At 46.4% G+C, this 57,671-nt stretch carries 57 protein-coding genes, 1 rRNA gene and 2 riboswitches (1 of these 60 running past the window's edge); of the genes, 2 read left to right on the top strand and 56 right to left on the bottom strand.

Features of this window, described 5'->3' with window-relative positions; translation table 11 throughout:
• The 24 genes from MH117_RS25425 to spoIIE form a co-directional block, all read right to left on the bottom strand.
• A 16S ribosomal RNA gene (locus MH117_RS25425) occupies positions 1 to 77 on the bottom strand; the annotation flags it as partial.
• Positions 78 to 476: 399 nt separating this feature from the next.
• A complete protein-coding gene (gene lysS, locus MH117_RS25430) occupies positions 477 to 1,985 on the bottom strand; it encodes a lysine--tRNA ligase (protein WP_239333784.1) in 1,509 nt (502 codons plus the stop codon).
• 307 nt (positions 1,986 to 2,292) lie between these two features.
• Positions 2,293 to 2,772, bottom strand: coding sequence for a transcription elongation factor GreA (gene greA, locus MH117_RS25435; RefSeq protein WP_028543413.1), 480 nt, complete (start codon positions 2,770 to 2,772; stop codon positions 2,293 to 2,295).
• Positions 2,773 to 3,047: 275 nt separating this feature from the next.
• Positions 3,048 to 4,088, bottom strand: a complete 1,041-nt coding sequence (gene dusB, locus MH117_RS25440) for a tRNA dihydrouridine synthase DusB (RefSeq protein WP_239333786.1) — start codon at positions 4,086 to 4,088, stop codon at positions 3,048 to 3,050.
• Between the two features lie 33 nt (positions 4,089 to 4,121).
• Positions 4,122 to 4,355: a helix-turn-helix domain-containing protein gene (locus tag MH117_RS25445; protein ID WP_239333788.1), complete on the bottom strand. Its 234-nt coding sequence runs from the start codon at positions 4,353 to 4,355 to the stop codon at positions 4,122 to 4,124.
• A complete protein-coding gene (gene folK, locus MH117_RS25450; protein WP_239333790.1) occupies positions 4,298 to 4,837 on the bottom strand; it encodes a 2-amino-4-hydroxy-6-hydroxymethyldihydropteridine diphosphokinase in 540 nt (179 codons plus the stop codon). The genes MH117_RS25445 and folK overlap by 58 nt, the downstream gene beginning before the upstream one ends.
• The gene (gene folB / locus MH117_RS25455) at positions 4,834 to 5,277 is read right to left on the bottom strand and encodes a dihydroneopterin aldolase (RefSeq protein WP_239333792.1); all 444 of its coding nucleotides are present in this window, start codon (positions 5,275 to 5,277) and stop codon (positions 4,834 to 4,836) included. Before folB ends, folK begins: the two co-directional genes overlap by 4 nt.
• A gap of 54 nt (positions 5,278 to 5,331) precedes the next feature.
• On the bottom strand, positions 5,332 to 6,189 hold the full coding sequence (gene folP / locus MH117_RS25460) for a dihydropteroate synthase (protein WP_239333794.1): 858 nt from the start codon (positions 6,187 to 6,189) through the stop codon (positions 5,332 to 5,334).
• 69 nt (positions 6,190 to 6,258) lie between these two features.
• Complete coding sequence (locus tag MH117_RS25465; protein ID WP_239333796.1) at positions 6,259 to 7,146, bottom strand: aminotransferase class IV; 888 nt, start codon at positions 7,144 to 7,146, stop codon at positions 6,259 to 6,261.
• Position 7,147: 1 nt separating this feature from the next.
• Positions 7,148 to 7,723: an aminodeoxychorismate/anthranilate synthase component II gene (gene pabA, locus MH117_RS25470; RefSeq protein WP_239333798.1), complete on the bottom strand. Its 576-nt coding sequence runs from the start codon at positions 7,721 to 7,723 to the stop codon at positions 7,148 to 7,150.
• 19 nt (positions 7,724 to 7,742) lie between these two features.
• Positions 7,743 to 9,317, bottom strand: coding sequence for an anthranilate synthase component I family protein (locus MH117_RS25475; protein WP_239333880.1), 1,575 nt, complete (start codon positions 9,315 to 9,317; stop codon positions 7,743 to 7,745).
• Between the two features lie 234 nt (positions 9,318 to 9,551).
• The gene (cysK, locus tag MH117_RS25480) at positions 9,552 to 10,490 is read right to left on the bottom strand and encodes a cysteine synthase A (protein WP_239333800.1); all 939 of its coding nucleotides are present in this window, start codon (positions 10,488 to 10,490) and stop codon (positions 9,552 to 9,554) included.
• A 213-nt stretch (positions 10,491 to 10,703) separates the two neighbouring features.
• Entirely contained in the window at positions 10,704 to 11,648 is a 945-nt protein-coding gene (locus tag MH117_RS25485; protein ID WP_239333802.1) for a peptidylprolyl isomerase, read from the bottom strand.
• A 100-nt stretch (positions 11,649 to 11,748) separates the two neighbouring features.
• Entirely contained in the window at positions 11,749 to 12,663 is a 915-nt protein-coding gene (hslO, locus tag MH117_RS25490; protein WP_275444848.1) for an Hsp33 family molecular chaperone HslO, read from the bottom strand.
• A gap of 55 nt (positions 12,664 to 12,718) precedes the next feature.
• Positions 12,719 to 13,492 (bottom strand): type III pantothenate kinase, encoded by a 774-nt coding sequence (locus MH117_RS25495; protein ID WP_239333884.1) that lies wholly within the window; start codon positions 13,490 to 13,492, stop codon positions 12,719 to 12,721.
• A gap of 4 nt (positions 13,493 to 13,496) precedes the next feature.
• The gene (nadC, locus tag MH117_RS25500) at positions 13,497 to 14,360 is read right to left on the bottom strand and encodes a carboxylating nicotinate-nucleotide diphosphorylase (protein ID WP_239333804.1); all 864 of its coding nucleotides are present in this window, start codon (positions 14,358 to 14,360) and stop codon (positions 13,497 to 13,499) included.
• On the bottom strand, positions 14,353 to 15,969 hold the full coding sequence (gene nadB / locus MH117_RS25505; protein WP_239333806.1) for an L-aspartate oxidase: 1,617 nt from the start codon (positions 15,967 to 15,969) through the stop codon (positions 14,353 to 14,355). Before nadB ends, nadC begins: the two co-directional genes overlap by 8 nt.
• 66 nt (positions 15,970 to 16,035) lie before the next feature.
• Positions 16,036 to 16,974, bottom strand: a complete 939-nt coding sequence (gene nadA / locus MH117_RS25510; protein ID WP_239333886.1) for a quinolinate synthase NadA — start codon at positions 16,972 to 16,974, stop codon at positions 16,036 to 16,038.
• Between the two features lie 251 nt (positions 16,975 to 17,225).
• Positions 17,226 to 19,349 carry an ATP-dependent zinc metalloprotease FtsH gene (gene ftsH / locus MH117_RS25515; RefSeq protein WP_239333808.1) on the bottom strand — a complete coding sequence of 708 codons (2,124 nt, stop codon included), beginning with the start codon at positions 19,347 to 19,349 and terminating at the stop codon, positions 17,226 to 17,228.
• Between the two features lie 92 nt (positions 19,350 to 19,441).
• Positions 19,442 to 19,987 carry a hypoxanthine phosphoribosyltransferase gene (gene hpt, locus MH117_RS25520; protein WP_028543429.1) on the bottom strand — a complete coding sequence of 182 codons (546 nt, stop codon included), beginning with the start codon at positions 19,985 to 19,987 and terminating at the stop codon, positions 19,442 to 19,444.
• 212 nt (positions 19,988 to 20,199) lie between these two features.
• A complete protein-coding gene (gene tilS, locus MH117_RS25525) occupies positions 20,200 to 21,780 on the bottom strand; it encodes a tRNA lysidine(34) synthetase TilS (protein WP_239333810.1) in 1,581 nt (526 codons plus the stop codon).
• 113 nt (positions 21,781 to 21,893) lie between these two features.
• Positions 21,894 to 22,931 (bottom strand): protein kinase domain-containing protein, encoded by a 1,038-nt coding sequence (locus tag MH117_RS25530; RefSeq protein ID WP_239333812.1) that lies wholly within the window; start codon positions 22,929 to 22,931, stop codon positions 21,894 to 21,896.
• Positions 22,915 to 23,691: a vWA domain-containing protein gene (locus MH117_RS25535; RefSeq protein WP_239333814.1), complete on the bottom strand. Its 777-nt coding sequence runs from the start codon at positions 23,689 to 23,691 to the stop codon at positions 22,915 to 22,917. Before MH117_RS25535 ends, MH117_RS25530 begins: the two co-directional genes overlap by 17 nt.
• 118 nt (positions 23,692 to 23,809) lie before the next feature.
• Positions 23,810 to 26,308 (bottom strand): stage II sporulation protein E, encoded by a 2,499-nt coding sequence (gene spoIIE / locus MH117_RS25540; protein ID WP_239333816.1) that lies wholly within the window; start codon positions 26,306 to 26,308, stop codon positions 23,810 to 23,812.
• A 75-nt stretch (positions 26,309 to 26,383) separates the two neighbouring features.
• Here spoIIE and MH117_RS26630 point away from each other — a divergent pair, with 75 nt between their 5' ends.
• Complete coding sequence (locus MH117_RS26630; RefSeq protein ID WP_275444850.1) at positions 26,384 to 26,518, top strand: hypothetical protein; 135 nt, start codon at positions 26,384 to 26,386, stop codon at positions 26,516 to 26,518.
• Positions 26,519 to 26,881: 363 nt separating this feature from the next.
• Here MH117_RS26630 and MH117_RS25545 read toward each other — a convergent pair whose 3' ends face one another.
• From MH117_RS25545 to MH117_RS25695, 31 genes are all read right to left on the bottom strand, one after another.
• Positions 26,882 to 27,391, bottom strand: coding sequence for a S1 domain-containing RNA-binding protein (locus tag MH117_RS25545; RefSeq protein WP_239333818.1), 510 nt, complete (start codon positions 27,389 to 27,391; stop codon positions 26,882 to 26,884).
• A 184-nt stretch (positions 27,392 to 27,575) separates the two neighbouring features.
• Complete coding sequence (locus MH117_RS25550) at positions 27,576 to 27,908, bottom strand: FtsB family cell division protein (protein WP_239333820.1); 333 nt, start codon at positions 27,906 to 27,908, stop codon at positions 27,576 to 27,578.
• A 15-nt stretch (positions 27,909 to 27,923) separates the two neighbouring features.
• Positions 27,924 to 28,592 carry a spore cortex biosynthesis protein YabQ gene (yabQ, locus tag MH117_RS25555; protein ID WP_239333822.1) on the bottom strand — a complete coding sequence of 223 codons (669 nt, stop codon included), beginning with the start codon at positions 28,590 to 28,592 and terminating at the stop codon, positions 27,924 to 27,926.
• Positions 28,589 to 28,873 carry a sporulation protein YabP gene (gene yabP / locus MH117_RS25560; protein WP_239333824.1) on the bottom strand — a complete coding sequence of 95 codons (285 nt, stop codon included), beginning with the start codon at positions 28,871 to 28,873 and terminating at the stop codon, positions 28,589 to 28,591. The genes yabQ and yabP overlap by 4 nt, the downstream gene beginning before the upstream one ends.
• Positions 28,874 to 29,001: 128 nt before the next feature.
• Positions 29,002 to 29,493, bottom strand: a complete 492-nt coding sequence (queF, locus tag MH117_RS25565) for a preQ(1) synthase (protein ID WP_239333826.1) — start codon at positions 29,491 to 29,493, stop codon at positions 29,002 to 29,004.
• 41 nt (positions 29,494 to 29,534) lie between these two features.
• The gene (gene queE / locus MH117_RS25570; RefSeq protein WP_239333828.1) at positions 29,535 to 30,305 is read right to left on the bottom strand and encodes a 7-carboxy-7-deazaguanine synthase QueE; all 771 of its coding nucleotides are present in this window, start codon (positions 30,303 to 30,305) and stop codon (positions 29,535 to 29,537) included.
• On the bottom strand, positions 30,302 to 30,790 hold the full coding sequence (queD, locus tag MH117_RS25575; protein WP_239333830.1) for a 6-carboxytetrahydropterin synthase QueD: 489 nt from the start codon (positions 30,788 to 30,790) through the stop codon (positions 30,302 to 30,304). The genes queE and queD overlap by 4 nt, the downstream gene beginning before the upstream one ends.
• Positions 30,787 to 31,446 (bottom strand): 7-cyano-7-deazaguanine synthase QueC, encoded by a 660-nt coding sequence (queC, locus tag MH117_RS25580; protein WP_239333832.1) that lies wholly within the window; start codon positions 31,444 to 31,446, stop codon positions 30,787 to 30,789. The genes queD and queC overlap by 4 nt, the downstream gene beginning before the upstream one ends.
• Before the next feature lie 156 nt (positions 31,447 to 31,602).
• A riboswitch (PreQ1 riboswitch) is annotated at positions 31,603 to 31,646 on the bottom strand.
• A gap of 235 nt (positions 31,647 to 31,881) precedes the next feature.
• Complete coding sequence (locus MH117_RS25585; RefSeq protein ID WP_028543441.1) at positions 31,882 to 32,160, bottom strand: RNA-binding S4 domain-containing protein; 279 nt, start codon at positions 32,158 to 32,160, stop codon at positions 31,882 to 31,884.
• Complete coding sequence (locus MH117_RS25590; protein ID WP_028543442.1) at positions 32,160 to 32,432, bottom strand: HU family DNA-binding protein; 273 nt, start codon at positions 32,430 to 32,432, stop codon at positions 32,160 to 32,162. The genes MH117_RS25585 and MH117_RS25590 overlap by 1 nt, the downstream gene beginning before the upstream one ends.
• A gap of 197 nt (positions 32,433 to 32,629) precedes the next feature.
• Complete coding sequence (gene yabN / locus MH117_RS25595) at positions 32,630 to 34,141, bottom strand: bifunctional methyltransferase/pyrophosphohydrolase YabN (protein WP_239333834.1); 1,512 nt, start codon at positions 34,139 to 34,141, stop codon at positions 32,630 to 32,632.
• Between the two features lie 207 nt (positions 34,142 to 34,348).
• Entirely contained in the window at positions 34,349 to 36,133 is a 1,785-nt protein-coding gene (locus MH117_RS25600) for a putative polysaccharide biosynthesis protein (RefSeq protein WP_239333836.1), read from the bottom strand.
• A 284-nt stretch (positions 36,134 to 36,417) separates the two neighbouring features.
• Complete coding sequence (spoVT, locus tag MH117_RS25605; protein WP_275444851.1) at positions 36,418 to 36,960, bottom strand: stage V sporulation protein T; 543 nt, start codon at positions 36,958 to 36,960, stop codon at positions 36,418 to 36,420.
• A 538-nt stretch (positions 36,961 to 37,498) separates the two neighbouring features.
• The gene (locus MH117_RS25610) at positions 37,499 to 38,548 is read right to left on the bottom strand and encodes a peptidylprolyl isomerase (RefSeq protein ID WP_239333838.1); all 1,050 of its coding nucleotides are present in this window, start codon (positions 38,546 to 38,548) and stop codon (positions 37,499 to 37,501) included.
• Positions 38,535 to 42,062 (bottom strand): transcription-repair coupling factor, encoded by a 3,528-nt coding sequence (mfd, locus tag MH117_RS25615; RefSeq protein WP_239333840.1) that lies wholly within the window; start codon positions 42,060 to 42,062, stop codon positions 38,535 to 38,537. Before mfd ends, MH117_RS25610 begins: the two co-directional genes overlap by 14 nt.
• 259 nt (positions 42,063 to 42,321) lie before the next feature.
• Complete coding sequence (locus MH117_RS25620) at positions 42,322 to 42,552, bottom strand: anti-sigma-F factor Fin (protein WP_239333842.1); 231 nt, start codon at positions 42,550 to 42,552, stop codon at positions 42,322 to 42,324.
• Positions 42,553 to 42,616: 64 nt separating this feature from the next.
• Entirely contained in the window at positions 42,617 to 43,177 is a 561-nt protein-coding gene (gene pth, locus MH117_RS25625) for an aminoacyl-tRNA hydrolase (protein ID WP_239333844.1), read from the bottom strand.
• A gap of 144 nt (positions 43,178 to 43,321) precedes the next feature.
• The gene (locus MH117_RS25630; RefSeq protein ID WP_028543450.1) at positions 43,322 to 44,275 is read right to left on the bottom strand and encodes a ribose-phosphate diphosphokinase; all 954 of its coding nucleotides are present in this window, start codon (positions 44,273 to 44,275) and stop codon (positions 43,322 to 43,324) included.
• Positions 44,276 to 44,375: 100 nt separating this feature from the next.
• Positions 44,376 to 45,785 (bottom strand): bifunctional UDP-N-acetylglucosamine diphosphorylase/glucosamine-1-phosphate N-acetyltransferase GlmU, encoded by a 1,410-nt coding sequence (glmU, locus tag MH117_RS25635; RefSeq protein ID WP_275444852.1) that lies wholly within the window; start codon positions 45,783 to 45,785, stop codon positions 44,376 to 44,378.
• Between the two features lie 118 nt (positions 45,786 to 45,903).
• Positions 45,904 to 46,188, bottom strand: coding sequence for a septation regulator SpoVG (gene spoVG, locus MH117_RS25640; protein WP_005545528.1), 285 nt, complete (start codon positions 46,186 to 46,188; stop codon positions 45,904 to 45,906).
• Positions 46,189 to 46,326: 138 nt separating this feature from the next.
• Positions 46,327 to 46,710 (bottom strand): RidA family protein, encoded by a 384-nt coding sequence (locus MH117_RS25645; protein WP_239333846.1) that lies wholly within the window; start codon positions 46,708 to 46,710, stop codon positions 46,327 to 46,329.
• 36 nt (positions 46,711 to 46,746) lie between these two features.
• Positions 46,747 to 47,574, bottom strand: coding sequence for a pur operon repressor (purR, locus tag MH117_RS25650; RefSeq protein WP_239333848.1), 828 nt, complete (start codon positions 47,572 to 47,574; stop codon positions 46,747 to 46,749).
• 132 nt (positions 47,575 to 47,706) lie between these two features.
• On the bottom strand, positions 47,707 to 48,561 hold the full coding sequence (gene ispE / locus MH117_RS25655; protein WP_239333850.1) for a 4-(cytidine 5'-diphospho)-2-C-methyl-D-erythritol kinase: 855 nt from the start codon (positions 48,559 to 48,561) through the stop codon (positions 47,707 to 47,709).
• Positions 48,562 to 48,938: 377 nt separating this feature from the next.
• Positions 48,939 to 49,115: a small, acid-soluble spore protein, alpha/beta type gene (locus tag MH117_RS25660; protein ID WP_239333852.1), complete on the bottom strand. Its 177-nt coding sequence runs from the start codon at positions 49,113 to 49,115 to the stop codon at positions 48,939 to 48,941.
• 265 nt (positions 49,116 to 49,380) lie between these two features.
• Positions 49,381 to 49,656 (bottom strand): biofilm formation stimulator Veg, encoded by a 276-nt coding sequence (veg, locus tag MH117_RS25665; RefSeq protein ID WP_028543456.1) that lies wholly within the window; start codon positions 49,654 to 49,656, stop codon positions 49,381 to 49,383.
• A 165-nt stretch (positions 49,657 to 49,821) separates the two neighbouring features.
• Complete coding sequence (gene yabG / locus MH117_RS25670) at positions 49,822 to 50,715, bottom strand: sporulation peptidase YabG (protein WP_239333854.1); 894 nt, start codon at positions 50,713 to 50,715, stop codon at positions 49,822 to 49,824.
• A 116-nt stretch (positions 50,716 to 50,831) separates the two neighbouring features.
• A complete protein-coding gene (rsmA, locus tag MH117_RS25675) occupies positions 50,832 to 51,722 on the bottom strand; it encodes a 16S rRNA (adenine(1518)-N(6)/adenine(1519)-N(6))-dimethyltransferase RsmA (protein WP_239333856.1) in 891 nt (296 codons plus the stop codon).
• 158 nt (positions 51,723 to 51,880) lie between these two features.
• The gene (gene rnmV, locus MH117_RS25680) at positions 51,881 to 52,423 is read right to left on the bottom strand and encodes a ribonuclease M5 (protein WP_239333858.1); all 543 of its coding nucleotides are present in this window, start codon (positions 52,421 to 52,423) and stop codon (positions 51,881 to 51,883) included.
• A gap of 149 nt (positions 52,424 to 52,572) precedes the next feature.
• Positions 52,573 to 53,694 (bottom strand): 3D domain-containing protein, encoded by a 1,122-nt coding sequence (locus MH117_RS25685; protein WP_239333860.1) that lies wholly within the window; start codon positions 53,692 to 53,694, stop codon positions 52,573 to 52,575.
• 292 nt (positions 53,695 to 53,986) lie between these two features.
• Positions 53,987 to 54,180: riboswitch (cyclic di-AMP (ydaO/yuaA leader) on the bottom strand.
• Positions 54,181 to 54,372: 192 nt separating this feature from the next.
• Positions 54,373 to 55,140: a TatD family hydrolase gene (locus MH117_RS25690; protein WP_239333862.1), complete on the bottom strand. Its 768-nt coding sequence runs from the start codon at positions 55,138 to 55,140 to the stop codon at positions 54,373 to 54,375.
• A 35-nt stretch (positions 55,141 to 55,175) separates the two neighbouring features.
• Positions 55,176 to 56,471 (bottom strand): HD domain-containing protein, encoded by a 1,296-nt coding sequence (locus MH117_RS25695; protein ID WP_239333864.1) that lies wholly within the window; start codon positions 56,469 to 56,471, stop codon positions 55,176 to 55,178.
• A 339-nt stretch (positions 56,472 to 56,810) separates the two neighbouring features.
• Here MH117_RS25695 and MH117_RS25700 point away from each other — a divergent pair, with 339 nt between their 5' ends.
• Positions 56,811 to 57,065 carry an AbrB/MazE/SpoVT family DNA-binding domain-containing protein gene (locus tag MH117_RS25700; protein ID WP_005545514.1) on the top strand — a complete coding sequence of 85 codons (255 nt, stop codon included), beginning with the start codon at positions 56,811 to 56,813 and terminating at the stop codon, positions 57,063 to 57,065.
• A gap of 218 nt (positions 57,066 to 57,283) precedes the next feature.
• Here MH117_RS25700 and rsmI read toward each other — a convergent pair whose 3' ends face one another.
• Positions 57,284 to 57,671, bottom strand: partial view of a 16S rRNA (cytidine(1402)-2'-O)-methyltransferase gene (rsmI, locus tag MH117_RS25705; RefSeq protein ID WP_239333892.1) — the 3' end only. The gene runs 518 nt beyond the window's last position; only the last 388 of its 906 coding nucleotides appear in the window; its start codon lies beyond the right edge, outside the window; the stop codon is at positions 57,284 to 57,286.

The raw sequence follows: 57,671 nt of genomic DNA on the forward strand, positions 1-57,671 counted from the left end.
CATCAACTCCGCTCGACTTGCATGTATTAGGCACGCCGCCAGCGTTCGTCCTGAGCCAGGATCAAACTCTCCATTAAAGTGTTTGACTTGCTCATTGTATTGCTGACGAGATAATTCTCGTTATTCTTAACATTCCCGTTCAATGCGCTTCATGATCAAGATCATGTCCTTCATTCAACGTTGCTCGTTGTTCAGTTTTCAAGGAACAATGTGTGATTACTGAAGCACTGTTTCGCTTCGTTTCACCGTGTCGCTCAGCGGCGACTTAATTAATATACCATAGCCCTATATGCAGTGCAACAGGTAAAAAAATACATTTAATATTATGCGGTTGCGTTATTCGGATCCCGCCCTAACGGCCTATACCAAGAACAATAATATGTTCTACGCATTGGTCTCAACAGACATTATATATAAGTGGTTCCTTCTTATAAGAAGACCGACTCCAAGGAGTCGGTCTCATACATAAGTAGAACTTAGGCGTTGCCGCGATCACGCATATGCGGGAACAACAGTACATCACGAATGGATGGAGCGTTAGCCAACAGCATAACCAAACGGTCCACACCGATACCAAGACCACCTGTAGGCGGCATACCATATTCGAGCGCGCGGATAAAGTCGTCATCCATCTCGTGAGCTTCATCGTTACCATGCTCACGTTCTTGCAATTGTGACTCAAAGCGCTGACGCTGATCAATCGGATCATTTAACTCAGAAAATGCATTAGCATGCTCACGCGCAACGATAAACAGCTCAAAGCGATCCGTAAAGCGAGGATCTTGCTCATTTTTCTTCGCAAGTGGAGATATCTCAACTGGATGTCCGGTAACAAATGTAGGCTGAATTAACGTTTCTTCCACAAACTCTTCAAAGAACGCATTCAAAATATGCCCAAATGAGAAGTGCGGTTCAACTTTTACCTTATGTTGTTTTGCAAAGCTATGTGCTTCCTCATCCGTCATATGAACAGAGAAGTCGACCCCCGTTGCTTCCTTAACTGCATCTACCATAGACACCCGACGCCATTGTGGAGTCAGATCAACATCGTAATCCTGGTACTTGATCTTGGTCGTACCAAGTACTTCTTGCGCAATGTGTGCAATCAAGTTCTCTGTCAAACTCATGATATCCTCATAATCAGCGTAAGCTTCATATAATTCAATCATCGTAAACTCCGGATTATGACGAGTAGATATACCCTCGTTTCGATATACACGTCCGATTTCGTATACCTTCTCCATACCACCTACAATAAGGCGCTTCAAGTGCAATTCAATTGCAATGCGCATGTACAATTGCATATCAAGTGCATTATGATGCGTGATAAATGGACGTGCAGCAGCACCACCAGCAATAGCGTGCAGTGTTGGTGTTTCTACCTCCAAGAAGCCTTGTCCATCCAGATAACGACGCATCGACTGAATAATACGTGAACGCGTGATAAATGTTTGCTGCACATCAGGGCTCACAATGAGATCTACGTAACGCTGACGATAGCGGAGCTCAACGTCCTTCAGGCCGTGAAACTTGTCCGGCAGTGGATACAACGACTTAGAGAGTATTTCAAGGTCAAGGACCTTAATAGAAGTCTCACCTGTCTTGGTTTTAAATACCACGCCGCGCACACCGATAATATCCCCGATATCCAACAAATCGAACGCTGCGTATTTCTCTGTCGGTATCGTGTCTTGACGTACATATATCTGAATACGACCCGTCAGGTCTTGAATATGTGCAAAGCTTGCTTTCCCCATTCCCCGCTTAGCCATCATCCGGCCTGCAAGGCTTACTTCTACATGCTGTTCTTCTAGTTCTTCCTTCGGCATATCTGTATAGTTGTCCAATACTGCTTTAGCTGTATGTGTACGTGTATACTTTGTACCAAATGGATCAATGCCAAGCTTGCGCAATTCCTCTAATTTGTCACGGCGAATCTGCAGCAACTCGCTTAGTTCCACTTCCTGATTAACGACATCCGTCATGAAGTTCACTCCCTTATTTTTGCAAACCAATGCAATCCATTCATTGTAATTCTCAAAATAGCATAACGGAAAATAACATAACGGCTAGCTTACATCCGTTACTTGTTCGAAAACAATCGTTGACCGTCCCGTTATTAGCTTATTGTAATGAAGCACGTGAATGCGTTATTTTTCTCTTCTTAGTATAACAGAGTAGCCATATGAATGTTCAAGCTATTAAGTATGGAAAAAAAGCTCCCTTACGGAAGCTTCTTAACCATTGTTCTTTAAAATGCTTAGTTAAACCAACGCGATTTCATAAGGCTGATTAGTTACCTTTTATTTCTACAATCTTGTATTGAATAACGCCCGCTGGAACGCTCACATCAACAACAGTGCCTACACCTTTGCCAAGAATCGCTTTTCCTACTGGACTTTCATTGGAAATTTTATTTTTTAACGGATCTGACTCCGCAGTACCAACGATTGCATATTCCATTTTATCGCCATACTCCAAGTCTTCAACGATAACGGTAGATCCAATGCTTACGATATCTGTATTAATATCATCATTGTTGATGATACGAGCGTTGCGCAGCATTTTCTCCAATGTAATGACACGGCCTTCGATAAAGGCTTGCTCGTTCTTGGCGTCTTCATACTCAGAGTTCTCGCTGATATCTCCATAGCCGATAGCTACTTTAATACGTTCTGCCACTTCGCGGCGCTTTACGGATTTGAGATTATCCAGCTCTTCCTCTAATTTTTTAAGGCCGTCCTGAGTCAGAATTACTTCTTTATCGCTCATCTTACCGATTCTCCTGTCATGATCATTATTTTCGCAACGCGAACTGTCTGTTGTATATAGAAATGTAAATACGCCGGTGAATTCCGGGCAGCCGCGGCGAATACCTTATTCCATCATATGGATCTAAGCGCACATGATGACTCTCTTGAGTATGATTAGGGCCAACGTACAGCGCAGTCAACACATCAAGACCCGAGGCGATTTTTCTAATGTTGAATTATATGGGATGAATTTGTAAAAGTCAATGAGACCAAACACCCTCTATTGAAAACGCTTCAATGGACATTGTCCGATTGTGCGTCCTGCTCCGATCCAGAGGTCCCACGTACACGATCAAACTCACCAGCATTAACCTGCTCCACATAACGTTCCAGCATACGTACAACTTCATCACGATGCGTCTCTTCCATTATGGCGTCTTTGACACGTGCTGCTCCAGGAAGCCCCTTCAAATACCATGCCAAATGTTTGCGCATTTCTTTGACGGCTACATGTTCACCTTTAAGCACGATCAAACGATCCATGTGAACAACTGCGATTCGTACCTTCTCCTCTGCCGTCGGATCGGGCATCAGTTCACCGTTCGTCAAATACTGCACCGTTCGATACAACATCCACGGATTACCGAGTGCACCTCTTCCGACCATGACACCATCACAGCCTGTAGTCTCCAGCATCTTCTTTGCGTCTTCAGGCGTAAAGACATCGCCGTTACCAATAACCGGAATGTCAACCGCTTCTTTAACTTGCTTAATGTAGCTCCAGTCAGCAGTACCGGTATAGAGTTGTTCTCTTGTTCGTCCATGAACACTAACTGCTTGTCCGCCTGCCCGCTGCACAGCAAGTGCATTGTCGACAACAAAAATATGTTCATCGTCCCAACCAATTCGCATCTTAACAGTTACAGGTTTGTCAACCGCGTCAACGACTGCCGATACCATTTCGTAAATTTTGTCGGGATTTAGCAGCCACCGCGCACCTGCATCGCATTTTGTTACTTTAGGTACAGGGCAACCCATATTAATGTCAATAATATCTGCATTTGACTCTTTATCGACAATCTTCGCCGCTTCAACTAACGATTGACGGTCTCCGCCAAATATTTGCAGACTAAGCGGTTTCTCACGATCATCTACATACAGCATTTCACGTGTACGTTCATTTCCATGAACGAGCGCCTTGTCACTTACCATTTCGGCACACACCAAGCCGCAGCCGAACTCCTTTGCAATCAATCGAAACGCCGGATTACATACCCCTGCCATTGGGGCCAGCACGACTTGATTTTTCATTTCAATACCAGCGATCTTCAGCATCTCGCTCACGCTCCTTCCTCTAGTTGCCATTCTCTATGTGTTTGTGCTGTTTGTGCTCGTATTAGCTTCGCCCGTTAATTCACTAACTGATATACGAAGCACACCCGCTATACGTTCAACCATATGGTTATCCGCACTTCGGTTGCCTCTCTCCAGCTCGCCAATAACGGTGACCGATACATCCGTCTTTTCCGCCAATTGTTGTTGTGTTAATCCCCGGAGCTTGCGGAAAGCACGAATTCGTTTGCTGATTCGAATCGTCCCCACAGCCGAATTCCTTCCTTTCCTTCCAGTGTACCCAAGCGTTCCCGCACGAATGCGTGTAAGTCCTTCTCCTGTTCGAGAACAATATCCGACAAAGGTACAAGAACAAACAACCGTTCCCCCATACGAGGATGTGGCAAAATCAATCTGTCATTGTTAGATATGTGCCCGTTCATCCACAGTAGATCAAGGTCAATCGTACGTGGACCATTCCGAATATCACGAACACGTCCCAGTTGGTGTTCAATCCCTAGCATTACGTCTAAAAGTGCTAAGGGCTCCAACGTAGTAACTACACGTGCTGTCATATTCAGAAATGCGGGCTGATCCTCATAGCCAACAGGGTCCGTCTCATATACGGCAGAACACCGAGTGACACGAATATCATCACATTGATGAAGCATGCGCAGCGCTGTGCATATGGTCCGCTCCCGCTCCCCTAGGTTCGCACCTAATGCGATATAAGCTTCCTTCCATGCTGTCATGATGATTGTTCGCCTCCGTCACTAACGCGCGCGCGCGTCATTTCAATGGTAACACCTGAAAAATGAATGTCAAATGGGGGATTCGGCTTCGTTACACGAACAGTCGCCTCGTTGATAAGAGGGAACGTTGCAAGCAGTACAGTCGCGATTCGCTCTGTAAGTCTTTCCACCAGCAAATGGGATTCTTGCTCCACAATCGCCTTAACCACCTCGTGAATGAATGCGTAGTTAATAGAAAGTTCCAGATTATCGCTTACCCCGGCCTGTTGCATGTCTACTTGCAAATCAAGATCAACAAACCAATTTTGACCCAATCTCCGCTCTTCTTCAAATACCCCATGCTTACCGAAGAAAGCCATCCGCTCCAGCTTCATACGGTCAGGTTTAACAACACGTGTTGATATAGGTATTATGTCTTGATATGTAGGCAAGTCGCTCATCATGGTCACCCCTTGTTGCTATTGTATAGTCGCGAATTAATAATCAATATTACATTACATGCTGCTAGCTGTTTTCTTGGTTAGCATCGCATCACACATACGCGCAGTACGAGCATTAGACTTCACATCATGAACGCGTACAATCTGGCATCCTTGAGCTATTCCAAGTGTCGTGGTGGCTAAAGTTCCCTCTACAACATCATCAACAGGGAGCTGCAAAGCATCCCGAATGAATCGTTTACGGGACGTCCCCAGCAATACTGGATAACCAAGAGCGACCAACTCATCCAAATGATGCATCAACCGTAAATTGTCATCCCCATTTTTGGCAAACCCAATGCCTGGGTCTAACCAGATGTGACTCTCTCGCACGCCTGCAAGCTTCGCCAAGGCCACACTCTCCAACAAGTCTTGTTTTACATCCTCCACGTAGTTCACATAATTCCGTTCAGGGCGATTGTGCATCAGTACAATTGGGCATTCGAATTCAGCCGCTACACGTGCCATTTCCGCCTCCTTCTTGCATCCCCAAATATCATTAATGATATGGGCCCCTGCATGTAAGGCTTGCCGCGCTACTTCTGCTTTATAAGTATCAACAGACAAAGGAATGTGTGGAATCTCTGCATGCAGCGCTTCGATAACAGGCACAACCCGTCTAAGTTCTTCTTCCTGTCCAACTGGCGCCGAACCGGGCCTAGTAGACTCCCCACCGATATCCAGTACATGAGCACCGTCTGCTATCATCTGCTTGGCATGTTCCAGCGCATCATCAATGCGACTATATTGGCCCCCGTCAGAGAATGAGTCGGGCGTTACATTTAAAATACCCATAATTAAGGTATCACGTCCCAGCTTTAAGCTAGCGTCGTTCAAGGTATAAGTGCGTTCATAAATGGTTGGTGCCAGCACTTTAGACACACCTCCTTAATGCATCGTCTCGTTGCGTCACAAGGTGTGTACGGACGATAATAATTATGCTCAGTCTAACCAACAAGCTGTTTCACGACGGTAAGCTGCAAGCAATTGCTGCGTTATAGCTCCAATTTGGCCTGCACCTATCTTTATTTCCGTATTGGCGTCACTCCATAAGGTAGTTACAGGCACAATTTCTTGAACCGAAGTAGTCACAAATACTTCTGCTGCTTGCAGCAGCATTTCCCAACCAAAGCGGTCTTCTTTAATAGTTAGTCCTTGTGCACATGCTAGCTCGATGACACGGGCTCGAGTAATACCAGGCAGTATTCCTGTATCGATAGCTGGCGTAATAAGCGTATTGTCCACTATGGCAAATACATTACTTACAATACCTTCCGTTACATAGCCATGTTCATTCAGCATAAGCCCCTCCGCTCCAAGCTTCGCTGACGGGTAAGTCATCAGCTCCCGCTTGGCCAATATGTTGTTCATGTAGTGGCCTGATTTGTAGCGAATGATGGATTCAGGGCTATTCCTTTTAGTGGTGAGCAGTTGAAGCGGACGTCCTGTTTTATATAACTCTTCTGGAAGAGGAGGAAGTGGCTTAGTCAGAACCATGACAATCGGGTGCGCATAATTATCCGTTGGCAGGCCAAAACCCTGCTCCCCTGCACTGACAGTAAGCCTGATGTAGGCCTCATTGAGCCCGTTCGCATGCATGACGTCTCTAATATGGATAAACATCTCATCAGATTGTACACGAAGTATAATGCCTAAGTCATCACATGCATCATGCAAACGATCCAGATGATGCTCCAACAAATAAGGACGTCCGTTATAAGTCCTCATCGTCTCAAACAACGTCATTCCGTATAAAAAGCCGTGATCCCACACCGGGATCACAGCTTCCTCCGCTGACCTTAACTTGCCGTTCCAACCTATGATAGTCATGCTACTCTCCTACCTTTGCAGAAAGAAAGTTACGCAGCATCTGGTGTCCGTGGTCAGTAATGATGGATTCTGGGTGAAATTGTACGCCCTCAATGAGGAATTGTTTATGACGCAAGCCCATAATCTCGCCCTCAGCCGTCTCAGCCGTTATCTCCAGGCATTCTGGCAGCGTCTCCCGTTCTACAATTAAAGAGTGGTACCGCGTAGCGGTGAATGGAGACGGAAGCCCCCGAAAGACCGACTCACTATGGTGGTGAATCGGTGATGTTTTGCCATGCATCAATCGTGCTGCACGGATCACGTGGCCGCCGAAGGCCTGCCCAATCGCCTGATGTCCAAGACATACACCAAAGATCGGAATCCTGCCTTTGAAGTGGTCGATAACAGAGAGCGTAATCCCCGCTTCATTAGGTGTGCAAGGACCTGGTGACAGTAAAATGTGATTCGGCTTAAATTGCTCGATATCGGCAATCGTTATCGCATCATTGCGGTATACCTGAACATCCTCTCCAAGCTCCCCCAAGTACTGAACCAGATTATACGTAAACGAATCGTAATTATCGATAACTAGTATCATCCGCGATACCTCCTCGTCCTTATGGGCTTGCTCGCAGCTCATCCAACGAACGTTCGCTCATCTGGACGGCTTTCCATAACGCCTTGGCTTTACTTAGACTCTCTATATATTCACGCTCAGGATCAGAATCGATTACAATACCCGCTCCTGCCTGAATATGAGCTATTCCATCTTTCATCGTTAAAGTTCGAATAATTATATTTAATTCCATATCGCCGTTATAGTCAATCCATCCAAAAGAACCCGTATAGGGGCCGCGACGAACAGGCTCAAGCTCTTCTATGATCTCCATCGTGCGCACTTTAGGTGCGCCAGTAATCGTTCCTCCAGGAAATTTGGCTCGGATTACATCGTACGCATCTTTGCCGTCTGCCAGCTTACCACGCACATTCGAGACAAGATGCATGACATGAGAATAATATTCGATAGCCATAAGTTCATCTACAAGAACAGTTCCATATTGAGAAATACGACCCAAATCATTCCGATCAAGATCGACCAGCATAATGTGCTCAGCCCGCTCCTTCTCATTGGTACGCAGTTCTTCCGCCATGAGTGCATCTTCTTCTGGTGTACGACCTCTACGTCTCGTTCCCGCTATCGGTCTGGCCGTAACTTCACCCTGTTCTAGCTTGACCAACAGCTCAGGTGAACAAGACACAAGCTGGAAGTCAGAGAATCGCATCAAGCCCATATAAGGAGACGGATTCACGTGTCGCAGCCACTCGTACAACTGCTCTGGCGAATCTTTTACTTTACGCATTTGACGCATCGACAGATTGACCTGAAACACATCACCTTGTCCAATGTATGCTTGAATACTTCTGACTGCCTCTTTGAAATCTTCCTTCGGAAATGCAGCCGTCACACCCTCGTATGCTTCCACATCGATGGCTAGTCCCTCTTGCAGCAGTTGTTCGCGCAATTCGTGTTGGAGCACTGCAGACGCTTCTTCCGCAGCCAACATCCACTTATCCCAACTCTTTTTCATAAATGCTGCGTCCTTTACGGCTGCAGCATAGACCTCGGTTAACCCCTCTGTGCTAACGTGAGGCCAATTCGTCATCACAGCACAATACAACACATGCTCTTTATGATCAATAATCCACAGTTCATTCATTTGTAGAAATACGTAATCTGGCAATTCTAAATCATCTTTAGCTATATTAGGAAGACGTTCTATAGAACGTGCAACGTCATAGCCGAGATAACCGACGCAGCCACCAGTAAACTTAGGGGCGCCTTTGACGCGAGGGGAACGGAAAGGAGACATCCAATGCTTTATCGCCGCTAAAGGTTCCATATCCAAATGCATAAGGTGCTGGTCGCCAGTCTTTACGGTCGCAGAATTCCCTTTACCCGATAGAATCGATGCGGGCTTGAGCCCTAGGAATGTATACCTACCATCCTTGCCGCTTTCTAATACGAAGCTGTTTGGCTCCGCTTCTTTCCAAGCCTCCAGCCAGGAAGGCATACGCTGATATCGTGTGTCCATAGAATAGGACTCTATATACGGCAGCATTGTATATCCTTTATCAATCCAAGTACGCCATTGCTCCAAGGAGCAGGATTGCATAGGCGTTATCATATTCATCTGACTCACTCGTTCACCTCATTGTTGTATATGGCGCTGACTACAAGTCTGCTGTGTACGCAATCCGCCATTGAATACACCTAGTATAATAGAAAGACGAATGAGGCGAAAGCGAGACAACGAACCCCCCGCTGATCAGTTACAGGAAGCTCCTGCACCATTCAGCGGGGGGTTTATCTACAGACATGTTAATCATCAGTTGTTCAGGCTAGCATATCTGCGTCGCTTTCGAAATTAATCCTCAAAATTAAAGAGCGGTGTACTAAGATAGCGCTCGCCATTACTTGGTACGATAGCGATGACACGCTTGCCTGCCCCTAACTCCTTTGCCAATTGGAGAGCAGCATTAATCGCCGCGCCGGAAGAGATCCCGACCAGTAATCCTTCCTCCTTGGCAACACGACGTGCTGTCTCGAAAGCATCTTCATTCTCTATCGTAATGACTTGATCATATACCTCACGATTCAAAATATCAGGAATAAAGTTAGCACCAATACCTTGGATCTTGTGTGGTCCTGGTTTACCTCCGGACAAGATCGGTGAAGCGGCAGGTTCTACCGCGACAATACGAACGTCTGGGAAGTTCTGCTTTAGTACCTCACCCGCACCAGAAATCGTACCTCCAGTCCCAATTCCTGCGATAAAGCCGTCTAATTTTCCGTCCAGAGCATTAATCGCTTCAACAATTTCCGGTCCTGTCGTCTCACGGTGAATCTTAACGTTAGCCTGATTCTTGAATTGCTGCGGAATGAAGTAGCTCGGATTCTCAGCGGCAAGTTCTTCCGCCTTGCGAACTGCACCATTCATACCTTCCGAGCCTGGTGTCAGCACTAGCTCAGCACCATATGCGCGCAACAGGTTGCGGCGCTCAAGACTCATCGTTTCAGGCATTACCAATATGGCTCTATACCCCTTGGCAGCAGCTACCATGGCAAGTCCGATTCCCGTGTTGCCGCTTGTAGGCTCTACAATTGTAGCTCCCGGCTTCAAGTGACCCTCAGCTTCGGCTACTTCAATCATGCTAATGGCAATACGATCCTTAACACTTGATCCTGGATTCTGATACTCAAGCTTTACATACACCTCAGCACTGCCTTCGGGAACGATTCGATTCAAGCGGACAAGCGGTGTATCCCCAATTAATTCCGTCACGCTGTTAACGATTCTTGCCATGATTATGCCCTCCCATATGATAAAATGAATCTTATTTATTTCCGAGTAATTCAGTTGGTTTTATTACAACCTATCTTATCAACGTTATATCACGATGTCAATACACATTTTGCAAAATGTGGTACTTTAGTCGCCCAAAAAAAGCAATGATGAGAGCCTGTATCTGCTCTCGTCATTGCCTCTTCTTTGTCATCTCATTGTCATTATCGTTAATTAGGAATCAGCCTCGTGATCTAATAGCTTGGCATCGTACTTCACCCGCAGCTTCCGTTCAACTTCCGTAAGTGGATCGGCCTTAGACAGTGCTACCTCCCGCCGAGCTCGCTGTCGAACCGAGCTGCGCCCAAGCGGATCATCCTGCTTGCGTCCGCTTAACATTACGATTGCATACCCATCCGTAATCTTAACCGGCTCCGACCACTGTCCGACATCCAACTGGGCGGCGGTCATCAGCTCGTTTGCAGCTATAAATGGATCATCATCATCGATCCATCCCAAGCTCCCGCCAGCGGCGGAGCTAAAGGCATCTATTGAATATTGGCGCGCCAATTCAGAGAATGCCTCCCCCTCAGCCAGCCTATCTGACACCTTCCTCGCATTAGCCAGCGTGTCTGTTACAATATGCGACATCTCATATGCAATAGTAGACTCGAATTGATCCCTGTGTTCAGTTAAATACATATCTATCTCTTCATCTGTTACCTGAATTCCATGAATCGCTATTTTCTCTAATCGAAGATGATTGATCGCATCATCTCGAATCTGCGCCGGGTTCATACCCAACTGCTCCCGCATCGCTGTATAGTAGGCTTCCTCACTTTCATAGCCAGCCATCTGAAGACGCAGCTCCGCAGCTACTTCCTCATCCGCAACATCAATGGCTAATGCTTCTGCTTCCAGCCGTACCGCCTTCAATGTCATCATTTGATCCAGCACCAGCATGCCATACTGCCGTTGTAGCTCCCCGATCCATTCCTCTTTTGTTATCGGATTGCCACCCACAGTAGCAAGTATTGGAGGTGCTGAGGAAGGGCCGCTTTCTAGGTTAGACCTACTTCCAGAAGAATCTGCTCGAAATATAAGAATTCCTCCAAGCACAAGGACACAGGTAAACAGTATAAAGATACAACCCCATAAGCTCTTGACTACTTTGGTCATATGGCTTAATTTCCTTATCCTCATTGCTTGCTTCGCACATACAAAGCGGCTTAATGCTCAAGACATGCGACATCCAAGTCTTCAATCGGTTCTTTATGACTTACTTGTTGACTTGTTCGACGAGCTCCTGCAGCTTCTCTCTATTAAACGTATACGCTTCATTACAGAAGTGGCACATTACTTCTGCCTGTCCCTCTTCTTCAATAATAGCTTGCAGCTCTTGCTTGCCCAAGCTAATCAGTGTTTGTTCAACCCGTTCCTGTGAACACTGGCAGCGGAAGACAATCGGCATATGCTCCATGATCTGCACATCTTCTACGACCCAGCCCAACATCTCTTCCAGTTCCAACCCTTGACTCAACAGCGCTGTAATAGGTGGTAAAGCACTAAGCGACTGTTCAATCTTATCAATTTCCTCATTGCTTAGGCCTGGCAGCAATTGAATGATAAATCCGCCTGCATGGATGACTGTGTTATCTACATCAACAAGCACACCCAATCCAACAGCAGATGGCGTCTGTTCTGAGGTAGCGAAGTAATACGTAAAGTCCTCACCTAACTCCCCCGAGATGATAGGCGAGCTTCCGCGATAAGGTTCTTTCAGTCCCAAGTCCTTCGTCACGTGGATAAAGCCATCACGTCCTACTGCCCCTGCAACATCCAGCTTGCCTTGATCGTTGCTCGCCAGATGTACTTGTGGATGAGTAACATAACCTCGCACTTCACCCTTGGCATTGGCATCCGCTACGATCTGTCCAAGCGGCCCTTCGCCTTTAACCTGCACGGTAAGCTTCTCTTCCCCCTTCATCATCGCACCCATCATAGCTGCTGCCGTCACTGTCCGTCCAAGTGCTGCAGTTGCTGTGGGATAAGTCTGATGACGATGTTGAAGCTCATCTACAAGATGGGTTGTGCGTACTGCAAACACACGTACCTTGCCATTTAGCGCCGTACCGCGTACCAGCATATCCATACGTTCTTCCTGAGCAGATGTTGATTCATTGCTTGTAGTCATTCTTAATTGCCTCCTGTTGCCTGTAAAATGTTAGACGCGCTAACGTATGAAATAGTTACACCAGATTTCTCTGATAAATAATACGAAGACCTTCTAATGTAAGCAGCGGATTGGTCTCTTGCATCGTAACAGATTCGCTGCTGATCAACTCAGCAAGCCCACCTGTCCCAATAACACGGGGCTTCGTCCCGAGCTCTGACTCAATACGTCCTATAATGCCATCTACCTGACCTGCGTATCCAAAAATAATACCAGCCTGCATCGAATGTATCGTGTTGCGGCCAATGACTGACTTCGGCTTTGTCAGCTCAATGCGGGGCAGCTTGGCAGCTCTCTGGTACAACGCTTCTGTCGAAATTCCGATGCCGGGGACGATTGCGCCTCCCATATAGTTTCCCTTTGGATCGATTACATCAAACGTTGTTGCTGTTCCAAAATCCACAATAACAAGCGGCTGGCCGATACCATAGATCTCAATGGCCGCTACCGCATTTACGATGCGATCAGCCCCGACTTCACGTGGATTCTCATAACGAATATTAAGGCCCGTCTTAATGCCCGGTCCGACGATAAGGGGTTCTTTCCCCAGATAAGTATCACATAACTGCTCCATCGTTCGCATTATGGGCGGAACAACAGATGATATGATAACACCATCGATATCTTGTACCGATAGCTGCGACATGGACAATAAATTATGAATCATCACACCATATTCATCAGATGTGGCCTGACGATTCGTCGCTAAGCGCCAATGGTGAAGAAGCTTGTTCCCTCTATAAACACCAAGCACAATATTGGTATTTCCTACGTCTATGACGAGAACCACAGCTTTACCCCACTTTCTTCTCATTAAGGTCCAAACTAATGTCCAATGCATTAAAGGAATAGGTAAGTGCACCTACAGAGATAACATCAACACCAGACAAAGCTTTTTCACGAATGGTCTCCAAGGTTACACCTCCGGAAGCTTCGATTAATACATGCGGCACTTGTTCACGGATCACTTTAACCGCTTCCTGCATATTGCTCGAGCTCATATTATCCAACATAATAATATCTGCGCCCGCTTGTATAGCCTGCTGTACTTGATCCATGGATTCCGTTTCGACCTCGATTTTCATCGTATACGGTATATGCTCACGTGCGCGTGAAACGGCATCGCGTATACTGCCTGCGCCTTTAATATGATTATCTTTAATCATAACAGCATCGTACAAGCCAAACCGATGGTTGGCTCCGCCCCCGACACGAACCGCATATTTCTCCAACGCACGGTGTCCGGGAGTTGTCTTGCGTGTATCCACTAGCCGTACTGGCAGTCCCTCAATTGCCTGCACAAATAAAGCTGTCTTCGTGGCAATTCCAGACATACGCTGCATCAAGTTAAGTGCCAAGCGCTCGCCCGTTAATATACTATGTGTACTGCCTTCAACCTCAGCTAGTATCGTGCCTTTCTGTACCCGTTCACCTTCCTGCACTAAGGCATGAAAAGTCAATTGGGGGTCAACCACTTCGAACACAGCTTCTGCAACGGGAAGCCCCGCAATAATACCGTCTTCTTTAGCATGGATAATACCTTTGGATTGTTGACCCTGGGGTACAGTAAACGCTGTTGTAACATCACCTGTACCGATATCTTCCTTAAGCCATGCTGCAATCTGTTCACGCAGGGCCAGACGTTCTATATTAAACATCGTTGATTCTCTCCTCTGTAATACCGCGTTCGCGATGAATCAGGGTGTGCTTGCGCCAATGCCCATCGTCACGATCAGAAAAATCCTCCCGATAATGAGCCCCACGGCTCTCCTGCCGCCAATATGCCGATTCCGTTACAAGCAGTGCGCAGGTAAGCAAGTTCGCAAATTCATACTCTTCTCTTCTCGTCAAACGGGATTGGAAGAAGCCAAGCTGGCGCTTCAATTCATCAAGTCCTTTTATCATGCCTTCCGCGTCACGACGCAAGCCAGCATACCGGACCATTATTTTTTGCAACTTGAGGCGTCGTTCGACTACTGCCTGCATCGGTATGTCATGACGACCGGTCTGAACGGACAGCCCTTTAACTCGATTGGTTGGCTGAGATAACTGATGAATGCGCTCCACAATTCGGCGGCCAAATACAATGGCCTCGGACAATGAATTGCTGGCCAGGCGATTTGCACCATGAACACCAGTAGAAGAAGTCTCCCCGCAGGCAAACAAGCGGCCGATATTGGTCTCGCCGTTCAAGTCCGTCTTAACCCCACCCATCATATAATGAGCTGCAGGCGACACCGGAATCCAGTCACTTGTCAGATCAAGCCCATACTGCAAACAGGTCTCATATATAGTGGGAAAACGATGCTTCACCATCTCTTCAGACTCATGAGTAATGTCCAAATATACAAATGTGGACTTGGTGGCCTCCATTTCGCTAACTATTGCACGAGCCACAATATCACGCGGAGCCAGCTCCTGCTGGTGGTGATATCGTTCCATAAAGCGTTCGCCCTTAATATTGCGCAGAACAGCGCCTTCCCCTCGTACCGCCTCAGAAATCAAGAAGCGCGGTGCTCCTGGATAGCTAAGGGCAGTAGGATGGAATTGGTTGAACTCCATGTCCTGTATGTATGCACCAGCCCTGTACGCCATAGCGATGCCATCACCCGTTGCTACTTCCGGATTAGTCGTATATCGATACAATTGTCCTGTGCCGCCAGTGCATAAAATCGTTGCCTTACCCGTTATATATACGCGGTCACCGTCAGGACGCTGTACAACAGCCCCATGACATTCACAATCTTTGATAATTAAATCGATAGCAAAATGATCATCCCAAACGGTTATACTTGGAATGTTCTTTACTTTCTCAGCTAAGGCACGTACGATTTCAAAGCCTGTCGCATCGCCATGGGCATGTAAAATTCTGCGATGACTATGCGCACCTTCCTTGGTCAAGGCCAGCTCACCATTTTCAAAATCGAACTCCGTGCCCATCTTCATCAGCTCTTTAACACCGTCCGGTCCTTCATGAACCAGTACATTCACTGCCTCCGGCGAGCATAAGCCGGCGCCCGCAACCAATGTATCCTGGCGATGATAAGCAGGAGAATCATCATCTGATATAACAGCTGCAATACCACCCTGTGCATACCGAGTATTGCTGTCGAAGAGCGACTTCTTGGTAATAATGGTCACCCTGTGCTTCCGGCTAGCCTGAATCGCCGCAAATAACCCCGCAATTCCCGCCCCGATAATAATGACATCGGTCTCTTCATGCGGCAGTTCATCTAGTGAAAAATCGATCAAATACGGAGGTATCATATCCGTTCACTCCTTGTTATCCGCTCTTGAGTGCATAACTCTCCTACAGAAGAGTAGCGCATGCTACTACTTCACCTGTAACATGCGCTCCAATGATAACCGTGCTTTCTCGGCAACTTGCGGCGGAACATAAATTTGCGGCTGCATCGTTTCGAGACATTTCACGAGTTTTTTCAAGTTGTTCACTTTCATGTTGGGACAAACAAGGTATTTCGTTGCAAAGTGGAACGACTTATGAGGACTGTCTTTCCGCAGTTGGTATCCCGTACCATCTTCTGTTCCTACAATGAATTCTGTATACTCTGAATCCCGGCAGTATTGAAGTATGGCCGTCGTACTTCCGACAAAATCCCCCATCGCCACAACCTCGGGTCTGCACTCCGGGTGCACAACAAAGGCAGCATTAGGATATTTGGCTTTCATCTCAACTACATCTTTAACGGTCAGCATATCATGAGTATTGCAGTAGCCTTCCCAAATGATCATTTCTTTGCCGGTCATATCTTGCACATAATGACCTAGGTTCTTATCCGGTACCCATATAATCTCTTCGGCATCAAGCGACTCAATCACTTTGACCGCGTTAGAGGAGGTACAGCAAATATCAGTTTCTGCCTTAATGTCTGCTGAGGAGTTAATATATGTTACAACCTTCGCATTGGGATGCTGAGCTTTCAGCTTGCGAAGTCCATCTACATTCACCATATCGGCCATCGGGCAGCCAGCACGCTCGTCAGGAATAATGACGGTCTTGTTCGGCGCTAATATCTTCGCGCTCTCCCCCATAAAGTGCACACCGCAGAATACGATAACATCTGCATCCGTCTCTGCTGCCTTCTGAGCCAACAAGAACGAATCTCCTCGGAAATCAGCCACCTCTTGAATCTCATCGCGCTGATAATAATGCGCCAGTATGATAGCATTACGTTCTTTCTTCAACTGCATAAGCCGCTCGCGCAGCTCACGATTCTGCTCTTCCTTACGCGCCAATGCTAGTGCTTCCAACTGCACGTAAACTTCACCCCTTGGCCTTGTCATTAACACCTAATTTACACAACGCTATTACGTGTGTCAATTCACAATTACACGCATCGTACGCAGTAGTTGTCCGTATCCGAAGTATTCCTTGGCTTATCCTTACTCATACATCGGCTTAGAGCTTTTGTCGCCGCATTAGGCAAAATGTGCAGTTATACGTCAAGAAGAGCGTACCTACAAGGCACGCTCTTCTTATATCAACTGGTATCCCAGTTGGATTATTTGTCTTCGTCTTTCTTCTCCGGCTGCTCCACAGCATCTTTAACAGCATCGTCCGAGCTCGATTCATCCTTTGCTTCAGAAGGCGATGTCGGCTGGGCAGGAGTAGCATCTACTGATTTGGAATCCGTATCCGTCGATGTAGTTTCAGGCTTCGCATCCCAAGAGGAAGGTCCAAGCTTCTCTGGCTTGCTCACCAGATTCACTTTAACATCTCCCGTATTATCAACAGTTGTAACCGTCTCTGCAGTTTCAGAAGATTGCGGTTTGACAGTATCGTCAATCGCACCATTCTCAATCAACTGCTTCATGTCCTCCAACTCAAGCGTTTCACGCTCAAGCAACGCATTCGCCAGCAAATGTACTTCTTTCGAACGTTCCGTCAACACTTGACGTGCTCGCTCGTAACAAGCATTGATCATACGCTGCATCTCTTGGTCAATCTCATAAGCGATTGCATCAGAGTAGTTCTGCTCATGGCCAAGGTCGCGTCCCAAGAACACTTCGCCTTGACGGGAGCCGAATTGCATCGGTCCAAGCTTATCACTCATACCGTATTCCATAATCATGCTGCGAATAATACGTGTTGCTTGTTGGAAGTCACTATATGCACCGGTACCAATTTCGCCGATAAATACTTCTTCTGCGACACGGCCCCCGAGCATCCCAGTTACGCGATCCAGTAATTCCTGCTTCGTCAGCAGCATCCGGTCTTCCTTCGGTACCATAGCAACGTAACCGCCAGCGCGTCCACGCGGCACGATCGTAATCTTATGCACTTGATCCGCCGCTTCCAGGAAGTAGCCAATAATCGCATGGCCTGACTCATGATAAGCAACTACGCGTTTCTCTTTGTCGCTGACTACGCGGCTGCGCTTCTCCGTACCAATAACGACACGGTCGATCGCTTCATCCACGTCTTGCATCGTAATATCTTTATGGTTTTTGCGGGCAGCAAGTAAAGCTGCTTCGTTCAACAAGTTCTCCAGGTCAGCGCCTGTAAAGCCAGTTGTACGTTTCGCAATCGTTTCTAGCTTCACGTTCTTGTTCAGCGGCTTGTTGCGTGCATGCACCTTCAACACCGCTTCACGGCCTTTCACATCTGGGCGGTCAACCGTAATTTGACGATCAAAACGGCCCGGACGCAGCAAGGCAGGGTCCAAAATATCTGGACGGTTGGTTGCTGCCACGATAATAATACCTTCATTGGCGCCGAATCCATCCATCTCAACCAGCAATTGATTGAGCGTCTGTTCCCGCTCATCATGGCCGCCGCCTAATCCGGCACCACGTTGACGACCAACAGCATCAATTTCGTCGATAAAAATAATACATGGAGCATTTTTCTTCGCATTTTCAAACAAATCACGAACACGCGACGCACCAACACCAACAAACATCTCCACAAAGTCGGAACCAGAAATGCTGAAGAATGGCACGCCTGCTTCACCCGCAACTGCACGGGCCAGCAACGTCTTACCTGTACCTGGAGGTCCGTTCAACAGAACGCCCTTCGGAATACGAGCGCCAAGTGCAGCAAACTTGCGTGGGTCTTTGAGGAACTCAACCACTTCAACAAGCTCTTGCTTTTCTTCATCTGCACCTGCTACATCTTCAAAGGTGACACGTTTCTTCTCTTCATTATAGAGACGAGCACGGCTCTTGCCAAAGTTCATTACTTTGCCGCCGCCGCCCTGAGCTTGATTAAAGAAGAAGAAGAACAGGATGAACATAATAATGAATGGAACAAAGGATGTTAGAAGCGTCAGCCACAGGCTTTGCTCTTCCATCTTCTTCATTTCGAACTTCAAGTCCCCCTGCTTGGTACTTGCATCCATTACTTCTTGCACAGCCGGAGTACTATCCGGTATGTACGTGACGAAGTTTAAGGATTGGCTCTTGGAGCCCTCTGGCACTTTTTTATATTTACCGATGACCAAGTAAGCTCGACCTTCGTACTGCATAGTAAGTGTTTCTATATTGTTGGCCGAAAGCTCTTTGCGAAACTGGTCATATCTCGGGGTGTCTGTGGCTTCGTTGCCGCTTCCGATGAATTGAACAATGCCCACCACGACTAAAAAAAGAATCAGATAAAAACCAGAATTCTTGATGAACCGATTCATCCCCTACCTCCTCTCAAAGACACGAAGTTATTGTATCATAGCACGTCTTACCATCTCAACTTGCTTAAACCGTATAATGGCAGGTTTGTGCTTTATTTCTTATCGGTATAGATCTCGGGCTTCAGCACTCCGATATATGGCAGATTACGGTATTGTTCGGCATAATCCAGACCGTACCCGACGATAAATTCATCCGGCAATACAAATCCCTTGTAATCAGCCTCCATATTCACCGACCGTCGAGCTGGCTTATCGAACAACGTAACCACTTTAATGCTGTTCGCTTTGCGGCCTTGCAGAACTTCAATTAGATAACTAAGCGTAAGCCCAGTATCTATGATGTCCTCCACAATCAACACATCTCGACCTTCAACCGACACATCCAAATCTTTAATAATACGGACTACGCCGGAGGACTTAGTGGATGCACCGTAGCTGGATACCGCCATGAAGTCCATTTCAACTGGAACATCAACGCGCTTGACCAGATCCGCCATAAAGATAAAAGCACCCTTCAAAATACAAATAGCAAGAGGCTGCTTACCTGCGTAATCACGGCTTAGCTGTTCACCCAGCTCTTTCACCCGCGTTTGAATCTGTTCTTCGCTGAATACTACTTTCTCAATGTCGTTATGCAATGATGGGCCCCTCCTAGAGTGAATACTAATACTTATGACTTCATCTCTTCATCCATGAACCGCTAGGAAAATGAATGCTGCTGTAAATCTTGGCTTATTGCGGCAGGCGTACGGTCGGTCATTGAACGGCAAACCAATATCGCCCTCGCAAAACCAAGTATCCATTTACGAAACACACTTATATACGAAGCGGCAACACGAATGGTTACATCTCATTTGCGAAGTGACGATGCGAATCCGATATGTAAAATGGAGCGTGTTGCCGGCTGAACAAGTGCCATATCAGATCTCCGGACTCCGGGAATCCAGATAATATTCTCTTGCCCGTCCGTAATGACTGGCAGAGAGTCACGCAGCGTTGGTGGCACTTTCATGTCGACGAACATATCTTGCACTTTTTTGCTTCCATTTAGTCCTTGAACTCGCATCCGGTCTCCCGGCATGCGCGTTCTAATCTTAATTGGCCATTGCAGCTTATCCGCGTCAAACGCAGCTTCACTGCTATTCTTCAATGAGTATGTATGATTCGAGTCCGTCTTATGGCTTGCGATTGTCCAAGTAATCGTTCCTGTATGAGTCGGCAGCTGCAGGATTCCTTCAGTCGCTGTGCGTTCAATCCATAATTTTCTCTGTCGACTTTCCGACAAATCAGGATGCACTGTTTCAGGGTCCAATAGCCAGATCAAACGATTATATTCCCTATGGAAATGCACCCCGCCTCCGACGTCAGCCTTTAAAGTCGTCGGATCTTCTTGAATCGCCATAAGCCGCAACCGTTCAACGGCGTCGTAATTGACCTGTTCCGCTTCCCGTAAGAGATAATTTAATATTAGTTTAATCAACCTGCGTTGTAAAGCAACATGTACCTTAAGAAACAAGTTGCGATCCAGAAGGCATCCGCCCCTATATGTCGCGGCATAATAAGAAATTAGCTCATCGTCCCTGGTCAGTTTGGAAATACAAGGATCTATGTCCATGTTATTACCATCATTCCACGCCTTCACATGACTTTCAAAAAAGAGTCTTGTCTCGCTTTCAAGCCAGTCATGATCACCCTGCATCATTTCAGCCATCTGACCCAGCGACTCAACCAAGCGGGGATTTTCCTGCTCCAACATCGGCAGTACATCAAGGCGAAGACGATTGCGAAGATAACTCCGCTTACTGTTACTGCTGTCATTCGCATAAATAATACCTCGTGATGCGCAGCGCTGCACAATATCATGCTTACGCATGTCAAGAAGCGGACGAATGTAGTTAATGCCTGCCTCTGAACGCTTCCACACCATCCCGCTCAGCCCTGCGGTGCCAGTTCCGCGCAAAAAGCGCATAAGCACCGTCTCCGCTTGATCATCTGCATGATGTGCGAGTGCAACAAGCGCGGCTTTGTGCTTAACCGCAACTTCACGGAGAAATGCATATCGCAGCTCGCGGGCAGCCGCCTGAGCGTTCATCCCGTACCGCTGCGCGTGACCAGGGGCATCAACTCGAGTCATCTCAAATGGCAATCCGAGAAGTGCCGCTTGCTCCGCAACAAGCAACGCCTCTTCATCGGATTCCTCTTGACGAAATCCATGATGTACATGCGCAATGACCAAATGGAGCCTTTCGTTCGAGACGCTTATTTCCATCTGTGCAAGCATATGCATCAGAAGCATCGAGTCAGGTCCACCGGACACCGCCACAACAACACGATCGCCTACATGCCACAGTTTGCGCTTTATGGCCTGTTCATGTCGATCTTGTATCCATCTCTGCCAGTCATAATGGTCAACATCTTCGCGTGCAGACATGCTATATTCCTCCAACCTTTTTAACCCGTCTATCATTACTTACCTTATTCCATACTTAATTCTAAATCAAAACTGCAATTACCTGCTTTTTATGTATACTTACACCTATTCTGCTAGCCTAACCACCACTGCTCTCTCCATGCCCAATACAGCACACTCATCAGCAAAAGAATCGCTGACCCTGCAAATGACATTTTTAGCCACGCAGGCGTCGGGCGATGAGAACGACGCGGTGTGCGATACACCTGTTTGCTGATCCTCATCCACTCCTCCTTTGCCTGCCTGGTGGAATGAAATTTGCCGTAGATGGCACGGAACAACCACGATTCGTAAGGGTTCAACACGGGACACTCTCGTATGATCGTCATTAAGTCTTCACGCTGACGTATTTGTGGCAGAACACCAGATATTCGCTGCTTAAGCTTCTCTTCATTAAATAAATGGACGGTCAGCACCGCAAATGAAAACAAATCGTAACTGAACTCTGCCACTCGTGATCCTGCATTCCAAGACCCTCTATCATACCATTCTGTAAATTGACGAATACTGCTTCCAGTTGGAGTCAGACCCCCATAATCGACTAATTCAACATCACCATCTTGACGTACCAACACATTATCAGCTTTAATATCCCCGAATACCCAGCCGTTCTCATGCAGCCATTCTAACCTCGATAACAGCTTGCCTCCGATAAATCCGAACCAATCCGAGCCTCGCTTCCTCATGTAGACAGATAGCGTCATCCCTGGTACATAGCGCATTACATAAAACGGCAGCTTCTGTCCAGCTATTTCAGCATCGTCCGCTTCGACAAGAAAAGGCCGGGCTTCATCGCGCCCAACCCTATTCCCGCCTGCCTGCTGTCGTTTTATCTTTTCCAAAGCCTTAAGTGCATTAATCTCGGATTGAAACTCAATGGCGTCTCCACCAACCTTAAGTGCGTAGCCTTCTATAGGTCTTGAATGAGACTCATTGTTGCGAACTCGCTCCACATAATAGACTACCCCGTTCGCACCCTGTCCTAACAAACGTACGATTCGATAGGTCCGTTTATTCCATAATCCTGTTATTTTCTCACCGGACTTGAGTACAGCAGCACGCATCTCACGCATTCGCTCCAATGTCCGCTGTCGCTTATACGATGTAGTCACTCCACACCCCGTCCGTTCCCGTTCCCTCCCTATTGGAGGAACTTGAATAATAAGGAATATCCTCCGCTCTTGCCCTACTATCATATTGGTAAAAGTCTACTACATGCAAGAGGGCAGGCCCTGTAGGAGTTGTACCCCTTATATTTAGCCGTTGAAACAACCGCCTTACTCTATTCATATCGGCTGCCCAATCCATATCCATTACCGCATGTTCGTTCCCGTGAGATCCTGGAAAATGAAATACACTCAGTTCACTTTTTCCTCTTCTAGCTTGCAGACTTAGCATCAGGTCATGTATGGCGTCTTCTACAGCGGGAAGCTTAGGCTTCATGCTTGCGCTTGTATCGATTAACAGCGCAACACGAAGCGGCGTTTCCTCTCCCATCTCATCCATAACCCGTACAACTTCGGCACGCTGTTCAGGAGGCAGCACCTCGACACGAATTGATTCTTCTTCACATCCAAGAATATGCTTTAATTCGTGATTGACCGCTTGATGAATGGTCTGCACGACCGTCTTCCGAGTCATCATCTGCATCGTCTGAGCAAGCTGTCTCTGATTTACAATTCTACTGATGCCACCTCCAGCTCTAGCAATATCAGTAATCTCTGCAGCGCCATACTCACCAATGGTGCCTTCGTCGACAATGCCGACAACGTTAACAGCAATACCCGCATCCCTTGCCTGCGCTGCAGCAACTGCCGGCTGGACACCTACATTGGAGCAGCCATCTGTAATTAATAGTATCTGTCGTAACATCACAAAACCCTCCTATTAGAGCAGCTAGAATCTAGTTCTAGTGTTGCCCAAAATAAGAGGGTTTAATCGATAGTGTAGGTGCTTGTTCCACCTCCAATATACCTTTTTTAGCTCTGATTTAACTAACCGTAAGCGGTCGCTCCATACGGTCATGCTGGTTCCAATGCAATGTCGCCCATTGCGGCATATGACGATCGAGCCGAGTGACAACGACAGACATATCATCATAAATTTGACCTTGGGAATAGTGGATAACCGTATCCAGCAGGATGTCGGCGATCTCCTGTGGATCGTCCGTCTCCAATTCGCTGATCAACCGTCGTAACCATAGATCCTTGTTAATTGCCGGCCCCGGGGCATCATAGACACCATCTGTCATCATAATAAGCAGATCACCCGGCTTCATATGCATATGAATAGCGTCTACATCAATATCTTGAAGTATGCCTAATGGCAGGTTTCCTGCAGATAGAGGCTGCACATCCTTGCCACTCTTGATAAAGCTTGGAATAGAACCGCTCTTCATCAAAGTCGTTTTCGCGGTATACAGATCAACAATAGCTAAATCAACCGTCGCATATACTTCATCTGAAGATCGGACCATTAAGATTTGATTAACTGATTGTATCGCCAACTTTTCATCCATACCTGATTGCAGAAACTGCGACAGCACCGTAAGCGCCGTGCTGCTCTCCATACGTGCGCGCTCCCCATTGCCCATCCCATCGCTCAGTGCGATTGCGTATTTGCCCCCACTTAATTCAAGTGCATGATAGCTGTCTCCGGATAACATGTCCCCTCCCTTAGCAGCGCCTGCCATGCCTATCTGAACCTCAAATGATTTGGCTGACACAAAGGTTACTACTCCTCGACCCGATCTGTCCGTGTGCTGCTCCTCTCTAACTGAAATAAGTTCTCCTAATATATCGGACAGCAATGGTGCTATCAACTTACGGCATTCATCGTATCCGTCCGTAAAGGAATGCACCATTTCAATTTCTACGTGCCCTTTATCTAGCGACAAGATGTCAACACGATTCACAGATAATCCAAGCTCCTCCATTGCTTGACGAATTTGCTCTTCCTGCATAAACATTTCTCTGCCCTCGCGCTGAATTTCCTTGGCCAAATCATCCATCACCTGAGATACCCCAGACAACTGCTCCGAGACAAAAGTACGACTGTCGTATACCTGCTTCCTCCAATCTTGGTCATGCCTATACTTTTCGTATAAATATTTCATCTGGGCAAGGACGTGCGGAGTCTTTAGGCACGCGTCCTTCCACCTCGGTAAAATATCACGATCCTTCATCTCCGGTTTTTCTTCGATAGCTGTCATCATATCCGTCATCCATGTAACAGTCTGTAAGTAGCGGTTATTCCAGCACGCCTGTTGACGTGGGCAGACAGCACATGTTTTCTGCGATACCGCTTCTATGAATGAATTAAATTCCTCCTCCTTTTGTTTAATTTCCCCCGTCCCAGCCATCTGTCCGAAGCTGCGGGACAATTGACGGAAGAGCTCTGAGAATTGTTTCACCCTATCCGCGGTCATATCGCGGACACGCTTTGCATATTCTTGTTGAGAGTTCAAATGTTCCTGCGTGCCAGGAATGTACTTTGCCAACGTGTCCATAATGGAGCGTGGCACCAGCATAAATAGTACTGCTGCTGCTATAGTCTCCCACGTAGAAGCCAACACATTATTTGCGGGCCCCAAGTACACGGACAAGATAGCCGTTCCTAGCAGCATCCCGAAGGATACTGCCCAGCGCTTTCCTTCCCGCATCAATCCAGCCATAAGCCCGGCAAAGGCTAACAGACTCATCTGCATCATAGATCCGGGTTCTGCCAGGCTCAGAATTAGACCTAGAATAACACCAACCGAAGCACCTAGCGGAGCTCCTCCTACAAAGGCGAAAATCATAACCAGAAACCGAGACAGTACATGGTCAAACTGTAAGCCCTGCACCATCCATCCCACAGCGCCAACCATCATAGAGGCCAACAGAATCATGAGACAAATTAATTCCTCAGTACGAAGTGTATAATTACGTTTATTTAGCGTCAGCACAGGCAGCGCCTGAACGAATACCAGCGTCAACATAAATCCGAGCACCGCATCCGTTATATCCATCATGACTGGATACCATGTCAATTGGGAGGTCATCATCGTCATAAAAAAATGAACGATAAAGTTAGCTGCCAGCACCATAAACGGGGCATAGTTCATTTCAGAGCGCTCATAGGCTTGCAAACCTCGCTGCATAAGGACAATAAGCAGCAGTTGTATACCAATCATCAAGGTTGTAGGTTCAGCAGCAAATAGGCTCCCTGCTAGCAGCGAAGTACCCGTCCATACAGCCAGATCGCGTCTTGTAAAGTACATAACTGCAAAAAAGGCGGATGCAAAAGGAAACAAATCTTCTAAAATGACAGCTCGTCCTAATAGAAACCCGATGCACAAAATAAAGATTGTCCACTTGCGAGTTCCGATTAATTGCTTAAACCGTTCATATCTCCATTTTTTGGCCCCGCTCTCCATCGCAACCGCCTCCTCATTATAAGGTTCCTGTCCGTACTGTTTTGGAAAAGGGATAATCTTCGTTTTACTCATCGCCCTTGCACCACCTATTCTCAGATTCATGTGCCTCTTATTATAGGGAGTAGAAAAGGAAACGTTTGTCAGAACGTGGACGTGCTGGCAAAAAAGTTTCCGACAGGTATTGAGATTACCGCGCGGATCGCGCGATGTGAGGAGCATCAAGGGATTGCTTCTCTTTTGGAGATCGGCAAGCTGGTTCACAGTGTCACAATTTCGTCATAACTAGTAGTCGTTTAACTTTGTTTTGAACTGGAAGTGTACACTTTGAAGGAGGATACTGTCGCAACTTTATGTTAAGACGACAAAAATAGTGAATGTGTGTTTTGGGGAGCGTCCGCATTGACAATTGATGCATCTGTTCGCAGTGGGATTGCCGAATGCTGTTCAAGAAGGGCGGTTCAGCGAATGATGACGGATTGGTGAGATTAGCAAAAAGTGGATTGAGGTATCTTAAACAATCAAAGATGCCTAAGACACGCAGAAAAGCCGCAGGCAGCGGAATCAATCCGCCCTGCGGCTCTAATAATCACGTATATGGAATGCAAGCCAGAGTGCTTACATTTCGTAATCCCTTATCGGTCGTGCTTACACTCGACGTGCGCCGCGTCCGCCACGCTTGCCTTCTGTGTTCTTCTTGAGCGAGGAGATTCGCTCTTCACTATCTTTAAGGAAACGTGACATTTTATCCTCAAAAGAAGGGGTATTGTAAGACGGTCTACGTCCCCCACGATCCCGATTCCCAAATCCTCCTGGTCTTCCTCCGTCTCTGCCGCCGCCACCTCCAGCCGGACGATCCGGACGTGGTCCGCTTGGACGATCCGTGCGCGGTGCTCTTGGCGGTCTCTGCTCAGACGCAGGCTTATCAACTGCTTGCTTAATAGACAAGCCGATCTTGCCGTCCTTGTCGACGTTAATAACTTTGACCATAACAACATCATCAATCTTCAAATGGTCATTGACGTCTTTGACATAGTTATCGGCAATCTCAGAGATGTGAACCAGTCCTGTGACACCTCCCGACAGATCAACGAACGCGCCGAAATGCGTAATGCCTGTCACTTTGCCTTCTAACTTGGTGCCCACTTCAATTGTCATAGAATAAAACGTTCCTCCCTTAAAATGTTAAACGGCACGTTGCTCTGAATCAGCGTCAGCTTATTGTTTCAGTTCTAAACTAAAAACGAAGCTATGAAATTCCAGTGCAAAGTACTGCTTATGTCGTGATTATACTGTAATGGCGCAAGGTTGGTCAACTGACTGTTGTCCTTATTATAGAGCCTTATTCATCATGTTTGCGAATAAGCTTTTCATTAGGCAGCACCATACCTCTAATTCTCGCTAAATCAAGTATATATTCTGTCGTATTAAGCCTGTTCACTTCTGCTAACAGATCATTACGAGCTTGTTCAGCTTCGTGCTTCTCCTTCTCTTGAAGGACATATTCCTGCTTCAAATCCTGCATCTGAAACATCTGGCTAACATAGGTGTATACACCCCATCCCATGAACACAAGCATAAAAAGAAGCCATAATTGTAGCCGGCGCTTAGTTCCTTTACGCACAGACCGGGCAGATGATGCATTCGATTGTGTTCGGGTTGAGTGCCTTGCCATCTGTTAACCTCCTTGCTATTTGTGCTTTATGCGGAGCCATCTTCGGATTGTACCGGGCATATTCGCACATTTTCTTATAACCAGCTTAAAAGTTCCTGAAACGGCACATGTCACTCTCTTCATGCCGGTCCACCATCGAGTCATCCGTTCTGTCATCCCAAATCGGTTCCAAAGCGGCATTACAATCGGTGAAAATACCCATTTTACAAGCCACCAGAGCGGCTGACTACATTTTAGCACAACTTTTCCTAGGAAAATAGCAACCGTACCTAAAAAACGGAGGATTGCCAGTAAAAACAGTCCTATAGTCTTAAGCGGCAATATCAGGACGAAATAAAGCGTTTTAAGGAGGAATTTGACAACAGATTTCACTGCAATGACAATTCCATTGACTATAGTAACTGTCAGCTTGCTGAGCAGTATATAATAAAGCCACGCGCCAAGCGCCAAGCCTAAAAATACATAAAATCGAAGCTCTCCCTGATTGCCCTTTACGAGCATTTGGAATACGAACCATGTCGCAGCAAGCCAATAGATGATGTCGATGCAAGGTAATGTCCAACGCGGAAAATGTAACTGCCCCGCTACAACACGATAGCTGTCATACGCTACACCCATCGTTAATCCACTCAGCAGCATAAGCAGCACAGTCATCCACTGGCTGTATAGATCGATCGGACTCACTTAAATAACTTCCCAAAAAAGCCCTTGGATTTTTCCTGCTGATTCGTATCTAAATAGGTCAGGGAGTTGACCATTCCTTCAATAGCTACCAAGCCCTGTTCAAGGCTCAAGTTCTTGATATGCAGGTTATGGCCACGAACCGTCAGGAAACCGCACTCGGTCTCTAACAGAAATTCCTCGCTGTCAAAGCTCTCGACACTAATGACGCCGCTTAGTTCCAGTATTTTGCGGTTCATCATCTTTACTTCTTGACGCTTGGCTGGCTTATTTGCTTCATACATAGCATGTACCCCTCCTTCTCTTCACTAGATTATGAAGGTAAGGGGTACAAATAGAACCTGCTCCGTACACCAACTCTTTTTTGAAAGGACATGTGTAAACTTCATCTCCCCCTAATCATACGAGCGGTCTAACGGTTATCAATCTTTTCAGGGTACAGATCATGCTGCAGAAGCCGCTGTCTTGCCATATCCTCAAATGACGTTCCAGGCTTGCCGTAATTGCAGTAAGGATCAATTGAGATACCTCCACGCGGGGTAAATTTGCCCCATACTTCAATGTATCGCGGATTCAGAAGCTTAATCAGGTCATTCATCATAATATTGACGCAGTCCTCATGGAAGTCACCTTGATTACGGAAGCTGAACAAATACAGCTTCAACGCCTTACTCTCAACACAGAGCTCATCAGGAATATAGCTGATGTAAATCGTCGCAAAGTCAGGCTGCCCCGTTATAGGGCACAAGCTAGTAAATTCTGGGCAGTTAAATTTAACGAAATAATCTCGATTTGGATGTTTATTCGGAAAAGATTCAAGCACCTCTGGTGCATAAGTAGATTTATATTCAGTCTTCTGTCCAAGGTGAGTCAGCGGCAATTCCGCTTCATTCCGTCCCGCCATCATATGTCATCCCCTTTAATCATGTGTAATAAATTTACGCTTTAAACCCCACGTTTATTGCCCCAGACCAACGTATGCAGTTGGGGCAGCACACGAACGTCATTCAGTCGCGGTTCAACTGACACTTGGTCAATCAACCACTCATAACGTCGTAATAAGCTCTTTACAAGTGAATCGTCATCGGTCGCCGTAACTGCCTCATTACCTGTCTGTAATACAAACGAGATATCCGGATAACGCTCATGAATAGCGATAGCATAGTTAAAGTCATCTTCGTCAAAAATGACCACTTTAAGGCACAATCCATTACCCACTGTGCTCAGCTTATTCACCATATCATCCAGCAGCTCATAGCTTGTTATCATCCCTGAACTCGGGGGTTTTGGGGAAACAGTGACATCATCGATAAGCGCGAGCCATGGCTGCCATTTCGTTCCTTGTGTCTCTACCGCCAGGCGAATACCCTTTGCACGCAGCAAGTCTACTAAATGTCCCATCTGCGGCAAAAGTGCCGGATTCCCGCCAGACAATGTCACATGGGAAAATTGGTCTGGAGCGAGCTTGTACAGCCGCTCCCAAACCTCCTCCGCATGCAGCATCTCTATATCCTGTTTAGCACTGCCGTCCCAGGTGAAGGCCGAATCACACCAGCTGCAGCGATAATCGCAGCCCGCTGTGCGGACAAACATCGTTTTTTGTCCGACTAATAACCCTTCTCCCTGCACGGTAGGACCAAATACTTCAAGCACTGGAATCCGTGCCGAAGCAGTTCCTCTAGACGAGTCAACTGAATGATGAACTTCATCGTTCATTCCGCCATCCACTCCCGTCTTACCTCCGCATAACTCGTCGGTGTTTCGTATAGGCGTACAAACTCTGTTCGCCCCTCATGGCATACTTCCTTATAAGGCTCGCTTTGAAGTGCCTGCTCCATCTGCTCGAAAATCCAAACGACCATATTTTCAGCTGTTGTGTTCATCAGAGGGAGTGTCTCATTTAAATAACGGTGATCCAAAAAAGGCTCAATATGAACCTTCCATATTTGCTTTATATCTCCAAAGTCGAGCGCAAGCCCGATTTCATTTACGTTACCGCTGATGCCAAATACCACTTTATAGGTGTGACCATGCAAATTTTTGCATTTTCCTTCGTAAGCATGCAGATGATGGGCCGCGTCAAAAGTAAATTCCTTACTGACCATCACCCGCTTCTGATGATAACGAAGCTGCTCCTTGCTAATATCCATACCAAACTGCTGCAGCTTCTCCACGATGCGGAACGTCCCCGGCTGCTTCACAGCCGCACCTCCCGTTCCTGCAAGTACGTATCCAGCCCTGAGCGACGCAGCTTACAAGCGGGACATTCCCCGCATCCGTCGCCCGGAATGCCATTGTAGCAGGTAACCGTCTTCTCGCGCACAAAGTCCAGTGCGCCAAGCTCGTCAGCAAGACGCCATGTATCTGCCTTATTCAGCCACATGAGCGGTGTATGAATGACAAACGGGTACTCCATCGCCAGATTAAGCGTCACGTCCAGTGACTTCACGAAGACATCGCGGCAATCCGGATAGCCGCTAAAGTCGGTCTCGCATACGCCGACCACCAAATGGCGTGCCCCGATCTGCTTGGCATAAATAGCGGCAAAGGTGAAGAAGACCATATTGCGCCCCTCCACGAATGTCGATGGAAGCTGGCCCTCCTCGTGCGTAATCGCCATATCACTACGCGTCAGCGCATTAGGGGCGAGTTGATTCAGCAGCGACATGTCGAGAATACGGTGAGGCACTCCAAGCTCAGCTGCGATCCGACTAGCATGTTCAAGCTCGGAGCGATGTCTTTGGCCATAATCAAACGAGATGGTCTCCACCTCTTTAAATTGTTCCAACGCCCAGAACAGGCATGTGGTGCTGTCTTGACCACCGCTAAATACAACAACGGCCTTTTCTTGTTTCATCATTTTGTCTCTTCCTTTCTATTCCCTCAGAGGCGAAAGGCAGACCGATTGTGAAGAAGCCGACACGTAAAAAGGGGATGCGCACACAGCACATCCCCTCGACTAGGCATCTTCAAATACAGCACAAAGCAGACGGCATGCATGTCCTATGTGCTGATGGCCTTAGTTTTTTATAGAGGGAGATTGCGAACCTCTCCCGCGCGCCAAGAAACTGTCCATTAGAACTTGAGCTATCGCGGAATATATGAAGTTATACGCCCATTATTATAGCACAATCACATACCAAAGCATCGAATACAGACTATCGTCCTTTATTTCCCAATATACTTCTGGCTTATCTATTTCAATTGACGCTATTCTCCCCAGTCCGATAAATATAAAAAAGCAACTGCGGTCTGTATAAATACAGTTCCACAGTTGCTTCTGGGATGTTGATTACCATCCAAGGTCGTCTTGCCTCGGAATCGGTTCTTCTCGGAGCAGCGTGTACATGCCGGCGGCTTCGTCCTTCTTGGTCGATTCCTGAAGACGCTCCACACGAACCGTCACAAGCTTCTGACCGAACTGAACCGTAATCTCGTCGCCAACCTTAACGGTACTACTAGGCTTCGCTTCACGGCCGTTCAACACCACGCGTCCCTGACCGGACACATCTTTAGCGACTGTACGCCGCTTAATGAGTCGCGATACTTTTAAGAACTTATCGAGTCGCATTATTTTACAGCTTCTTTAAGCTTGTTACCTGCTTTGAATGCAGGAATTACGGACTCTGGAATTTCGATTGTTTTGCCTGTTTGCGGGTTGCGACCTGTACGGCCAGCGCGTTTGCGAGTTTCAAAAGTACCGAAGCCGATCAATTGTACTTTATCGCCTTTAACCAATGCGTCAGTTACCTCACCGAAGAAACCGTTTAATACGGATTCTACATCTTTCTTAGTCAAGCCGCTTTTTTCTGCAATGTTGTTGATCAAATCTGTCTTGTTCATTCTATTGGCCTCCCAATCCTCGTAATCATTAATAGAGTGTTGTGACTTCTGCAGCGTTACAGCCACATTTACCATCTAGCCACGGAATACGTACGCTTATGTATTCTTGCTTAAATAGTAAATTCCTTCCCGCGCGAGACTTTTTTTCGGATTTTGACGAAAAAGAGAGAAATAAAAAGGACCTCTCGCTTAAGATGTTACGGCTTAAGTCGCTTCGCTTCCTGCCACCACTGCTCCATTTCTAGTAAATCAGTCTGGTCAAAAGATTTGCCATTTATACGAAGCTGTTCTTCGATATATTGGAATCTGCGCACAAATTTGCGATTGGTCTGAGATAAAGCCTCCTCAGGGTCCGAATCGATAAACCTAGAGACATTAACGGCTGCAAATATGACATCACCCAGCTCTTCTTGAGCATGATGCATCGCTTCCGCTGTCTGTCCTTGTGCGTTGCAAGAGCTGACCGCCTCTCGCAATTCTTGCAATTCTTCGCCTACTTTGTCAAGTACATCTTCCACCTGATTCCAGTCAAAACCTACTTTTGCGGCTTTTTTCTGAATCTTGTAGGCCTTCATCAACGCTGGCAAGTCCCGTGGAACACCGTCCAGTACAGACCTGCGAGCATTATCTACTCCCTTAAGGCGCTTCTCTTCCGCCTTCATCTGTTCCCAGTTTTGCAGAGCTGCTGCAGCATCCGTGGCTTTCTGTTCGCCAAATACGTGTGGATGTCGATATAGAAGCTTCTCATTTAAACCTTGAACAACATCATAGACGGTGAAGGCACCTGTCTCTTCTTCCATTTGCGAATGAAGCATGACCTGGAGCAGTATATCACCCAGCTCTTCCTGCATGCCAACGGGATCGTCATCATCGATCGTCTCCAGTACCTCATACGTTTCCTCGATCAAGTTCTTGCGAATCGATTGGTGAGTCTGTTCTTGATCCCAAGGGCATCCCTCTGGACTACGCAATATGCCTACTATTTCATGCAATCTTGCAAAAGTACGATTACGCACGGATTCATCGGTTGTGCGTGGTACCCAAATAAGTGATAAGTTCCCGTATCCCTCTACACGATCGAGTTCATGCAGCGGAACTCGCTGAATCCGTTCCATTCCTTGGACACCTAACGCGTGGCCAACCACGACCTCGTAATCATCAGGATAAATGTCCATTAAGCCCAGCTTCACGTCTGAAGCAGTAAACGTATCATACACCTGTCCGATAAGGATGTGCAACTGAGGCGACAGAACAGCCGGATTCAGCATGGTCGCGTCCAACAACTGGAAGCCATCAATCGGATCGAATCCGAGACGGTTAAACGCCTGATCCAAGAAACTCTCCCCACCAAGCACACGCAGTTCAATCCCCTGCTGTTCACATCGTTCGCGCAGTAAACTAACCGTTGACTCAGCCACCATCGGGTGGCCAGGAACAGCATATACAATCTCCTCTGAGGGCGACTTCAGTGCCAGTTCAATTAACTGACCGCTAATATCGTCATACACAGCTGGAAAGTTGTCATGGGCTTCATAAACACTGTCAAAAGTCGTATATCGAACACCGTGGTCACGAAGTAATCCCATAACGGGGTGGTGTTCCGTACGAACATAAAGGTGCTTGGATTCTCGCAATAAGTTCCAAATAGCCAGCGTCAACTGACCCACATCGCCTGATCCTAGGCCAACCGCTGTAATCTGTCCGCTCATGGTGAACGCCTCCTTGAAATATACACTTATTAAATACGCATATTGTAAATAATTCCTGGAACCTATTACCTTATATTCAACCAAGTGAAGTATACATTCGGGTAAAATTTCACCTCAACAAAATCCGCATGTAGAGGATTTTGTTAGGATTAATTCTCATTGAATGGACATACATGTGCCAAATGTCCATCCAATATGCCTCGCCAGCTAACGCTTGCGACGCTCGGCCAGCGCAGCAAGCCGCGTGCCGATTCGGGGCACGGCAGCCAGTTCCTGCGGCTGCACGAGCCCAAGCATGACCGCTAGGGCGCCGAATACAAGCGCACCTAGCGGCACGCCGATAGCGGTGGCGGCCAATGCAGCCAGCCGGCCGCCGCCAATACCCTGCGCCACGGCGGCGGACAGTCCTGCCACGGCGCCCATGGCGAATAGCGCCAGCGCTAGCCGCGCAATGCCTGCGGCCCAAGCCGCAGGCGCTACGCCGCCGTGTCGCGCGAGCGAGCGCACATTCAGTGCCGCTGCAAGCGTCAGCGACACAAGCGCTGACAGCGCTGCACCTTCGATGCCGAACATCGGCACCAGCACGATGTTCAGGCCGATCTTTGCGCCGGCAGCCGCTAGCAGGTGCACAGCAGGTGCGCGCAGCGCGCCAATACCCTGCAGCAGCGTAGCTGATACGACCTGCAGCACTCCTGCCAATGCCGTGCTTGATACAAGAGCAAAAGCAAGCTCAGCCCGATTGTCCATGTACAAAGCAATATTGATTGGTCTCGTCAGCACAACTAATCCTACTGTCGCTGCCGCACCTATTATTAGTGCAGCTCTCATGGCTCCTTTGATAAGCTTGGCTTGCTCCCTCATGGATCCCTTACGTTTTGCCTCAGCGAGCGCCGGTACTAAACCTACGGCCAAAGAGCCTGCGACCATCGTAACAAGCTGGGTCAGCGGCAATGCACGGGAGTATAATCCATACTGTATCATGGCAGCAGTGCCTGTATATCCTTCAGCATTCAACAGCCGTGGAACAGTGAACACATCCACCACATTCACCACAGGCACAACGATGGCCCCAAGGCATATCGGAAGGGCTGTCCATGCCATTCGCTTCATCCATGTGCCGAAGGAAGGATTGCTTTCTCTCGATGGAGAAGCCAAGCCTTCTGCACGCTCAGCTCCGTGATTACGCCAGTCCTCTTGTTCTCCAGAAGCGACGGCTAGCGCATTTATATTCCCGCTTGATGAATGAACTGCAGGTATCAGTCCTACATGTGTGTCCAAGACAGCTGGCTTCTCCTCACAGCTGACTACGCTCGCTGCCAACGCTTGTCGCCGCTCGTTGCGCAGCTCAACTCCCCTCACCACTACCAAGAGCACAAGCCCGCACAAACCTCCTGCAAATGAACCAAATGTGGCACCTGCTGCAATAACATCATCCGCTGCCTGCTGCCCGGTAAAGATCAGCAGCAGCGTTATCATAACAGCTACACGAACAACTTGTTCTGCAACTTGTGATATCGCACTAAGCGTCGTTCGGCCCTTGCCTTGATCATATCCCCGCAATACAGCTGCCAGTGGCACAACCAGAAGCGCGTAAGATGAGGCCTTTATCGCCTCAATTGTATGTAAATTATCAATCCAACCCGCTATTAGCTCTGCTCCGCTGTACATCAAAATCCATCCGGCAATACCTGTTGTACCCATCAAAAGTGCTGAGGCACGTATGATGTGACGAGAGCCCAGCTGATCACCTACAGCCTCACAATCTACTACAAGCCTAGAAACAGCAATTGGTATACCCGCTGTAGCGATAGCTGTCAGCAAGACATAGAACGGGTATACTGCATTGTAAATGCCAAACACACCGTCGCCACCGATATTTTGCAGCGGAATCTTCTGCAACGTTCCGATTAGCTTAGACATCGCCGTGGCTAGGCCAAGCCATAGAGCTCCGTGTACAACTTGTTTGGCTGTACGCAAGTTCTGTTCTGTCATATTCGATCACGCCTATCCCTTTACAGCCTTTTCGTCCTGTATTATATCATAAGGCGAAGGAGCAACGTTAAGCTCAACATGCAGGACAGGCGCGCTGATTCATCGCCTACAGGGATACACCTGTGCGGCATACCGTCTGGTCTTTGGTATCAACTTGTCCTTTTCTGGCTGTGTATATTCAATTTGCTGCTGCCATGCCATAAACACGCAAAAAACTCCTTATTCATATCTCGCTAATGCCTAAGCAAAACCGAATATGTATAAGGAGTTTCCGATAACTTTTATTATTGTTCCATTTGCTTACCTAAGAATCCGGCAGCCGTTTCAGACATTTTTTGTTCCATTTGAGCCATTTTCACGCTCTCGTCTTTGTTCAACATAACAACAGTACCAATAGGGTCTCCGCCAGTTATGATTGGAGCAACAACAAATGAGGACAAAGCTTCCATGTTGTCTTTAACGATCTCGTAAGATCCTGTGTTTGTTTCCACAATCGTCTTGCGGTTTTCCATACAGTTCTCAAGCAGCATACCGATTTGTTTCTCCAAAAACTCTTTCTTGGAGCCGCCAGCGACAGCGATAACTGTGTCGCGGTCCGAAATCAACGTAATGTGACCTGTGCTTTCATACAACGATTCCGCATATTCTTTTGCGAAGTCACCCAGTTCACCAATTGGGGAGTACTTCTTCAAGATCACTTCACCATCGCGGTCAACGAAAATTTCGAGTGGGTCTCCTTCACGGATTCGCAAAGTGCGACGAATTTCTTTAGGGATTACGACACGACCAAGATCATCAATACGACGAACAATACCAGTTGCTTTCATGTATGTTGCCTCGCCTTCCATCAATATAATTTGTTAGGACTACTGAATTATTTACAAATAGGAGCGAATCGGTATGGATTCTTTTATGCTGACCATAGTATTCATCTGCTCCCAAGTTCTTATACATAACCATAATACGCAGGTAAACCCATCCAAGTTGCAAAAAAAATCACATTTTTCGACACTTTACGACAATATTTGATTATGTTTTCTTGAAATTTTCACAACTTTCAGTACTTTTGTTGAAATATCTCAGAAAATAAGAATTCATTCTGTCCACTTCTAGCATATTACTGATTCTCCGATGGCTTGTACACCCTTTTTCTTGTGTTTTCCCAAAATGGACACTTTTTCTTGTAAGTTTCAGCCGCGAAATAACGGAAAGTCCTCTGACAGTGACTAAAAGCCTCCTTTTTAAGAAGATGTTATGGCTACGGATGATGTCTTCCCCTCTTTAACAGCTCTCTTGCTGCCACAACTCGAAATAAAAAACAGCCCCTGCCGCAACGCGATAGAAGGCTGTTTAAATTGTTCTCTATTATTTCCCAGTTTCCGTCTTAGGTTCTTCCTTTGGAGTTGCAGGCTTGTCTGTTTCTTTCTTATCTGCCGGCTTCTCTTCTTCCTTCTTCTCGGTCTTAGGCAAGTCAATCTTCTTGATGATCTTCTCCAAGTCCTTTTCCATGAAAGTATTCATCAGTTCAGTTGCTGCTTTCGTACGCAGCGTATCCTTTTCGACTTGTGTAAGCTTGTCGAAAGTCTTATCTGTACGGTTCTCTACTTTCATGACATGGTAGCCATATTCCGTCTCAACAGGATCAGAGATCTGGTTCAACGGCAGTGTCAAAGCTGCTTCCTTAAATTCTTTTACCCATTTGCTTACAGCAACGTCTTTATACAAGCCACCATTCTCAGCTGAACCTGTATCATCAGAGAGCTCTTTCGCCAGCTTGGCAAAGTCTTCACCCTTCTTCAGGCGATCTTGAACGTCTTTGGCAAGCTTCAGAGCATCTTCCTTCTTGCGGTCTTTTTGATTCTTATCTTTAAAGCCGATCAGTACATGACGAACGGACGCCGTTGTAAAGTCTGTTTTATCTTTTCCGAACTGTGCTTTAACCTGCTCGTCCGTTACTTTTGCGTTATAATCCGCTACTACAGTAAGTATACGATTCATATACGTCTTTACATCATCTTCTGTTAGCTTTTGTGCTTCAAGCATCTTCTTAAACTGATCATCGCCAACCTGTTTTTTAATACCGGCGATTTGTTCATCTGCTCGTTTGGCACCTTCTTGTTTTGACTTGTCAGGTGCTTTCTCTGCCAAGTACAGATAAGCAATCTGCTGCTTAATAAAATATTGACGGAAATCATCCATCTCAATTAATTGCGCATAATCCGGGTAAAAGAACAGCATGTTCGCTAATTCTTTGTCGAATTGCGCTTGTGTCACTTGTCCACCCTCATATGTCGCAACGACAGTATCGTCACTCGCGTTTTTATTGCCACACGCAGCTACAAACGTTAGTGCAAGCACTAGTGTAAGCAGGATGGTCACTCTTTTCCAGGAACGTTTCGTATTATTTTGCAACATCTTGCAGTTCTCCCTTCAATTTAATCGCATCTTTCGCCCCTTGCATAAACTGCTCCAGCTTCATCAACAGCTGTAAGGCATCATAACCGCGGGCATTAAGCTTGATTGCTCCGCTGGCATTCTTATCTACGACAAAACGTCTGTCAATGTTGGTGGCGAGAGTAGCAAGCTTCTTACGGTCAAGGCGTGATTCAGCAAGCGGATGGACCTTCAATGACACATCATCTCCGCGTTGCGTCATCGCCTCAATGCCATATTGCTTCGCGTACCATTTAAGACGTGATACGGCAAGAAGCTGCAATACAGCAAGTGGTGGCTCTCCGAAGCGATCAACCAGTTCGTCGCGCAGCTCATCCACCTCTTCTAGAGAGGATAGACCCGCCACTTTCTTATATATTTCAATCTTCTGAATACTATCATAAATATAATCGGCGGGCAAATAGGCATCAATATTCAAGTCTATCAATGTCGTCCACTCTTGTGTATCCTCGATGACGCCTCCATCAAGCTCTGCCTTGCGTTTGGCAACCTCATCAGACAACATTTGCGAGTATAAATCAAAACCAACTGACGCAATAAATCCATGCTGCTCTGCACCTAACAGATTTCCGGCTCCACGAATGGACAAGTCCCGCATTGCAATCTTAAACCCTGATCCAAGTTCCGTGAATTCCTTAATCGATTGAAGTCGTTTCTCAGCGACCTCATTTAACACTTTATCACGTTGGTACGTAAAGTAAGCGTAAGCTATACGATTTGAACGTCCTACACGGCCACGCAACTGATACAACTGAGACAAGCCCATTTTATCCGCATCATGCACAATCAGTGTGTTCACGTTAGGAATATCTACACCTGTTTCAATAATGCTGGTACTGACCAGCACGTCGTACTCTCCATCCAAGAAGTCCAAAATGGTCTTCTCCAGCTCTTGTTCTGACATCTGTCCATGTCCAACCGTGACACGCGCATCAGGAGCCAGCATCTTGATATGATCGGCCATCTGATGGATGCCCTGCACCCGATTGTATAAGTAATAGACTTGCCCTCCGCGGGCAAGTTCACGCTCCACCGCTTCTCGTACGAGCGTATCGCTATGCTCCAACACATAAGTTTGTACAGGAAAACGGTTCTCTGGAGGTGTCTCAATAACAGACAAGTCGCGTACGCCAAGCATGGACATATGGAGTGTCCGCGGAATCGGAGTAGCTGTAAGCGTCAGCACATCTACATTGTTCTTCAAACGCTTGAGCTTCTCTTTGTGGGTTACGCCAAACCGCTGCTCTTCATCCACAATCAGCATGCCGAGGTCCTTAAATACGATATCTTGTGATAACAGGCGATGCGTGCCGATGACCACATCCACCACACCCGATTTCAAGCCTTTCATCGTCTCATTTTGCTCCTTGCGAGAACGGAAACGACTCAGCACTTGAATGTTAAACGGATAATCTGCAAAACGCTCTCTAAACGTCTCATAATGCTGCTGCGCCAAAATCGTAGTTGGGACAAGGACAGCTACCTGCTTGCCTTCGATAGCCGCTTTGAATGCTGCGCGAATGGCAACTTCCGTCTTCCCATAACCAACGTCGCCGCACAAGAGGCGATCCATTGGGCGTGGAAGCTCCATGTCCTGCTTGATTTCTTCTATTGCACGCAATTGATCCCGTGTCTCATCATAAGGAAACATCGTTTCGAATTCCGTTTGCTCAGGCGTATCTTTCTCAAATGCATACCCTGGAGATGATTGTCTTGCCGCATACAGCTTGATCAAATCATCAGCGATATCTTTAACCGAAGAACGAACCTTGCTTGTAACTTTTGCCCACTCAGTCCCGCCTAGCTTATATACTTTAGGCTCTTTCTCCTCAGAACTGACGTACTTCTGAATCAAATGGAGCTGATCTACTGGTACAGACAGTTTATCTCCACCTGCATACAAGATGTGCAGGTAGTCTTTATGAATACCATTGATCTCTAGCGTGCCAATACCCATGTACTTCCCAATACCATGATTTTGATGAACGACGTAATCGCCCACTTTAAGCTCTGAATAACTGCGAATTCGCTCTGCGTTGTCCACTTTGGCATCCGAACGACGAGCCGTTTTACGCTGTTTCTGCGAGAACATCTCACCTTCAGTAATGACGACCAGATGAATGGAAGGCAGCTCAAACCCACTTTGAAGGTTCCCCTTCATGATGGTTGGCTCCGGGATTTGATAATCTTGCAGTACCCGGCGCACACGATCAATACGCTCCTCGCCATTTGCCAGAATGATGACGTTTGCATTTGTTTTCTTCCATCGTTCCATCTCGGCCTTAAGCACATTCATTTGTCCATGGAAATTCTGCATTGTCCTGCACATTACATTAACAATGTTCTGTGGCTGCGTATGCGGTACTTGCCGAAGAAATAATGCCATAAATACTGTCTGGAACGGACGCTTGCCCAAAGTGTCTTCCGACGTCTTACCAAGTGGCAAAGAAGGCAAAGTCTTACCATGCTGCAGCAAATGAGTGTTCCATTCTGCCTCGTCTCGTTCAAGCTGCTTCGCTGTTTCCAGCACGCGGGCAGGCTCATCCACGATCATAAGCGCATCAATGGGCATATATTCGTATAAAGTATGCTTTTCAGGGTGCAGCAAAGTTACGTACTTGTACATATCGTTAAAGTACACCTGCCCCCGAAGGCGGTCAATTTCTTGGTGAATCTCTTGGCGCAGCTTCTCTTTGACTTGGCTGTCGCTCATTTTGCTTAGCTGCTCCTCTAAGCGAAGGCCCGCTTCATCAGCTGCATTTGCAAATCGGGCTGCATTTGCAACCATTTCTCTAGCTGGCGTAATCGTTAGCCGATCCAACTTATCCATCGAGCGTTGATCCGTCGGATCAAAGGTGCGAATGGAATCTACCATATCATCAAACCACTCAATACGGTAAGGTACACTGGATGTGTAAGGGAAAATGTCGACAATCCCGCCTCGAACACTCATCTCGCCGCGCGATTCTACTCGGTCCGTACGCTCATAACCAAGCGCGACCATACGCCCGAGAAACGCTTCAAGAGGCTGCTCGGTATCCACTACTACATCATATTCTGCTTCCGCCATAATCTCTCTGGCTGGCAAATACCGCCGTAGTCCTGCATAGGGCGTCACGACAACACCACGAAAGCCCTTCGCTAGCCGGATTAAGGCATCTATTCGCTGTGCAATAACTTCAGGGCTTGATATTGCCGCTTCTGCAGCCACCAACTCATTGGCAGGATACAGCAGCACCTGATCAGGCGATAGACATTCCTGCAAGTCCTCTGTCACTTTCTGTGCTGAAAACATATTATGTGTCACAACGAGCACAGGGCGATTCAGCTCTTGCGCCAGCGCGGCCATCATAACTTGTCGGGAAGAACCCGATAGACCGGATACAAGCTGCTCTTTCATACCGGTGCGTATGCCCGCTACGATAGAATCTATATCACGTTCTGCTGATAAAGCTTGCATAAGTGCATTTAACAAGGACAGGCACCTCTTTCTGGCCAACAAAGGATGAACACGCTCTATTGATCCATAACTAGTCTGATATCATAACAAGAACTTCTATTGAAGTCGATTGTATAAAAAGTAATGTATGAACACGATAAATAGACTCGGTCCTACAAAAATATATTGCTGTACATCACTGTACATCACTTCAACTTTATAACGCGACCACAAATCAGCCTCGGCACAAATGCCAAGGCTGATCCCTCTTATATACTAGCAAACTCAACTCGTGCTATTGCAATGGTGATGTCAACGTGCTTAATTCTGGATTATGATCATATGCCTCTGCACAATAATCACAAGTCATTCGTACCGTCACATCACCATTGTCATGAACACGTACATAATGCCGATGTTCTTCTGGCGTAAGCATATGAAAACCGAGTCTCGACTGGTCGATAGCGGCTCCTTCAATGCGTCCAATTAACGTGTGACAGTGCTTGCAGACATAATTCACAGACATGTATATGCCTCCTCACGAAGTAATATACCGTCTAGTATGCCCGCTAGCATTCAACCATAGCCTGTTATCCGTTAAATTTAGCCATTGTCTGTTCAAACGTATGACTTAGCGCAAATTCAACTGCATCGCAAGTACGTTCAATCGTCTGTGCAACAGCTTCTTGCTCCGCCTTGGCAAACGTCTGCAGCACATAATCTACAATATCCCGGCCAGGAGCAGGTCGCGATACGCCCATCCGTATACGATTAAACGATTGGGTTCCGGCATGCTGAATAATTGACTTAATGCCATTGTGGCCACCTGCGCTTCCTTGGTAACGCAGGCGCACCTTGCCCAGCTCAGTGTCCATATCGTCATACAATACGATAAAGTCCTCCAGGCTTGCCTTGTAGTAGTCCATATAACCGCGAACCGTTTCACCTGACAAGTTCATATATGTCATCGGCTTGATCAGCACGATTTTTTCCGAACCTATTTTGCCTTCCCCGATTAGCCCCTTGCATTTGCTTTCTTTCACATCAATTCCAAATCGGTTGGCTAGCGCATCAATAGCCATAAATCCAATATTATGACGCGTTGACGCGTATTTGGTACCTGGGTTGCCAAGTCCGACAATCCATTTCAACGTTATTCTCTCCTTCCTCATCCATCCGGTAGCCCGAATAAAGCTGAATGCCGATAAGGGTTACATCTGCAGCACGCTTGCTTGCCGATGTAACCCTCGTCTGTATGGGAGCTTAAAAGCTTCTTGCTCCTCGCTGTTCATCTATTACTCAATTTCAAACAATTTGCTGATAGACAACTCTTCATGTACACGGATAATCGCCTCGCCCATAAGCGGAGCGACAGACAACGTACGTAGCTTGCTTGAAGGGTTCGGATGTTTCACTGGAATCGTATCTGTAACGATAACTTCCTTGAACGGAGAATCTTCCAAGCGTTGCATGGCTGGCCCCGACAATACAGGATGCGTACAACAAGCGTACACTTCCTTAACGCCTGCTTCCACCAATGCATTTGCACCTAGGACGATTGTGCCCGCTGTATCAATAATATCGTCAATAATAATAGCCGTCTTGCCTTTAATATCACCGATAATATTCATAACCTCACTTACGTTAGGCTCAGGACGACGCTTATCGATAATGGCAAGCGGTGCATTCAAGAAGTCCGCTAACTTACGAGCGCGTACCACGCCACCATGGTCAGGCGATACAACAACAACATCTTCCATCTTCTTGGATCGGAAATATTGTGCCAAGATCGGCACACCGAGCATATGGTCAACCGGAATATCAAAGAAACCTTGAATCTGCGTGGCATGCAAGTCCATCGTGATAACACGATGTGCACCCGCTGTCTCAATCAAATTAGCCACAAGCTTAGCCGTAATTGGATCACGGGAACGCGCTTTGCGGTCTTGACGAGCGTAACCGTAGTATGGAATAACGACATTAATGCTCTTGGCGGATGCACGTTTTAATGCATCGACCATAACAAGAAGCTCCATCAGATTGTCATTAACTGGATCACATGTGGATTGCACGACGTAAACGTCACAACCACGTACGCTTTCAGACAGGTTGATTTGAATTTCTCCGTCGCTAAAGCTCTTTGTGCTGGATTCACCCAAAGGAATGCCAATGTAGTCTGCAATTTGCTGTGCTAACTTCGGATTGGAGTTACAAGTGAATATTTTCAGCTTGGAATCACAATACGTCATAATAGTTGTTAACCCTCCGTGCTGGTTCAAGTTCATCTCTTATTTGTATGATTCGACGTGCTCGTAAAGCTAATATCCTTTATTCATAAAGCCGCGCAGCTTATTGCTCGCCTTGCTGCGTTTCACGTTCCTTTTTTGCTTTGGCACGACCACGAAGCTTCTCGGCATAACCAGGCTTGATCACCTGGCGCTCGCGAGCTATCGCAAGGTCGTTGTCTGCGACATGATGTGTAATCGTGGAGCCAGCCACTACATAAGCTCCCTTACCAATGCTAATAGGAGCAATGAGGTTTACGTTGCTGCCAATAAAAGCATCATCACCGATTTCTGTAACGGATTTATTATATCCGTCATAGTTCACGGTTATCGCACCGCAGCCAATGTTGACATTCTTGCCCACTTTCGCATCGCCAATATAACTTAGATGCGATACTTTGGAATGATCGTCAATGACAGCATTTTTGATCTCGACAAAGTCGCCGATCTTAACATCCTGGCCAATATCAGCACCAGGCCGCAAATAAGCAAATGGTCCAACAGAACTATCTTGGCCGACGCTGGCACTACTTGCTACAGAATGTGCAATTACAGCTCGATCCGAGATTCGCGAATCCGTAATCTCGACATGAGGTCCGATCACACAATCCTCCCCAATCGCTGTGCTGCCTCGCAGAACAGTTCCTGGATGAAGCACTGTATCAGCTCCGATCGTAACCGCTGCTTCGATATAGGTCTGCATAGGGTCGACAATCGTAACTCCATTTAACATGTGACGCTTGTTAATACGCTCGCGCATCAATCGCTCTGCTTCAGACAATGCCAATCGATCATTAACCCCAATCGATTCAGCAGGGTCTGGCGAACAGTAAGCCTGCACGACATTTCCCTGCACTTTCATGATGCTAATAACATCTGTCAGGTAGTACTCCTGCTGTACATTGTTATTGGTCACTTGTTCAAGTGCTGCGAACAATTGCGCATTATCAAAACAGTAAGTACCTGTGTTGATCTCTCTCACCAATTGTTCTTCTTGTGTCGCATCTTTCTGTTCTACGATTTTCAAAACCGAACCATCTTCTGCTCGAATAATTCGACCATACCCATGAGGATTATCCAGTTCAGCCGTCAAAATCGTCGCCGAAGCCTGTGCACGATCATGAAGCTCCATCAGGCGTTCCAAGGTGTCAGACGTCACGAGAGGCGTATCTCCACAGATCACAATTGTCGTACCTTGTTCACCGCCAAGAAGCGCCTTTGCTTGCTTTACCGCATGTCCGGTACCGAGCTGATCCGCTTGTAATACGAATTCCGCACGGTCTCCCAAGTAACCCTTAACAGCTTCAGCCCCATGCCCGACAACAACAACCGTGCGTTCTGAATCCACACGCTCTACTGCGTCCAGTACATGTCCAACCATCGGTGTTCCGCAAACGGGATGAAGAACTTTATACAGTTTTGACTTCATACGCTTGCCTTGTCCTGCGGCTAGCACAATGGCCATTCTTTTCAAAGCGTCCGACCTCCTGCTTCCTTTACTACCATACTAGAATATATCTCATTATGGAGAAAAAGAAAAGAGAGCCCCCCATGATTGGCTCTCTTTCTTTGCAACCCCAAATATTACCGTATTATGCGCCCTCTTCAATAACTTCCTCTTCTGTGGCAGCGCGCTCATATTCAGCCAGTACCGCGGCTTGAATCTTTTCGCGAGTTGCGGAAGAAATAGGATGAGCAATGTCACGGAATTCGCCATCTGGCGTTCGTTTGCTTGGCATAGCCACAAACATTCCGTTGTTGCCGTCAATAACACGGATATCATGAACAACAAATTCGTTATCGATTGTGATCGATGCGATTGCTTTCATTCTTCCTTCTGTGTTGACGCGGCGGAGTCTAACATCAGTAATTTGCACGTGTGTTCACCACCTTTTTCCATACAAGACTTGGTGTATAATTCCACACGCGCAATTGAATTCCTTCTTTATTTTGCCAACAAACCAACTTTTTTTTGAACTTTTTTGTATAATTAAACGTTTTCGACAAGGTTCGATTTACTTCGTAGCAATTAGCTCAATTTCGACAAACACATCTTTTGGCAATCGTGCTACTTCAACCGTTGATCGAGCAGGCTTATGTGTTCCGAAGTAAGTCTCGTAAATCGCGTTTACCTGAGCAAACTGCTTCATGTCTTGCAGAAATACCGTAGCCTTTAAAACACGATCAAAAGAAGATCCTGCTGCCTCTAGTACAGCCTTTAAGTTCTGGAATACTTGATGCGTCTGTTCCTCAATCCCGCCCTCAACGAGGGAACCGTCAGATGTAAGAGGAATCTGTCCAGAAGTTAATACCAGCTCGCCAAAGGTAACAGCCTGTGAATAGGGGCCGATTGCCTGTGGAGCAAACGTTGTAGATACAATATCAATTGACTTTGTCATATAGATGCACCTCGATCAGAAGTAGTCTACTCTTGCTTATTTATCAAAATAATTGCCCGGCTTAACAGACATCTGCCTGTTGCGGCTGTCGATCGTACCGACACGCACAAGCGATACATAGTCATGCAGCAAGCGTTCATCATTGGATACGTCCTCAGACTCCACAAGAACACCCACGCCCGCTACGGTGGCATTAAATTCATGCAGCAAGTCAATCATACCGTTAATGGTACCCCCTGCTCGCATAAAGTCGTCTACGACGAGCACACGGGAACGTTCCTTCAGCGCACGACGAGCCAATGTCATCGTATGGATGCTTTTCTGTGATCCTGATACGTAATTGATACTCACCGCGGATCCCTCTGTCACCACATGGTCACGTCTGACTAATACAACAGGCAGATTGAGATGTGCTGCAGTTGCGTACGCAATTGGAATGCCTTTGGTCTCTACAGTCATTACCACATCGATATCATGATTGGCAAATGCCGAAGCAAACATACGACCAATATCGTTCATCAAACCTGGCTGCCCTAATATATCGGTAATATAATAATAACCTCCGGGCAGCATCCGATCCGGTTGTTCTAGTTGGGCGCACAATGTTTGCACAAGTGGCAATGCCTTGTCCGGACTGCTCTTCGGAATATACTTTACTCCGCCTGCAGCTCCCGCCAGCGTCAGCAGCTCCCCCGTCTCTTCACTCTCGCACACCTCTTTAATAATAGCCAAATCCTCACTAATAGAAGACTTGGCTGCTCCGTAACGTTCTGCAAATGTGGTAAGCGGAATAAGCGTGTGAGGCTTAGACATCAGATATTGTGTCATTTCAACCAAACGCGCGCTTCGCTTTAATTTTTTCATCTATTATTCCTCGCTCAAATCCGAATATTATCATGGATATAATACATCAATGTACGTTGATTATCAAGGCAAACCATACGATTATGACTGTTATATCCGATATATTTCGTAATTAGCCATATTATTTCTATATTATGTTAAAATTCGCACTGCATACACTTCTTTGCAGAAGCCACGCAGTCCATTATATATCCGCGCAATCTTCGACTCCTTAGATACAAGACCAAATACTGTCGGTCCGCTGCCCGACATCAAAACGCCTTCCGCACCGAGTCTAATCATGGCTTCCTTTAATTGCTGTACTTCCGGGTGCATCGGCAGCGTGACGTCCTCAAGCACGTTCCCTAAGTTCTCACATATCCCATGAAATGATTGAGATTCAATAGCATCTATCATACTCGCTAGCGATGGATGCTTCTCAATGCGATTAGCTCTGAAACGCCCGTATACATCAGCCGTTGATACATTAATCGGCGGCTTGGCAAGCACAACCCAGCACTGCGGGGGATTAGAAATGTGCTCCAACTTCTCTCCGCGACCACGCGCAATTGCTGTTCCGCCTGTTACACAGAAGGGCACGTCGGAACCTAATTCTGAGCCTAATGCTTGCAGCTCCTGTTCCGAAATATTCAGCCTCCATAGGCGGTTCAAGCCGCGCAGAGCGGCTGCGGCATCACTGCTGCCTCCTGCAAGTCCTGCTGCGACCGGTATCTTCTTATCCAAGTGAATATAGACGCCTTGTCGAACTTCGTATCTTTCCTTTATCAGCTTTGCAGCCTGAAAGGCCAGATTCTTCTCGTCTAACGGTATGTAACCAGCTTGGCTGGAAATAATAATCGTGTCGCGCGGAAGCTCCTCCATCTCTAGTCGATCGGCCAGGTCAACCATCGTCATAACCATTTCAACTTCGTGGAATCCGTCTTCTCGCTTACGCAATACATCCAGCATTAGATTGATCTTTGCTGGTGCCTTCTCATACACTTTCACCGGCTTTCACCCTTCTTTACGATATCAGAATATATAAGAATCCGCAGATGGAAAGGAAAATGCCTTCATTCTGATTCGCGATAAAAACACCAGAGCCTGCAATGCTCAACTGCTCGGCTAACTTTATCAATCGCTCCTCCTTGTGAACTCTAACAAGTTCATATAGAGGTTATTCTCACCCTTCGGATCGCTTTCGTTATTATAACAGACTATGACATGCAAGTCATTCGTGAATGGTTTGTAAAGGCAGCCCTGTAAGAAAGGCGTTATATCAGCTATTTCCCTTTGCTCACGCTTGTATTCCCTTCGTTAACATAAAAAGCGAACCTCGCGCCTGCGTGGCGTCAAAAGGTCCGCTTATAAGTCATGCTGTATCCTTAATTTTTACGAGAGGCTGCTTCCTCGGCCAATTGAATCGCGCGTTTTACCATATTGCCGGCATCCTTTGCCTTAATGGATCCCCAACCCTCTTTTTGAACCGTATCGTAGAATCCAAGGTCTTTAGCTAACTCATACTTTAGTTCTTCTGACATGACACTTCTTCTGCGGCTCATATAAGTACCTCCTTATAGTGCTTAACAAATCGAGTTGGAGACAGAGTTAGAAGAGATTGCATTGCAATTATAGTGTTAGTCAATATGTCGAGCTTCATGCAAAGGTAAACAGACAAAAAATGGGATGGATTATAATTCACCCTTTGCCTATCCCAATACAATAGTTCATTACAAAAGCCGACTCCATCACACTCCAAGCCTGCTTGACATAAGAAATATAGAAATACAAAAAAGCAGCCCTCTCGGACTGCTTTACATCACATCATTAACTGCGAATATACTCAATCTTCAACTCGCCGTTATCTGCGCAGACGGTAACTTCTACCGACTCGGTCAATATATCTGCATAGCTGTAGGAGACACGCTTGGCATTCTGCTGCTCCTGATCCAAACTTACAACAAAAACAGAAGGGTAGGTTTCTTCCAATACGCCCGTGCGTTCAATCGTCTTGCGACGGCCTCCATTCGCACGAAGCAGAATCTTCTGTCCAACATGGGCTTCAAGACAGCGTCGTATTTCAAACAGCGCATTTTTAGCCATTTCAACTACCACCTCTTTCCTTGTCCATTATAAACAATTAAAGGGGAGGTGTCAAATAAACAAATAATTATAACAATATTATTAAAACCATGTCAATTCATTTTTATACCCAATTTTGTAGGATGTGATTCAAGACCTATATTTATGCATAATGACCTAAAAAAATTAAGTAACGGATGGTGTAACGTTCAGCGTGGACAGGTCTTTCCACTTCGGCATACCTAGTCGATGGCTCCCCCGAGTTTCAATGCCACCTAACCCTTCCGTACCTGTTATCGTATGCGGAGCAATGTCCGCAATATGAATAGTGTCGCGAATGGAGGTGTAGGCTGCTTTGGCCGCCACGTATGCCGGATCAAGTGCATGAATCATAATACGGCCCGGGGAGCTGGCAAAGTTTGCGCCGTTTTGTAGCAGCGCCTCAAAGTGAGACTGACAGGCACCTGCTATAACCGTTAACATATCCAGGTTCCGTTCATACTGCCTAGCCGTCTTGACTGCATTTACGAAGTTTTGTGAATTTTTATAACTCTGCAGACTATATAAGTCTCGATGCTTTAAACCTTTTAACACGCCGTCATGCCCTGTAATCACGATAATATCTGGACGCGATCGAGGCAACAGTGTGTAAACAGCGTCAGACATCTTGGCCTCCGACACGTAGTGCCCTTCTGCGGGAACCCGCAGTTGGTTATACAAGGTCATGCTTTTTTGTAAATAGTTCGGGTCTCCGTCCAGATGAAGCACCTTGCCTGGCATTTCGAAATGGGCCGCCTGGTTCGGAGCATCAGCAAATTGAAATTCTGTTTGACGGCGCTCTGATTGGCGCTGTCTGTGGCGTTCCAGTGCTTCCACGGATTCAATCATTTTAATTTGTGCTTGCTGCTTACGCCGTTTCATCGTTGTCTCAGGCACATTGACCAGATCTGATGTCGGAGCATCGGCCACTAGTCGATAATCCGTTCCTTTTAACAACGATATGTGCTCATAAATCCCTTCTATCCGGAATGTAATATCCCCACCATAAGATTTGCGTATGACCAGATCTCCCACCTTCATGCCCTTATCACCTCTTACCTATCGTATGGGCGGAAGTCAGGATTGGTGCCTAAACAAAAAAGCCCCTTTTGGGGGCTAGCTGGTTATAAATAGAGGCGCTAAAATTATGTAACTAATTACAAAGCGTCATATGAAGACCCTATAGCCTCACTAAGGCGCGCAAACTCTTCAAGTGACAAAGTCTCGCCTCTGCGTGTAGGATTGATTCCAGCCGTCTCCAAAGCGGTTTGCAGCTGATCTATGCCAATATCACCACTATAACGTGCCTTTAAGTTATTCCAAATCGTCTTGCGTCGCTGCGTGAAGCTCGCTTGAACGACTTCAAAAAATCGGGATTCGTCATTTACTTCCACAGGAGGCTTGTCTCTTACCTTTAAGCGGATAACCGCAGATTCTACATTAGGCTGTGGAATAAATACAGTATGGGGAACCGTGCACACAATCTCGGGTTCGCTGTAGTATTGGACTGCAACACTCAGACTGCCAAATTCTTTGCCGCCAGGTGAGGCCGCCATGCGTTCAGCTACTTCCTTCTGAATCATAACGACAATATTTTTGAGTGGAAGACGCTCTTCCAGCAACTTCATCATAATGGGAGTAGTCACGTAATATGGCAGATTCGCCACGACACTCACCTTATCCATCTCCGCAAATTGTTCTTGAAACAGTGCCGGCAAATCGACTTTTAGCACATCGCCATGTACAACGCTAACATTGTTATACGGCTCCATGACCTCCGCTAAAATAGGAATCAAACGCTGGTCGATTTCTACTGCTGCGACCTTGCTTGCCTGCTTCGCCAGCTGCTCTGTCAATGCTCCGATCCCAGGTCCAATCTCAAGCGCACCTGTATGCTCATCCAGATCTGCTGCTTGGACGATACGGCGCATAACATTCATATCAATAAGAAAATTTTGGCCTAGGCTCTTCTTAAATGAAAAACCGTGCTTTCGTATGATATCTTTGGTTCGTGTTGGTGTGGCAATGTCCGGTCTTACTTGCGTCATTCTTTACCCGCCTTCCATAAATTTACACACATTCGCAAATTTTCACCTAATGTGGGCCTTAAATGCTCCAATTCGTATCCCGATACCTCAGTTAGTACGATAAAATCTAATGATCATAAGCATCGAAATATATGCTGTCGTCCTATTGACACTTACATTTAATTGGTGTCTAGACGTCGCAGAGCATCTTCAAATTCTTCTCGACTAATCTGAAAGGTCGTACAACGCTTTAATAATTGCTTGGCATTACAATACCCTATACCTAGTATTTCACCTAGTCTCATGCGTCTATCGGCCGATCCCTCATAAGCAGTAAGTCCTGCCTGGACCAGATCAGTCCAGGTAAGCACTGTGCCTTCATAGGCAGGCATCTCTGTTCGCAGATGATCAAGTGCATGGCGAATCGCTGCGGGCGAAGCATTCTCCACCCCAATGTCCCCTTTGGCGAGCGCCTCCTGCTTGGTTAGGAATGCATGCTTGCATCCAGGTACACGAGCTGCAATCGCTTTGCGAATCCGTTCACCAGCGAAGTCAGGGTCCGTAAATATAATAACGCCCCGGCGCTCATGCGCCAGCGCGATCTTCTTAAACGTCATCTCATTTAGAGCCGATCCGCCAGTCTCAATAGTATCTGCATCTACCGCTCGTTTTATCGCTACGGTGTCGTCTCTTCCTTCAACGACAATAACCTCACGTATCACAGGCAATTGCCCCTTTCCCAAAAAAAGTACAACTAAAATACAAAAGAAGAGGGAATCCCCTCTTCTTAGCATGACATATTTGAATATGAATTACTATATCATAAATACACAGCTGCAATCCACACAGCTAACACTACACTAGAGACTTCCTAACTCGCCTCCGGCTTCACAGGACCGATCACATAAACCGTATATCCCTTCTTGCGTCCGAAACGCTGCACTTGCTTGGAGGAGTCGTAATATACATCAATGATGTTGCCTTTGACGGCTCCACCTGTGTCTTCAGCACGGCGGAAGCCAATGCCTTCGATGTATACCCACCAGCCAAGTGGAATGACCTTCGGATCTACCGCAATCGTACGACCTTCGGTTACTTTTGTTCCGGAGGCTGTTTTGGCCCCCACAGAACCTGGAGTTTCCGTGTATGCTGTTAATTGCACATTCGTAATTTTTTTCTTGTAATCAAAATCTGAGTTGCCGCCAGAAGACTGACCAACGTCATCGCTATCCGCAGACAGTACCACTAATTCAGGTTCTTTTTTCGTACCGTAAGCGATAACCTTATTGACTTGTTTGGCCTGCACTTTTTTGTCTACCATACGGGCAGTGACAAGCTTCCCATCTTCGAAGGTCTTTTCGATCTTTTGTACGACCAAACCTGACTGGCCCTGCTGCACTGTCTTTTTGGTACCCTTCTTCATATCCGGGTTTGCCTGTTTGACGACTTGATAAGGAACCTTCACCTTACGCTCCTCAACCCCTTTGGTCACACGCACAACTTTGATGTTCATGTTAGACGCAATCGAGGTCAACTTGCTTGGGAAAATTTTATCTTGCGCTTTCAGGTTAATATTTAATTGAGTAAGTGCTTGTTTGACATTGTCCTTAGTTGTATACAACGTCTTCGTTAGCCCATCCACCGTAATCTGAATTGGCTTAGCACGTTCTATGGTGATTTGAGCCCCATCTTTGACTTCAGTATCTAACGCTACAGATACTTCGTCATGACTTCCTACCGCTATCGTGTGCTCATCCAAAACATCACGAAGCGTTTCCTGGCGAGTTTCCAAACGACGCTCTTGTCCATCTACGACAATGGCGACCGTCTTTTTGGAATAACTGAATCCCACCAGCACACTAACTAAAGTTATAGCGATTGCAACTACAGCAATTACAGAAACAACACGCACATTTTCATGCTTCCATCGCATTGCGAGTGACTTGCTGGATGATCGGGGATCATGGGGATCGTTGTTCACGAAGTTGCCCATTTCTCGGTCCTCCTTACATAGTCCCGCCGTCGAGAAGTTATGCATGATACATCTGACGCGACTATTGGATATTTTTGCGAAAAATAAGCTTGTGCCTGCCTATCTCTCACACCAACTCCAGTAACGGTCGTCTCTTCCTCCTTGTTCTTACAACCTATGAACCCGCTCCGCAAAATATGCAAGGATGCGAGTCTCGTAAGATGCAAAAACAAAAGAAGCCTGTCTCAAGAGGACTCTCTTTCGTGGCTTCTTCATCAAGACCCAAACAAAACAACAGTCTAGGGCTCACACGAGGACCTCTCTCCGTACGCTTGCGAGGTTAGCTGTCGGGTTCGGGCTATGAGAGTCGCCCTATAAGAACATATCGGCTCACGGCTCGACAGCTCTTAATTCACCCCAAGGATACACTCCGCACCTGCTGGCACTTGCAGCATGCTTCTGGTTCCCCCGCTCTCCAAATCAATGGAAATTCAGCGTTACTGGTTGGTTGGAACAATATTCAAGTTCAATCGAACTTCTGTGAGAAATCATATCGTGTTTATGACAAAGTTGTAAAGACTGCCGCAATCACGTTTTTCGTTAAAAACAACAAAAATAAAGCCAAATTTACTCATTTTATCAAACAAATCCATGTATATGTTGGTGTAGAACTTTTTTTCGTTAGTTTTTCGTTGATTTTCAACGTATGTCAAAACATGTAAGAGCATTTTCGGTTGTTTTTCTGCAAAATTCTTCTAAATCCATATCCTTTAATCCAGCTGCTACCTCTGCCACTAACCGAACGTATCCGGTTTCATTCCGTTTCCCCCGATAAGGATGAGGAGTCAAATAAGGAGCATCCGTTTCCACCAATAAACGATCCATTGGAACCTGTTTAAGTACCTCTTTTGGCTGTTTAGCATTCTTAAACGTGACTGGGCCGCCGAACGAAATATAAAAGCCCATATCCAGACACATTTTAGCGGTCTCCCAGCTTCCTGAGAACGAATGCATAATGCCTCCAACCTCTTTTGCATTTTCTTCTCTCAAAATACGAACTACATCTTCATGTGCATCACGATTGTGTATGATAATTGGCATATCCAATTCACGTGCGAGTCCGATTTGCTCTCTGAATACACGTTGCTGTACATCCTTTGGTGATGTATCCCAATGATAATCGAGTCCAATTTCACCAATAGCTACTACTTTTTTATGCTCAGTCAACTTGGCGATCCAATCGATATCCGTCTTCTGCATCGTAATTGCATCAACTGGGTGCCATCCCACAGCCGCATAAATAAAGGGGTACTTCTCCGCCAACTCCATGGTCGTCGGGATCGTTTCCCGGTTAAAGCCTACGTTTACCATTCGTGTCACGCCTTGTTCTAAAGCGCGAGCAATTACTTCCTCACGATCTTCATTAAAGGCTTCATTATCCAAATGGGTATGTGTGTCAAATATCATGTCGAATTACTCTCCTTGTATCCTCTAGTAGGTTCCTACTGTGACGCTCGATCCTCTTGTAGTTGAAGTAGTCGGACAACTGATTCAGAAAGTCGCGGGGCTGCCTGTCTGATTTTATCAATCGGAAAATATATATAATGCTTACCACGATGCAATCCACTGATAGAGCGAACAATATCCGACTTTTTTGACAGTTCGACCAATTGTTGGTCACGATCGAGCAATAAAATGTGCATTTGTGTCGGTTCTTCTCCAGAACGATACACATCATAAGGCATATCAGTAGGGGAATCAAACCATAGATCATAAGCGGGATCAAGTCCTGCAGCCTTCCATTGCTGACAAAGTTCTTCCATTAGCTCCGTATTTAACTGATCGACCTCTACATATTTATACAACTTTCGTTCCATGAATCGCTGACATAATTCTGAAAGCCGCTCATCCTGCTCCCCCATCCACTGAGTAAATACGGTTTGGACAAAGGCCTCATCCAATTGAACATATTGTGCAGAAGTAATAGTCCCTTCAAATAAGGAATCTAGCGGCGCCAGAAAGTAAGAAAATACATATCCCGAGTGATATAGTTCAGTAGCACGCTTAAAAATAAGTCGCAGCAGCAATTCCGAACTTCGTGTCACCGGATGAAAGTATACTTGCCAATACATTTGATATCTCGACATTAAATAATGCTCTACAGCGTGCATACCACTTTCTTTTACGACAATCCGACCTTTATAAGGGCGAAGTACGCGTAATATCCGATCAATATCAAAAGTGCCGTAGTGAACTCCAGTATAATATGCATCCCGCAGCAAATAATCCATTCGATCAGCATCGAGAGGTCCCGAAACTAAATTTACGACTATTTTCTTTTCATAAGTTTTGCGTATAATAGAAGCAATACGTTCTGGCAGCGTTGGGTCTCTGCGTGTTAGTACCCGATTGATGTCGGAATCCCCCAATATAATTCGGCATGTCCAGTCTTCATGATGAACATTGAAAGCCTCTTCAATGGAATGTGAAAATGGTCCGTGTCCAACATCATGAAGCAGTGCAGCACATAAGGCGACAAGCCCTTCCTCCTCAGGCCAGTCTTCAAACTGATTGCGTTCAAATTGAGAGATGATTCGTCTCGTAATCTCATAAACGCCCAAGGAGTGTGAGAACCTGCTGTGCTCGGCGCCATGGAAGGTCAGATATGACGTGCCAAGCTGCCTGATGCGCCGTAATCGTTGAAATTCCTTTGTATTGATGAGATCCCAGATCGTTCGATCCTGTACGTGTACATAATTATGCACTGGATCTTTAAACACCTTTTCTTCTCGCAGCATATTCCTACCTCCTTTTTTCATTTCAGTTAGTAACTGTTAGTTTTACTCTGTCATTTCGACAAATTATATGCTCTTTTAGACCTACCTAGTAATGGGGTATTATTGATTATTCTGACAACTGTGTTTAATAAAAAATTCCTTCTCTGACCAAAAATGAGATAAAAATCGTTGATATCTAATAAAAAACAGCTAAAACTATAAGATAAACCATAAATTAGCATCAAAACTAGCAATATTTCTAGTTGACTAATATGGGAATGGTTGGTACGATATAAAACAACGAACATAGAATATTGTCGAAACATGACATATTATAAGTTTAAAGAGGAGCGATTAATTATGATGAAGTCCACAGGTATCGTTCGTAAAGTCGACGAGCTAGGCCGTGTCGTGATTCCGATTGAACTTCGCCGTACACTTGGCATCGGAGAAAAAGACGCGCTTGAGATCTATGTAGATGGCGAACGCATTATGCTTAAAAAATACGAGCCAGCATGTATTTTCTGCGGCAACGCTGAGAACGTTACATACTTCAAAGGAAAAATTGTTTGTCACGAATGTATCTCAGAAATTCCACAACCTGTGACAAAATAAGAAAAGTAGGTTATAATAGGCTTACTTACATATGTTAATTCTAACCTTTTTCATATCTTCCTTGACGCCTTCATGGTTACTGAACCCAACCATGAAGGTATTTTTTTGCCCCAAATTATTCATTTGGTTCACCTGACAGGTGCTGCTACAGTAAAATCAATCCCTTACGCACCAAATCTGCACAAACTTTAGCCAAATTAATAAGTTCTAGGACTCGCCTAGACATCAGCTTCTGTTGCTAGCAAAGCTTGATAGATATCACGTTTGGATATACCTCGATCTTTAGCTGCCAGTTTCATGGCTTCTTTACGTGCAGCTCCTTCACTTTCTTCGTAATGACTAACATGTTCCTCGATCGTTAACGACTGCCACCACGCCATATCTGGGTTAGCCAGTAGTCTATCTTCTGTTACCCCCTCTACAAGAATACAACATTCCCCTAGCGGTGCCTGATCATTCAAATGCCGCAGACAATCCCCGACGCTTCCACGAACAAATTGCTCATAACGTTTAGTTAATTCTCGGGCTAAGACGATCTGTCTATCTCCCAGAACTTCCTCAATCCGCTCTAATGTCTTAATGACGCGATGCGGAGACTCGTAGAAC

The organism is Paenibacillus sp. ACRRX, from assembly GCF_022346885.1.
Lineage (GTDB): Bacteria > Bacillota > Bacilli > Paenibacillales > Paenibacillaceae > Paenibacillus_B.

Coding starts and splice junctions, on each gene's coding strand:
- greA (WP_028543413.1), bottom strand. CDS start 2,772: ATGAGCGATAAAGAAGTAATTCTGACTCAGGACGGCCTTAAAAAATTA.
- MH117_RS25685 (WP_239333860.1), bottom strand. CDS start 53,694: ATGGGCAACTTCGTGAACAACGATCCCCATGATCCCCGATCATCCAGC.
- MH117_RS25700 (WP_005545514.1), top strand. CDS start 56,811: ATGATGAAGTCCACAGGTATCGTTCGTAAAGTCGACGAGCTAGGCCGT.
- MH117_RS25600 (WP_239333836.1), bottom strand. CDS start 36,133: ATGACAGAACAGAACTTGCGTACAGCCAAACAAGTTGTACACGGAGCT.
- MH117_RS25590 (WP_028543442.1), bottom strand. CDS start 32,432: ATGAACAAGACAGATTTGATCAACAACATTGCAGAAAAAAGCGGCTTG.
- MH117_RS25630 (WP_028543450.1), bottom strand. CDS start 44,275: ATGACGTATTGTGATTCCAAGCTGAAAATATTCACTTGTAACTCCAAT.
- queE (WP_239333828.1), bottom strand. CDS start 30,305: ATGAACGATGAAGTTCATCATTCAGTTGACTCGTCTAGAGGAACTGCT.
- MH117_RS25620 (WP_239333842.1), bottom strand. CDS start 42,552: ATGTCTGTGAATTATGTCTGCAAGCACTGTCACACGTTAATTGGACGC.
- nadB (WP_239333806.1), bottom strand. CDS start 15,969: ATGATACCTCCGTATTTGATCGATTTTTCACTAGATGAACTGCCGCAT.
- nadC (WP_239333804.1), bottom strand. CDS start 14,360: ATGTTTAATATAGAACGTCTGGCCCTGCGTGAACAGATTGCAGCATGG.
- MH117_RS25660 (WP_239333852.1), bottom strand. CDS start 49,115: ATGAGCCGCAGAAGAAGTGTCATGTCAGAAGAACTAAAGTATGAGTTA.
- hslO (WP_275444848.1), bottom strand. CDS start 12,663: ATGACTACAAGCAATGAATCAACATCTGCTCAGGAAGAACGTATGGAT.
- purR (WP_239333848.1), bottom strand. CDS start 47,574: ATGAAAAAATTAAAGCGAAGCGCGCGTTTGGTTGAAATGACACAATAT.
- dusB (WP_239333786.1), bottom strand. CDS start 4,088: ATGCTGAAGATCGCTGGTATTGAAATGAAAAATCAAGTCGTGCTGGCC.
- folB (WP_239333792.1), bottom strand. CDS start 5,277: ATGAGCGACTTGCCTACATATCAAGACATAATACCTATATCAACACGT.
- folK (WP_239333790.1), bottom strand. CDS start 4,837: ATGACAGCATGGAAGGAAGCTTATATCGCATTAGGTGCGAACCTAGGG.
- veg (WP_028543456.1), bottom strand. CDS start 49,656: ATGGCTAAAAATGCGCTGTTTGAAATACGACGCTGTCTTGAAGCCCAT.
- tilS (WP_239333810.1), bottom strand. CDS start 21,780: ATGTCTGCACGCGAAGATGTTGACCATTATGACTGGCAGAGATGGATA.
- rsmA (WP_239333856.1), bottom strand. CDS start 51,722: ATGACGCAAGTAAGACCGGACATTGCCACACCAACACGAACCAAAGAT.
- spoVT (WP_275444851.1), bottom strand. CDS start 36,960: ATGAAAGCAACTGGTATTGTTCGTCGTATTGATGATCTTGGTCGTGTC.
- MH117_RS25610 (WP_239333838.1), bottom strand. CDS start 38,548: ATGTTGCAAAATAATACGAAACGTTCCTGGAAAAGAGTGACCATCCTG.
- MH117_RS25690 (WP_239333862.1), bottom strand. CDS start 55,140: ATGATATTTGACACACATACCCATTTGGATAATGAAGCCTTTAATGAA.
- queF (WP_239333826.1), bottom strand. CDS start 29,493: ATGGCGGGACGGAATGAAGCGGAATTGCCGCTGACTCACCTTGGACAG.
- MH117_RS25585 (WP_028543441.1), bottom strand. CDS start 32,160: ATGCGACTCGATAAGTTCTTAAAAGTATCGCGACTCATTAAGCGGCGT.
- MH117_RS25545 (WP_239333818.1), bottom strand. CDS start 27,391: ATGACAATTGAAGTGGGCACCAAGTTAGAAGGCAAAGTGACAGGCATT.
- MH117_RS25465 (WP_239333796.1), bottom strand. CDS start 7,146: ATGACTATCATAGGTTGGAACGGCAAGTTAAGGTCAGCGGAGGAAGCT.
- cysK (WP_239333800.1), bottom strand. CDS start 10,490: ATGGCAAGAATCGTTAACAGCGTGACGGAATTAATTGGGGATACACCG.
- MH117_RS25475 (WP_239333880.1), bottom strand. CDS start 9,317: ATGAATATGATAACGCCTATGCAATCCTGCTCCTTGGAGCAATGGCGT.
- yabP (WP_239333824.1), bottom strand. CDS start 28,873: ATGTATGAAGCAAATAAGCCAGCCAAGCGTCAAGAAGTAAAGATGATG.
- pabA (WP_239333798.1), bottom strand. CDS start 7,723: ATGATACTAGTTATCGATAATTACGATTCGTTTACGTATAATCTGGTT.
- queC (WP_239333832.1), bottom strand. CDS start 31,446: ATGAAACAAGAAAAGGCCGTTGTTGTATTTAGCGGTGGTCAAGACAGC.
- yabG (WP_239333854.1), bottom strand. CDS start 50,715: ATGAAGGTGGGAGATCTGGTCATACGCAAATCTTATGGTGGGGATATT.
- MH117_RS25645 (WP_239333846.1), bottom strand. CDS start 46,710: ATGACAAAGTCAATTGATATTGTATCTACAACGTTTGCTCCACAGGCA.
- yabN (WP_239333834.1), bottom strand. CDS start 34,141: ATGAGCGGACAGATTACAGCGGTTGGCCTAGGATCAGGCGATGTGGGT.
- ftsH (WP_239333808.1), bottom strand. CDS start 19,349: ATGAATCGGTTCATCAAGAATTCTGGTTTTTATCTGATTCTTTTTTTA.
- lysS (WP_239333784.1), bottom strand. CDS start 1,985: ATGACGGATGTCGTTAATCAGGAAGTGGAACTAAGCGAGTTGCTGCAG.
- MH117_RS25535 (WP_239333814.1), bottom strand. CDS start 23,691: ATGTTACGACAGATACTATTAATTACAGATGGCTGCTCCAATGTAGGT.
- MH117_RS25550 (WP_239333820.1), bottom strand. CDS start 27,908: ATGGCAAGGCACTCAACCCGAACACAATCGAATGCATCATCTGCCCGG.
- MH117_RS25695 (WP_239333864.1), bottom strand. CDS start 56,471: ATGCTGCGAGAAGAAAAGGTGTTTAAAGATCCAGTGCATAATTATGTA.
- MH117_RS25485 (WP_239333802.1), bottom strand. CDS start 11,648: ATGACCAAAGTAGTCAAGAGCTTATGGGGTTGTATCTTTATACTGTTT.
- spoIIE (WP_239333816.1), bottom strand. CDS start 26,308: ATGAGTAAAACGAAGATTATCCCTTTTCCAAAACAGTACGGACAGGAA.